Annotated in this window: 51 protein-coding genes, 2 tRNA genes and 2 pseudogenes (2 of these 55 only partly in view); 35 read left to right on the top strand and 20 right to left on the bottom strand. The window is 64.6% G+C overall.

Going from position 1 to position 56,588, the window contains the following annotated elements; genetic code table 11:
* The 6 genes from hisS to metK all read left to right on the top strand — a co-directional run.
* Nucleotides 1-1,193: the 3' portion of a histidine--tRNA ligase gene (hisS, locus tag A8V01_RS15440; RefSeq protein ID WP_103096705.1), read on the top strand. The gene continues 61 nt to the left of window position 1, outside the view; the window shows 1,193 of its 1,254 coding nt (coding positions 62-1,254); its start codon lies off the left edge, out of view; it ends in the stop codon at nt 1,191-1,193.
* Nucleotides 1,190-2,260 carry a peptide chain release factor 1 gene (gene prfA, locus A8V01_RS15435; protein ID WP_103096704.1) on the top strand — a complete coding sequence of 357 codons (1,071 nt, stop codon included), beginning with the start codon at nt 1,190-1,192 and terminating at the stop codon, nt 2,258-2,260. Before hisS ends, prfA begins: the two co-directional genes overlap by 4 nt.
* Nucleotides 2,253-3,110: a peptide chain release factor N(5)-glutamine methyltransferase gene (prmC, locus tag A8V01_RS15430; RefSeq protein WP_103096703.1), complete on the top strand. Its 858-nt coding sequence runs from the start codon at nt 2,253-2,255 to the stop codon at nt 3,108-3,110. The genes prfA and prmC overlap by 8 nt, the downstream gene beginning before the upstream one ends.
* Before the next feature lie 271 nt (nt 3,111-3,381).
* Nucleotides 3,382-4,302, top strand: coding sequence for a DUF4167 domain-containing protein (locus A8V01_RS15425; RefSeq protein ID WP_103096702.1), 921 nt, complete (start codon nt 3,382-3,384; stop codon nt 4,300-4,302).
* A 75-nt stretch (nt 4,303-4,377) separates the two neighbouring features.
* Nucleotides 4,378-6,027, top strand: a complete 1,650-nt coding sequence (gene lnt, locus A8V01_RS15420) for an apolipoprotein N-acyltransferase (RefSeq protein WP_211295028.1) — start codon at nt 4,378-4,380, stop codon at nt 6,025-6,027.
* A gap of 44 nt (nt 6,028-6,071) precedes the next feature.
* Entirely contained in the window at nt 6,072-7,289 is a 1,218-nt protein-coding gene (gene metK / locus A8V01_RS15415; protein WP_103096701.1) for a methionine adenosyltransferase, read from the top strand.
* A gap of 59 nt (nt 7,290-7,348) precedes the next feature.
* Here metK and queG read toward each other — a convergent pair whose 3' ends face one another.
* Nucleotides 7,349-8,470, bottom strand: a complete 1,122-nt coding sequence (gene queG / locus A8V01_RS15410) for a tRNA epoxyqueuosine(34) reductase QueG (RefSeq protein WP_245892572.1) — start codon at nt 8,468-8,470, stop codon at nt 7,349-7,351.
* Here queG and A8V01_RS15405 point away from each other — a divergent pair.
* Together A8V01_RS15405 and A8V01_RS15400 are read left to right on the top strand one after the other, a co-directional pair.
* A complete protein-coding gene (locus tag A8V01_RS15405) occupies nt 8,469-9,461 on the top strand; it encodes an ABC transporter ATP-binding protein (protein ID WP_103096699.1) in 993 nt (330 codons plus the stop codon). The two genes, queG and A8V01_RS15405, sit on opposite strands and share 2 nt — an antisense overlap.
* Entirely contained in the window at nt 9,458-10,702 is a 1,245-nt protein-coding gene (locus A8V01_RS15400) for an ABC transporter permease (protein WP_103096698.1), read from the top strand. Before A8V01_RS15405 ends, A8V01_RS15400 begins: the two co-directional genes overlap by 4 nt.
* Here A8V01_RS15400 and A8V01_RS15395 read toward each other — a convergent pair.
* The 3 genes from A8V01_RS15395 to A8V01_RS15385 form a co-directional block, all read right to left on the bottom strand.
* Nucleotides 10,699-11,313: a PilZ domain-containing protein gene (locus tag A8V01_RS15395; RefSeq protein WP_103096697.1), complete on the bottom strand. Its 615-nt coding sequence runs from the start codon at nt 11,311-11,313 to the stop codon at nt 10,699-10,701. The genes A8V01_RS15400 and A8V01_RS15395 overlap by 4 nt on opposite strands.
* A gap of 195 nt (nt 11,314-11,508) precedes the next feature.
* Nucleotides 11,509-11,592, bottom strand: a tRNA-Leu gene (locus tag A8V01_RS15390).
* A 67-nt stretch (nt 11,593-11,659) separates the two neighbouring features.
* Nucleotides 11,660-11,944, bottom strand: coding sequence for an integration host factor subunit beta (locus tag A8V01_RS15385; protein ID WP_103096768.1), 285 nt, complete (start codon nt 11,942-11,944; stop codon nt 11,660-11,662).
* 345 nt (nt 11,945-12,289) lie between these two features.
* On the opposite strand from A8V01_RS15385, the gene A8V01_RS15380 reads away from it, so the two are divergent.
* The 5 genes from A8V01_RS15380 (at nt 12,290) to A8V01_RS28655 (ending at nt 18,041) form a co-directional block, all read left to right on the top strand.
* Nucleotides 12,290-13,942, top strand: a complete 1,653-nt coding sequence (locus tag A8V01_RS15380) for a peptide MFS transporter (RefSeq protein ID WP_103096696.1) — start codon at nt 12,290-12,292, stop codon at nt 13,940-13,942.
* Between the two features lie 66 nt (nt 13,943-14,008).
* The gene (locus A8V01_RS15375; protein WP_103096695.1) at nt 14,009-15,385 is read left to right on the top strand and encodes an amidohydrolase; all 1,377 of its coding nucleotides are present in this window, start codon (nt 14,009-14,011) and stop codon (nt 15,383-15,385) included.
* Entirely contained in the window at nt 15,382-16,674 is a 1,293-nt protein-coding gene (locus A8V01_RS15370; RefSeq protein WP_103096694.1) for an amidohydrolase family protein, read from the top strand. The genes A8V01_RS15375 and A8V01_RS15370 overlap by 4 nt, the downstream gene beginning before the upstream one ends.
* A 175-nt stretch (nt 16,675-16,849) precedes the next feature.
* Nucleotides 16,850-17,893, top strand: a complete 1,044-nt coding sequence (rsgA, locus tag A8V01_RS15365) for a ribosome small subunit-dependent GTPase A (protein WP_211295027.1) — start codon at nt 16,850-16,852, stop codon at nt 17,891-17,893.
* Complete coding sequence (locus tag A8V01_RS28655) at nt 17,886-18,041, top strand: hypothetical protein (RefSeq protein ID WP_170065948.1); 156 nt, start codon at nt 17,886-17,888, stop codon at nt 18,039-18,041. Before rsgA ends, A8V01_RS28655 begins: the two co-directional genes overlap by 8 nt.
* Nucleotides 18,042-18,090: 49 nt before the next feature.
* On the opposite strand, the gene dxs is transcribed toward A8V01_RS28655, so the two are convergent.
* The gene (gene dxs, locus A8V01_RS15360; RefSeq protein WP_103096693.1) at nt 18,091-20,013 is read right to left on the bottom strand and encodes a 1-deoxy-D-xylulose-5-phosphate synthase; all 1,923 of its coding nucleotides are present in this window, start codon (nt 20,011-20,013) and stop codon (nt 18,091-18,093) included.
* Nucleotides 20,014-20,107: 94 nt separating this feature from the next.
* On the opposite strand from dxs, the gene A8V01_RS15355 reads away from it, so the two are divergent.
* Nucleotides 20,108-20,494: a VOC family protein gene (locus A8V01_RS15355; RefSeq protein ID WP_103096692.1), complete on the top strand. Its 387-nt coding sequence runs from the start codon at nt 20,108-20,110 to the stop codon at nt 20,492-20,494.
* Nucleotides 20,495-20,504: 10 nt separating this feature from the next.
* Here the strand turns inward: A8V01_RS15355 and A8V01_RS15350 are convergent, their stop codons facing one another.
* The 6 genes from A8V01_RS15350 to rpe form a co-directional block, all read right to left on the bottom strand.
* Nucleotides 20,505-20,966 carry a Fur family transcriptional regulator gene (locus tag A8V01_RS15350; protein WP_170065947.1) on the bottom strand — a complete coding sequence of 154 codons (462 nt, stop codon included), beginning with the start codon at nt 20,964-20,966 and terminating at the stop codon, nt 20,505-20,507.
* A 71-nt stretch (nt 20,967-21,037) separates the two neighbouring features.
* On the bottom strand, nt 21,038-21,187 hold the full coding sequence (locus tag A8V01_RS28650) for a hypothetical protein (RefSeq protein ID WP_170065946.1): 150 nt from the start codon (nt 21,185-21,187) through the stop codon (nt 21,038-21,040).
* Nucleotides 21,188-21,366: 179 nt separating this feature from the next.
* Nucleotides 21,367-21,567, bottom strand: coding sequence for a hypothetical protein (locus tag A8V01_RS15345; RefSeq protein WP_146037279.1), 201 nt, complete (start codon nt 21,565-21,567; stop codon nt 21,367-21,369).
* A 36-nt stretch (nt 21,568-21,603) separates the two neighbouring features.
* Nucleotides 21,604-23,196, bottom strand: coding sequence for a bifunctional phosphoribosylaminoimidazolecarboxamide formyltransferase/IMP cyclohydrolase (purH, locus tag A8V01_RS15340; protein ID WP_103096689.1), 1,593 nt, complete (start codon nt 23,194-23,196; stop codon nt 21,604-21,606).
* Between the two features lie 454 nt (nt 23,197-23,650).
* Nucleotides 23,651-25,537, bottom strand: a complete 1,887-nt coding sequence (locus A8V01_RS15330) for a heparinase II/III family protein (RefSeq protein WP_103096687.1) — start codon at nt 25,535-25,537, stop codon at nt 23,651-23,653.
* Nucleotides 25,538-25,539: 2 nt separating this feature from the next.
* On the bottom strand, nt 25,540-26,202 hold the full coding sequence (rpe, locus tag A8V01_RS15325) for a ribulose-phosphate 3-epimerase (protein WP_103096766.1): 663 nt from the start codon (nt 26,200-26,202) through the stop codon (nt 25,540-25,542).
* A 259-nt stretch (nt 26,203-26,461) separates the two neighbouring features.
* On the opposite strand from rpe, the gene A8V01_RS15320 reads away from it, so the two are divergent.
* A complete protein-coding gene (locus tag A8V01_RS15320; protein ID WP_103096686.1) occupies nt 26,462-26,983 on the top strand; it encodes a DUF2141 domain-containing protein in 522 nt (173 codons plus the stop codon).
* 7 nt (nt 26,984-26,990) lie between these two features.
* Here A8V01_RS15320 and A8V01_RS15315 read toward each other — a convergent pair whose 3' ends face one another.
* The 3 genes from A8V01_RS15315 to A8V01_RS15305 form a co-directional block, all read right to left on the bottom strand.
* Nucleotides 26,991-27,743 (bottom strand): nucleotidyltransferase family protein, encoded by a 753-nt coding sequence (locus tag A8V01_RS15315; protein ID WP_103096685.1) that lies wholly within the window; start codon nt 27,741-27,743, stop codon nt 26,991-26,993.
* Entirely contained in the window at nt 27,740-28,660 is a 921-nt protein-coding gene (locus tag A8V01_RS15310) for a hypothetical protein (RefSeq protein WP_103096765.1), read from the bottom strand. Before A8V01_RS15310 ends, A8V01_RS15315 begins: the two co-directional genes overlap by 4 nt.
* A gap of 66 nt (nt 28,661-28,726) precedes the next feature.
* On the bottom strand, nt 28,727-29,770 hold the full coding sequence (locus tag A8V01_RS15305; RefSeq protein WP_103096764.1) for a diacylglycerol/lipid kinase family protein: 1,044 nt from the start codon (nt 29,768-29,770) through the stop codon (nt 28,727-28,729).
* Between the two features lie 161 nt (nt 29,771-29,931).
* Between A8V01_RS15305 and A8V01_RS15300 the strand changes: the two genes are divergently transcribed.
* Both A8V01_RS15300 and A8V01_RS15295 read left to right on the top strand, forming a co-directional pair.
* Complete coding sequence (locus A8V01_RS15300) at nt 29,932-31,065, top strand: CDP-alcohol phosphatidyltransferase family protein (protein ID WP_103096684.1); 1,134 nt, start codon at nt 29,932-29,934, stop codon at nt 31,063-31,065.
* 4 nt (nt 31,066-31,069) lie between these two features.
* Nucleotides 31,070-31,498, top strand: a complete 429-nt coding sequence (locus tag A8V01_RS15295; protein WP_103096683.1) for an HIT family protein — start codon at nt 31,070-31,072, stop codon at nt 31,496-31,498.
* 53 nt (nt 31,499-31,551) lie between these two features.
* Here A8V01_RS15295 and A8V01_RS15290 read toward each other — a convergent pair whose 3' ends face one another.
* Nucleotides 31,552-32,307, bottom strand: a complete 756-nt coding sequence (locus tag A8V01_RS15290; protein ID WP_103096682.1) for a phosphocholine cytidylyltransferase family protein — start codon at nt 32,305-32,307, stop codon at nt 31,552-31,554.
* Between the two features lie 212 nt (nt 32,308-32,519).
* Between A8V01_RS15290 and A8V01_RS15285 the strand changes: the two genes are divergently transcribed.
* On the top strand, nt 32,520-33,887 hold the full coding sequence (locus tag A8V01_RS15285) for a lipopolysaccharide biosynthesis protein (RefSeq protein ID WP_103096681.1): 1,368 nt from the start codon (nt 32,520-32,522) through the stop codon (nt 33,885-33,887).
* A gap of 32 nt (nt 33,888-33,919) precedes the next feature.
* Entirely contained in the window at nt 33,920-35,140 is a 1,221-nt protein-coding gene (locus tag A8V01_RS15280; protein ID WP_103096680.1) for a M20 metallopeptidase family protein, read from the top strand.
* Between the two features lie 6 nt (nt 35,141-35,146).
* On the opposite strand, the gene A8V01_RS15275 is transcribed toward A8V01_RS15280, so the two are convergent.
* On the bottom strand, nt 35,147-35,437 hold the full coding sequence (locus A8V01_RS15275; protein ID WP_103096679.1) for a GNAT family N-acetyltransferase: 291 nt from the start codon (nt 35,435-35,437) through the stop codon (nt 35,147-35,149).
* Between the two features lie 64 nt (nt 35,438-35,501).
* Between A8V01_RS15275 and A8V01_RS15270 the strand changes: the two genes are divergently transcribed.
* Both A8V01_RS15270 and A8V01_RS15265 read left to right on the top strand, forming a co-directional pair.
* A complete protein-coding gene (locus A8V01_RS15270; protein ID WP_103096763.1) occupies nt 35,502-36,497 on the top strand; it encodes a threonine aldolase family protein in 996 nt (331 codons plus the stop codon).
* Nucleotides 36,494-37,411, top strand: a complete 918-nt coding sequence (locus tag A8V01_RS15265) for a DMT family transporter (protein WP_103096678.1) — start codon at nt 36,494-36,496, stop codon at nt 37,409-37,411. The genes A8V01_RS15270 and A8V01_RS15265 overlap by 4 nt, the downstream gene beginning before the upstream one ends.
* Here A8V01_RS15265 and A8V01_RS15260 read toward each other — a convergent pair.
* Nucleotides 37,376-38,191: a Rossmann-fold NAD(P)-binding domain-containing protein gene (locus A8V01_RS15260; protein ID WP_103096677.1), complete on the bottom strand. Its 816-nt coding sequence runs from the start codon at nt 38,189-38,191 to the stop codon at nt 37,376-37,378. The two genes, A8V01_RS15265 and A8V01_RS15260, sit on opposite strands and share 36 nt — an antisense overlap.
* A 109-nt stretch (nt 38,192-38,300) precedes the next feature.
* On the opposite strand from A8V01_RS15260, the gene pepN reads away from it, so the two are divergent.
* From pepN to A8V01_RS15230, 6 genes are all read left to right on the top strand, one after another.
* A complete protein-coding gene (pepN, locus tag A8V01_RS15255) occupies nt 38,301-40,955 on the top strand; it encodes an aminopeptidase N (protein ID WP_103096676.1) in 2,655 nt (884 codons plus the stop codon).
* A complete protein-coding gene (gene pgeF / locus A8V01_RS15250) occupies nt 40,948-41,727 on the top strand; it encodes a peptidoglycan editing factor PgeF (protein ID WP_103096675.1) in 780 nt (259 codons plus the stop codon). Before pepN ends, pgeF begins: the two co-directional genes overlap by 8 nt.
* 254 nt (nt 41,728-41,981) lie before the next feature.
* Complete coding sequence (petA, locus tag A8V01_RS15245; RefSeq protein ID WP_103096674.1) at nt 41,982-42,515, top strand: ubiquinol-cytochrome c reductase iron-sulfur subunit; 534 nt, start codon at nt 41,982-41,984, stop codon at nt 42,513-42,515.
* A gap of 23 nt (nt 42,516-42,538) precedes the next feature.
* The gene (locus A8V01_RS15240; RefSeq protein ID WP_103096673.1) at nt 42,539-43,840 is read left to right on the top strand and encodes a cytochrome b; all 1,302 of its coding nucleotides are present in this window, start codon (nt 42,539-42,541) and stop codon (nt 43,838-43,840) included.
* A 26-nt stretch (nt 43,841-43,866) separates the two neighbouring features.
* Nucleotides 43,867-44,706, top strand: a complete 840-nt coding sequence (locus A8V01_RS15235) for a cytochrome c1 (protein ID WP_103096672.1) — start codon at nt 43,867-43,869, stop codon at nt 44,704-44,706.
* Between the two features lie 90 nt (nt 44,707-44,796).
* On the top strand, nt 44,797-45,333 hold the full coding sequence (locus tag A8V01_RS15230; protein ID WP_103096671.1) for an adenine phosphoribosyltransferase: 537 nt from the start codon (nt 44,797-44,799) through the stop codon (nt 45,331-45,333).
* Nucleotides 45,334-45,349: 16 nt separating this feature from the next.
* Here A8V01_RS15230 and A8V01_RS15225 read toward each other — a convergent pair whose 3' ends face one another.
* Nucleotides 45,350-46,702, bottom strand: a complete 1,353-nt coding sequence (locus A8V01_RS15225) for a malonyl-CoA decarboxylase (RefSeq protein WP_103096762.1) — start codon at nt 46,700-46,702, stop codon at nt 45,350-45,352.
* Nucleotides 46,703-46,952: 250 nt separating this feature from the next.
* On the opposite strand from A8V01_RS15225, the gene A8V01_RS15220 reads away from it, so the two are divergent.
* Nucleotides 46,953-47,026: transfer RNA gene (locus tag A8V01_RS15220), tRNA-Gly, on the top strand.
* 74 nt (nt 47,027-47,100) lie between these two features.
* Complete coding sequence (locus A8V01_RS15215) at nt 47,101-48,063, top strand: DUF6538 domain-containing protein (protein ID WP_342747391.1); 963 nt, start codon at nt 47,101-47,103, stop codon at nt 48,061-48,063.
* Here the strand turns inward: A8V01_RS15215 and A8V01_RS29270 are convergent.
* Nucleotides 47,999-49,151 (bottom strand): annotated as a pseudogene (locus A8V01_RS29270) (IS3 family transposase). The gene A8V01_RS15215 and the pseudogene A8V01_RS29270 sit on opposite strands and share 65 nt — an antisense overlap.
* 171 nt (nt 49,152-49,322) lie before the next feature.
* Between A8V01_RS29270 and A8V01_RS15205 the strand changes: the two are divergent.
* A complete protein-coding gene (locus A8V01_RS15205; protein ID WP_146037277.1) occupies nt 49,323-49,868 on the top strand; it encodes a site-specific integrase in 546 nt (181 codons plus the stop codon).
* A 71-nt stretch (nt 49,869-49,939) separates the two neighbouring features.
* The gene (locus A8V01_RS28235; RefSeq protein ID WP_146037276.1) at nt 49,940-50,263 is read left to right on the top strand and encodes a hypothetical protein; all 324 of its coding nucleotides are present in this window, start codon (nt 49,940-49,942) and stop codon (nt 50,261-50,263) included.
* Between the two features lie 14 nt (nt 50,264-50,277).
* Here A8V01_RS28235 and A8V01_RS15200 read toward each other — a convergent pair.
* Nucleotides 50,278-50,523 (bottom strand): annotated as a pseudogene (locus A8V01_RS15200) (IS21 family transposase); the annotation flags it as partial.
* 599 nt (nt 50,524-51,122) lie between these two features.
* Here A8V01_RS15200 and A8V01_RS15195 point away from each other — a divergent pair.
* The 4 genes from A8V01_RS15195 to A8V01_RS15180 all read left to right on the top strand — a co-directional run.
* A complete protein-coding gene (locus A8V01_RS15195; protein ID WP_170065945.1) occupies nt 51,123-52,412 on the top strand; it encodes an O-antigen ligase family protein in 1,290 nt (429 codons plus the stop codon).
* 148 nt (nt 52,413-52,560) lie between these two features.
* Complete coding sequence (locus A8V01_RS15190; protein ID WP_281256506.1) at nt 52,561-54,750, top strand: GumC family protein; 2,190 nt, start codon at nt 52,561-52,563, stop codon at nt 54,748-54,750.
* Nucleotides 54,751-54,753: 3 nt separating this feature from the next.
* Nucleotides 54,754-55,902, top strand: coding sequence for a hypothetical protein (locus A8V01_RS15185; RefSeq protein WP_146037274.1), 1,149 nt, complete (start codon nt 54,754-54,756; stop codon nt 55,900-55,902).
* A gap of 108 nt (nt 55,903-56,010) precedes the next feature.
* Nucleotides 56,011-56,588, top strand: partial view of a polysaccharide pyruvyl transferase family protein gene (locus A8V01_RS15180; protein WP_103096665.1) — the 5' end (the start) only. 673 nt of this gene lie beyond the right edge of the window; only the first 578 of its 1,251 coding nucleotides appear in the window; its start codon is at nt 56,011-56,013; the stop codon falls past the right edge of the window.

Below are 56,588 nucleotides of genomic sequence, written 5' to 3'. Positions count from 1 at the left end.
ACGCCGAGGCGTTCGCCCACGTCGTCGAGACGTTCGAGCGCGTGCGCAAGCTCTACCGCTTCCGCCGCGTGGAAATGCCGGTGTTCGAGAAGACCGCCGTGTTCTCCCGCTCGCTGGGCGAAACGACCGACGTGGTCTCCAAGGAAATGTATTCGTTCGATGATCGCGGCGGCGAATCGCTGACCCTGCGCCCCGAATTCACCGCCGGCATCGCCCGCGCCTACCTGACCGACGGCTGGAAGCAGTTCGCGCCGCTCAAGGTCGCCACGCACGGGCCGCTGTTCCGGTATGAACGCCCGCAGAAGGGGCGCTATCGCCAGTTCCACCAGATCGACGCCGAAGTGATCGGCGCGGCCGAACCGATGGCCGATGTGGAACTGCTGGTCATGGCCGACCAGTTGCTCAAGGAACTGGGCATTGCCGATGGCGTGACGCTGCAGCTCAACACGCTGGGCGATGGCGAAAGCCGCGAGGCATGGCGCGCCGCGCTGGTCGAATACTTCCGTGCGCACAAGGCCGAACTGTCGGAAGATTCGCAGGACCGGCTGGAGCGCAACCCGCTGCGCATCCTCGATTCCAAGGACCCGCGCGACAAGCCCTTCACCGCCGATGCACCCAAGATCGACGATTACCTTTCGGCCGAAGCGCAGGATTTCTTCGGCGCGGTGACTTCGGGCCTCGATGCGGCGGGCGTCGCCTGGACCCGCGCCGAGGCGCTGGTGCGCGGGCTCGATTACTATCGCCACACCGCCTTCGAATTCGTGACCGACCGCCTTGGCGCGCAGGGCACGGTGCTGGGCGGCGGTCGTTATGACGGGCTGATGGTGGCGCTGGGCGGGCCCGAAACTCCGGCAGTCGGCTGGGCCGCGGGGATCGAGCGGCTTGCCATGCTGGTGGCCGATGCGGGGCAGACCGCCGAAGCGCCGCTGACCGCGATGCTGGCGGTGGAAGACGACGCGGCGCTGGGCTTCGCGCTCAAGACGCTGACCGCGCTGCGCCATCAGGGTATCGATGCGGAAATCATCGCCACCGGCAGCCCGCGCAAGCGTTTCGACAAGGCGGTGAAGTCGGGCGCGAAGGCGATCGTTTCCTTCGTGGTCAAGGACGGCGTGCCCGTCGCCAACCTGCGCGCGGGTGAAACCACCCCGGCGCGGCTGGCGGTGGAGCAGGTGCTGGTGACCGTCCAGCCGTGAGCATATCCGACGTTCGCCTTGCCCAGTTGGGTGGCCGTCTGGCCGAGCTGGAGGCGCGCCTGGCTTCGGGAACGCTGGAGGGCGAGGCTTTCGTGGCCGCCAGCCGCGATTATGCCGAGCTTGAGCCGGTCGCGCGCGCCGCCGCCGAAGTGGTGTCGATGCGCGGCGAACTCGAATCGCTGCTGAACCTTGAAGACCCCGACCCTGAAATGCGTGCGCTGGCCGCAGAGGAAGCCGCGCGGCTCAAGGCCGAACTGCCTGAGGCTGAACGCCGCCTTGCCATCGCCATGCTGCCGCGCGATGCGGCCGACGTGCGCCCGGCGATGCTGGAAATCCGCGCCGGCACCGGCGGGGACGAAGCCGCGCTGTTCGCCGCCGACCTCTACCGCATGTACGAAAAGTACGCGGCAGAGCAGGGCTGGCGGGTGGAGATGGTCAGCGCCAACGCCAGCGACGTGGGCGGCTTCAAGGAAGTCGTCGCCAATGTCACCGGATCGGGCGTTTTCGCCAAGCTGAAGTTCGAAAGCGGCGTTCACCGCGTACAGCGCGTGCCGGTGACCGAATCGGGCGGGCGTATTCATACCTCTGCGGCCACCGTCGCGGTCCTGCCTGAACCGACCGAAGTCGACGTGGCGATCGAGGACAAGGATCTCAAGATCGATATCTACCGCGCGTCGGGCGCGGGCGGGCAGCACGTCAACACCACCGATTCGGCGGTACGCATCACTCACCTGCCCACCGGCCTGGTGGTGACCTGCCAGGACGAGCGCAGCCAGCACAAGAACAAGGCCAAGGCCATGCAGGTGCTGCGCGCGCGCCTTTACGAGAAGATGCGCGACGAGGCGCAGGGCGCCGAGGCCGAGGCGCGCAAGGCGATGGTCGGGTCCGGCGATCGTTCGGAGCGCATCCGGACCTACAACTTCCCGCAAGGGCGCGTCACCGATCACCGCATCAACCTGACGCTGCACCGCCTGCCCGAAGTGCTCGAAGGCCCCGGCCTTGCCGAACTGGTCGATGCCCTCATCGCCGAGGACGAGGCCAAGCGGCTGGCGGCCCTGAGTGGATAAGGGCGCATTGACTGTCGCCGAAGCCATCCGCGATGCGGCGCTGCGCCTTTCGGAAACCAGCGATACCGCCCGTCTCGACGCCGAAGTCCTGATGGCGCACGCGCTGGGCGCGACCCGTTCACAACTCTTGCTTGGCCGGATGCGCGACCCGGTGCCGCAGAGCTTTTCCGCTCTTGTCTCCCGCCGGGCGGCGCATGAACCGGTCGCCTACATTACCGGCAAGGCGGAATTCTACGGGCTTGAACTGGATGTCAGCCCGGCCACGCTGATCCCGCGCGGCGATACCGAAACGCTGATCGAGGCCGCGCGCGAGGCGTTCGCCGGGCGGTCGCCCGCGCGCATCCTTGACCTTGGCACCGGAACGGGCGCGCTGCTGCTGGCGGCGCTGTCGGTATGGCCCGAAGCGGAAGGCGTCGCCATCGATCGCTCGGCTGAAACGCTGGCGGTGGCGCAGGCCAATGCCGATCGTCACGCCCCGGCCGCGCGGCTGCTGCTAGCCGACTGGACCCGGCCCGGATGGTCGGCCGATCTGGGCCGGTTCGACCTGATTCTCGCCAACCCGCCTTATGTGGAGGATGCGGCCGAACTCGATACCTCGGTGCGGGCCTTCGAACCGGCGGGCGCGCTGTTCTCCGGGCCGGAAGGGCTTGATGATTACCGGATTCTGGTGCCGCAACTGCCGGACCTGATGGCGCCCGGCGCGGCGGCGATGGTGGAGATCGGCTGGCGCCAGGCCGAAGCCGTAGCGGCGATCGGCGCCGGGGTGGGGTTGATTTCCAGCGTTCACCGCGATCTGGGCGGCCGCGATCGCGTCGTCGCGTTTTCGGGGACAAACGCACTTGATCCGTAAGTTTCCTCTTGGAATCGGGCTCTGGAACCCCTAATGATTACTGCGAACCGGCCGATGGACGATGATTTCCCATACCCGGTTCGCCTCCAGCATTTGCAAGCAGTCGGCGGCGTCAACGCTACCGACAGGGCAGATGGGGAAAATCGCGGCGGCCGGGGGGCCGGCCGAGATTATGTGACGTGCGGCAATCCGGGCTGATCGGGCCGACACCCGATTCGGAACCGGAATTTGCCAGGGTTTTGAAGCCCGGGGTTTTGAGGAAAGTCATCCCTTGAATAACAACAATCGTGGTAACAACCGTCGGCGCGGCCGCGGTAACAACCGCCAGCAGGGCGGTCAGCAGACCAACCGGATCGACAGCAGGGCCCGTGGCAATGCGCCGCAGCTTCTGGAAAAGTACCGGAAGCTTGCGCATGACGCGCATCTCAATGGTGATCGTGTGACGGAGGAATATTACCTCCAGTTCGCGGACCATTACTTCCGCGTCATCGCCGACCAGAAGCAGCGCCAGGAAGAGGCTCGCCAGCCCAACCAGCCGCGCCGCGACGATCACCGTCAGAGCGATTACAGCGACGACTACGCCGCTTACGACGATCCTTACGGCGAAGCACCCTCGGCCCCGGCAGAGCGCGCCCCGCGTCCCGAACGCGAACCGCGCCAGTACGAGCAGCGCGGTGAGCCCCGTAATGATCACCGCAACGATCAGCGCAACGATCAGCGCGGTGACCACAATCACGCACCGCGCGCCGCCGATCCTGTCGTGGATGATGCCCAGCAGTCTGCCTCCGAAGCGAGCAGCGATGCCGAAGGCAACGTCTACGAACCGGCGGAAAACCCCTTCGTGCGCGACAACCGTGCATCGCGCGGCCTGAAGCAGCGCAAGCCGCGCGGCCCGCGTCGTGACGAAGCCGGCGAAGGTCGCGGCGATGCCGATCAGGCACCGGTCGAGGCTGCTCCCGCTTCCGCCGCACAGGAAGAGCCTGCCGGCTTCGACGCCGCAGCGCTTCCGCCCGCGATCTCCGCCAAGCCGACCCGCAAGCGCACGCCCAAGGCCGCGCCTGCCGAAGCCGCTGCAGCTGACGCGGCTCCGGCCGCCGATGTGGAAGCCGCACCCGAGGAAAAGCCCCGCCGCCGCCGCACCCGCAAGGCTGCCACCGGTGACGAGGCCGCTCCCGAGGCCGTCGAAGGCTGAACCTCTTTCCCCGGCGCTTACGCAAAGGGACCGTAACTGGTCCCTTGCGTCGCGCCGGGTCGGGCTTACAAGCCCATGGCGATGCAGTCCGACCGGTACGCTTCGCCCTTCTTCAGAACCCTTGCCCTGGCCGTGCCCCCGCGGCCGGGTGCCCGTGCGCTGGCGGCAATTGCCGCGGGCGCGCTTGCGGCCTGCGGGTTCCAGCCCCTTGCGCTCTGGCCACTGACCCTGATCGCCATTGCCTGGCTGATCGAACTGGCGGTGCGCGCACGGACGGGGCGGCAGGTCTTCCTACTGGGCTGGTGCTTCGGCCTTGGCCACTTCACCCTTGGCAACAACTGGATCGCGACCGCCTTCACCTATCAGGCGAACATGCCCGCATGGCTGGGGATGATCGCGGTGGTGCTGCTGGCGCTTTACCTTGCGCTGTTTCCTGCCGTGGCGATGCTGGCCGGCTGGCTGGTGGCGCGCCCTGACCGTCATCCAGATGGACGTAGTTTCGCGGCGTTTGCCATTGCCCTTGGCGCCACCTGGATCGTGACCGAATGGGTGCGGGCGTGGCTGTTCACCGGCTTTGCCTGGAACCCGCTGGGTATCGCGCTGCTGGGCGGGTTCGAGAGCCGGGGGCTGGCCGTGCTGACGCCGTGGATCGGGACTTACGGGCTTTCCGGGGTGCTTGTGCTGCTTTCTGGCGTGCCGGGAATGATGGCCCGGCTGTCTGCCGGAAAAGTGCTTGCGCCGATCGGCGTGGCGGTGCTGGCTGCGGGGCTTGGCCTTGCCATGCACGCGCCTGCTCCCCCACAACGCGAGGGGGCGGTGCGCTATACGCTGGTGCAGCCTGACGTCCGGCAGGAATTCATCGACGATCCGCGCTACTTCGAGCGCAATTTCCAACGCCTTGCGCTGCTGTCGCTGCCGCGCAACCGCGGGGACCGCCGCGTGGTGTTCTGGCCGGAATCAGGGCTCGGCGACTTCCTGCGCGACGGATATCCCAGCTATCTTTACCGTATCTACACGTATGCCAGCGACCCCGTGATCGCGCGCCAGCGGCTTGGCCGGGTGGTGGGCCCTTACGGCCTGCTGATGACCGGGGCCGTCGATCTCGTCATGGACGGGGATGAAGAGAAGGCGGCACGCAATTCGGTGACGGCGATCGATGGCAGCGGCGCGATCCTGGCCGGTTATTCCAAGGCGCATCTGGTGCCTTATGGCGAATACCTGCCGATGCGCTGGCTGCTTGAGCCGATCGGCCTCAGCCGCCTCGTCGCGGGGCAACTGGACTTCGTGCCGGGGCCGGGCGCACGCACGATCGATTTCGGCGCTTATGGCAAGGCGGGCGTCCAGATCTGTTACGAGATCATCTTCAGCGGACAGGTCGTCGATCCGGCCAACCGGCCCGACTATATCTTCAACCCTTCGAACGACGGCTGGTTCGGGGCATGGGGGCCGCCCCAGCATCTGGCGCAGGCCCGCCTTCGCGCGATCGAGGAAGGGCTGCCCGTCCTGCGTTCCACCACCACCGGGATCAGCGCCGTGATCGACGCGGACGGCATCGTGCGGGCCTTCGTTCCGCGCCACCGTGCCGGGCGTCTCGACGGGATGATCCCGCAGGCACATGCGCCTACGCTTTTCGCCCGGCTGGGCAACGTCCTGCCACTGGCGCTTGCCGCGCTGTTGATGGCGGTTGCGCTTTGCGTGGTTGCACTCGGTCGCCGTCGGGTCTAGACCGCGCACTCACATAAAGCTTCCTTTATATCCCAAGGGATCACATGCGCAGCAACTACGTCTTCACGTCCGAGAGCGTCTCCGAAGGCCATCCGGACAAGGTTTCCGACCAGATTTCCGACGCCATCGTCGATCTGTTCCTGTCGAAAGACCCCGAAGCGCGCGTGGCGTGCGAGACGCTGACAACGACCCAGCTGGTGGTCCTTGCCGGCGAAATCCGCTGCAAGGGCGTCTACGAAAACGGCGAATGGGCCGAAGGCGCGCTGGAAGAGATCGAGGCGACCGTGCGCAACGTGGTCAAGAAGATCGGCTACGCGCAGGACGGCTTCCACTGGGAAAACCTTGAATTCATCAACCGTCTTCACGGCCAGTCCGCGCACATCGCGCAGGGCGTCGACGCGGCGGGCAACAAGGATGAAGGCGCGGGCGACCAGGGCATCATGTTCGGTTTCGCCTGCGACGAAACGCCCGATCTGATGCCGGCGACGCTCGATTACAGCCACAAGATCCTGCACCGTCTGGCCGAAGACCGCCACTCGGGCGCCGCGCCCTTCCTTGAGCCCGACGCCAAGAGCCAGGTGACCCTGCGCTTTGAGAACGGCGTGCCGGTGGCTGCTGCCGCCGTGGTCGTCTCCACCCAGCACGCACCCGGCTACGACAAGGGCGAAAAGGAAGCCGAACTCAAGGCTTACGTGAAGAAGGTCGTGACCGAACTGCTTCCCGAAGGCTTCGTCACGGCTGAGACGGTGTTCCACATCAACCCGACCGGCTCGTTCGAGATCGGCGGCCCTGACGGCGACGCGGGTCTGACGGGCCGCAAGATCATCGTCGACACTTACGGCGGCGCTTCGCCCCATGGTGGCGGCGCGTTCTCGGGCAAGGATCCCACCAAGGTCGATCGTTCGGCCGCCTACGTCACGCGCTACCTGGCCAAGAACGTGGTTGCGGCCGGTCTTGCCAAGCGCTGCACCATTCAGGTGTCCTACGCGATCGGCGTGTCCGCACCGCTTTCGCTCTATGTCGACACCCATGGCACCGCTGCCGATGGTATCGACGATGCCGCTCTGGAAGCTGCGATCACCAAGGTATCGGCGGACAAGCTGGGCGGCCTGACCCCGCGCGGCATTCGCGTCGGCCTTGGCCTCAACAAGCCGATCTACGGCCCGACCGCGGCTTACGGCCACTTCGGCCGCCAGCCCGAGGGCGATCTGTTCCCCTGGGAACGCACCGACCTTGCCGATGCCCTGAAGGCCGCGCTCTGAAGTCAGCGCCCTTGAAGGCATATCCGGCCTGACAGGCGCGGGTTCTTCTCCGGAAAACTTCAGTCCGGGGAAGAACCCAGCCTGACCGCCGCCCACCGTGCCGCATCGGCGATCGCGGGGTCGGCATCTTCCTTGAGCCGCTCGACTTGGTCCAGCAGCGCCCGGCGTCCGCTGTTCCCGGCTGCATAAAGGCAGTTGCGCACGAAGCGGTCGCGCCCGATCCGCTTGATCGGGCTTCCCGAAAACAGCTTGCGAAAGCCCGCGTCGTCCAGCGTCAGCAGGTCGGCCAGTTCCGGCGCGGTCAGTTCGGCGCGCGGCAGGAATGCCTTCATCGTGTGCGCCGTTTCGGCGAACTTGTTCCACGGACACACCGCAAGGCAATCGTCGCAGCCGTAGATCCGGTTGCCCAGCCCTTCGCGCATGTCTTCGGGCACCGGCCCCTTGTGCTCGATGGTCAGGTAGCTGACGCAGCGCCGCGCATCGAGGCGATAGGGCGCGGGGAAGGCGTCTGTCGGGCAGGCGTCCTGACAGGCGCGGCACGATCCGCAGCGGTCACGCGCAGGGGCTGAAACCGGCAGTTCCAGCGTCGTGTAGATCTCTCCAAGGAACAGCCATGAGCCATGTTCGCGGCTGACGACATTGGTGTGCTTGCCCTGCCAGCCCAGCCCGGCGGCGGCAGCCAGCGGCTTTTCCATGACCGGCGCGGTATCGGTGAAGACCTTGACGTCCAGCGGCCCCAGCCCGCGCTTTTCCCCTTCGCTCACCATCCAGCGGGCAAGGTTCTTCAGCGCCTTCTTGACCGTGTCGTGGTAGTCCGCGCCCTGCGCATAGGTAGATATGCGCCCGATGCCTCCTTCGTCCGCCAGCCGCAGCGGGTCTGCGGCCGGGGCATAGCTCATGCCCAGCGCGATGACGCTGCGCGCTTCCGGCCAGAGCCCCTGCGGGCTGCGGCGGTGATGGGCGCGTTCTTCCATCCAGCCCATGGAGCCGTGCATTCCGGCGGCCAGCCACGCGTCGAGGCGAGCCGCGCGGTCCTCGTCCGGCGCGGCAGAGGCCACGCCGAAGGCGCAGAAGCCAAGCGCGCGCGCCTCTCCTTCCACAGCCTCGGCAAAAGCGCTTAGGGCGCTCTTAACCGGGGCTGCGCCATCAGGGGCGCACGTGCTAGACGCAGGGGACTTCATGGATGCGCAAGTAGGAGATCCTGGGTTGACCGGCAATGTGTCAGGTTTCGATCGGCCGCTGGCGATCGAGGCGCGGGGGCTCGTCAAGCGGTTCGAGGGCACCACGGCGGTGGGCGGGGTCGATCTTTGCGTGCCGAAGGGCGCGGTCTACGGCATTCTCGGCCCCAATGGCGCGGGCAAGACGACAACGCTGCGCATGCTGCTGGGGATCATCGAACCCGATGCGGGCTATCGCCGCATCCTTGGCGCACAACGGCCTCACGACGTTGCCCATGCCATCGGCTATCTTCCCGAAGAGCGCGGGCTCTATCCCGCCATGAAGGCGACCGAGGCGATCGCTTTCCTTGGCGCGCTGCGCGGGCTGCCGTTGAAGGAAGGCCGTCGCCGCGCGCATGAACTGCTGGAGCGCCATGGCCTTGGCTATGCGGCGGACCGGCAGATCCGCCAGCTGTCCAAGGGCATGGCGCAGCAGGTGCAGATATTGGGCACGCTGGTGCATCGCCCGCGCCTGGTCATCTTCGACGAACCGTTCTCGGGGCTGGATGCGCTCAACCAGGGCAAGCTGGAAGCGATGATGCGCGGGCTGGCGCAAGACGGCACGACGGTGATCTTTTCCACTCACGTCATCGCTCACGCCGAACGGCTGTGCGATGAAGTGGCCATCATCGCCGGGGGGCGCGTGCCCTTCGCCGGGCCGGTGGACGTTGCGCGCGATCGCATTGCGGCGCAGGTCCGCCTCGAAACACGGGCCCAGGACGGGCCATGGCGCGCGGCGCTGCCCGCCGATTCGCGGCAGGAGGGGCGCTTCTGGCACTTCGCCCTGCCCAACGGGGGGATCGAGCCGCTGCTGCGTGCGCTGATCGCGGGCGAGGCAGGCATCCTGTCGTTGTCCATCGAACGGGCGGGACTGCACGATGCCTTCGTCGCCATAGCCGGGGAGGCCGCCGCACGCGCCCTTTCCACCGAAAAGCCCGAGGAACCGCGCCGATGAGCCATGGAGATCATCAGATCGGTCATAAGGGCCGCCTGTCGATGCTGGCCGCCGCATGGGTGGTGGCCCGGCGTGACTTCACCGCGATCCTGTTTTCGCGCACGTTCTTCTTCTTCCTGCTTGGCCCGTTGTTCCCGGTGATCGTCGGGCTGCTGGCGGGCAGCGTCGGTCAGCGCGTGGACCAGAGCAGCGCAGCGCCGGCCATCGGCGTGGTCATGGCGCCCGGCGATGCGCAGGCGATGATCGCCGCGCGCGGTCGGCTGGCGGCACGGCTGGGAGACGGCCTGCCGGAAATGCGGCTGGTGAAGGACGCCAGCCCGGCCGAACGGGCCGATCCGGGCGCTGTCATGGTATCGCGCAAGGGTGCTTATGCCGGGGTGCTATCGGGTTCTCCGGCCGCTCCAGTTCTCAGCGGACCGGGCCCTCGCATTACCGGCTGGCAGGGCGACGTTGCGCTGATCGCGGCCGAAGCGCGCGACGGATCGGCTGGATCGTGGCCGCGCGTGCGGCTGGCGAAGACAGCCGTGCCGCCGCAGGGCGATTCGCGCTCTCGTCTGCGAACCGCGCAGGGCGCACAGACGCTGCTGTTCCTGCTGACGATGATGCTGGCGGGCATGGTGCTGTCCAATCTTGTCGAGGAAAAGGGCAACAAGATCATAGAGGTGCTGGCCGCCGCGATCCCCATGGAAGCGGTGTTCTTCGGCAAGCTTTTCGCGATGCTGGGCGTTTCTCTGGTGGGTATCGCGGTATGGGGCGGCGTTGGCGGTGCACTTTATCTCTCGGCGGGGTCGGCGCTTGCGCTGCCCGAACCGGCGGTCGGCTGGCCCGCGCTGATCGGGCTTGGCGTGGTCTACTTCGCGATGGCCTATCTGCTGCTGGGGTCGGTGTTCCTGGCGATCGGATCGCTGGCGAATACCGTGCGCGAAGTGCAGACGCTGTCGATGCCGGTCACGATGATGCAGCTGATGCTGTTCTTCTTCGCCACCTATGCGATGACCCAGCCGGGCAGCACGGTGGAGATGCTGGCGGTGATCCTGCCGTTCAGTTCGCCCTTTGCGATGCTGGCCCGCGCCGCGCAGGAGCCTGCCCTGTGGCCGCACGCGGCGGCACTTGGCTGGCAGGCGGTGTGGGTGCTGCTGCTGGTGCGCGGCGGTTCCGCACTGTTCCGCAGGCGGGCAATGAAGTCAGGCCCGCAGGGGCAGCGCCGCAAATGGTGGGAACGCGTAGTGGTCGAGGGCTAGCGCGCGTTGGCTTCCTGCATGTGGAAGGCCCTGACGGCCAGTTCCTCAAGGCTCATCAGTTGTCTGAAGACGATGCCGTAGGACGGGTGCTGGCGCCAGCACACCGTCGCCTCGAATTCCGGCATCATGCTTGAGGCGATGCGCAAGTGCTGGCCGATGGCAAGGTAATGGTCGGTTTCGATCCCGGCGCCCTGCCGCGAAAGGTCGCGCACTTTGGCGAAGGCGGTTTCGCCCGCGATGGTGACATGGGCTTCGTGGTCCACGCAGATGCGGATGGGGCGCTTGGGGTAAGGACCGGCTTCTGCGATGAAGCGCTGGACGTCGATCGGGTCTTCGAAGCGGAAGCCGGCCTCTCCATCCGTCTCCCACATCTTTTCGACGGTGATCCGGTCCCCGGCCGCGCTTTCCAGAGCCAGCCGCCGCTCTGTCGCCAGCGCGTGGAACAGTCGCAGCTTCACCCCGGTTTCGGACACGTCGCGCACGATGCACAAGTATTCGCCATGGACGCCGATCAGCTTGGAGGCGCGAAGCAGCAGGGCAAAACGCGGACTGGCGCGCTGCTCCTCATAGCTCTGCTTCCTGCCGCCTGACAGGCTTTCCGGGAAAGACATGCGAAAGATAACCCCCAAGTACCCATTCCAAGGCTTTTGGCCAAGGCTTCCGGACGATGCCACAAACCAGCGGTACTTAGTAGATGCTACCAGTTCTCAAGTTACGTATTTGTAAACGCAAACGATTGAAGTTTACGCGCATACGAATAAACGCGCAGTATTGATGAGCAATGGTCGTCTGGTGAATGAATTTTCTGGTGCGGGCGGCGGGACTCGAACCCGCACTGGATACCCAAGCGGATTTTAAGTCCGCAGCGTCTACCATTCCGCCACGCCCGCACGGCCCGACAGGGCAGGGCTGCGTCTAGCCGCCTGCGGCCGCGCGCGCAATCTCCGGAAAAACGCTTTAGTCGCCGTCGTTGAGGCGGGCGCGCATTTCCTTGCCGGGCTTGAAGTAGGGGACGCGCTTTTCGGGCACTTCCACGCTTTCGCCGGTGCGCGGGTTGCGGCCCTTGCGGCCTTCGCGGTGGCGGGTGGAGAATGCACCGAAGCCGCGCAGTTCCACGCGGCCGCCATCGGCAAGGCGCTGGCTGATTTCCTCGAAGAAGGTATCGACCGCGCGTTCGACGTCTTCGGCGCGCAGTTCGGGATTATCCTTGCCGAGGACCTGAAGCAATTCGGACCTGATCATCGCGACTATCCCCCAAAAAGGCGTGCCCCAGCCTGCGGCACAGAAAAAAGCGTGCCGGCTGCGAAAAAATTCCGGCTGCGCGGCGAAATACAAAATTACGCGTGGCCTCCCCGTGGCCTGCCTTGAAAATGCCACCGGAGCCCGCTTCGCGCAATGCCTCGCGTGAGTTGCGTCAAAGTGTTCATTTGAGCGCGGATCTGCCACCGTCCGCAGCTCCCAGGCCCCATTTACAGCCGAAAATAGGTCGCTAACCTGTCGCTCCTTCACGCGCGGCCCGCAGGCCGTGGGACCAAAAACAGACCAGACACAGGGCGCGAAGGCGAAAATCATGAAAGACCGGGTACGATGAAAGACATGTCACTCTGGACCGAGGGGGACTGGATCGGCGCGGCCGGCGCGGTCTTCCTTTTAGCGGTGCTCGCCGTGGGCGGGATCATCGCCACCCGCAAGAGCGATGAATTCGCCGGGCATCCGCGCGGTCTCTTCGTGCTGTTCTATGCCGAAATGTGGGAGCGTTTCTCCTACTACGGCATGCGCGCACTGCTGATCCTGTACCTCGTCAAGTTCTGGCTGTTCTCCGATGGCCAGTCGAACCTGATCTACGGCGCCTATACCAGCCTCGTCTACATCACCCCGGTGCTGGGCGGCTATATCGCCGACCGCTGGCTGGGGCAGCGCAAGGCCGTGCTGTTCGGCGGCATCGTGCTGGCCGTGGGCCACCTGTTCATGGCCTACGAAGGGCTGCAGGGCGTTACCGACCCCGCCACCAAGCAGGCCGACCCCGCGCTCAACGTGTTCTGGCTGGCGCTGGCGCTGATCATCGTGGGTTCGGGCTTCCTCAAGGCGAACATCTCGGTGATCGTCGGCCAGCTCTACAAGATGACCGACACCCGGCGCGATGCGGCCTACACGATCTTCTACATGGGCGTGAACACCGGCGCGACGCTGGGCACGATCCTTGTCGGCTATCTGGGCGAGACGATCGGCTGGTCGTGGGGCTTTGGCCTTGCGGGTATCGGCATGGTGCTGGGCCTGATCATCTTCGTGATCGGCCGCCCCGCGCTGAAGGGCCGCGGCGAGCCGCCCAAGCCGCTGACGAAGAACCGCGAATTCGTGCTCTACGGCGTGGCCATCGCCTCGGTAGCGGTGATCTGGTTCCTGATCCAGTACGTCTCGGTGATCCAGACGCTGCTGATGGTGTCGGGCGTGGCGATGCTGGGCTACACCCTCTACGAAGCGTTCAAGCTGCCCAAGGAACCGCGCGAGCGCATCTTCGCGATCCTGTTCCTGATCGCGCTCAACCCGATCTTCTGGGGCCTGTTCGAGCAGGCGGGCGGCTCGCTCAGCCTCTATACCGACAAGTTCGTGGATCGCGGCGGAGTGCCGACCAGCCTCTTCCAGTCGATCAACCCGATCTACATCGTGCTGTTCGGGCCGATCTTCGCAGGGCTGTGGGCATGGCTGGGCAAGAAGGGGCTTGAGCCCAGCGCACCCGCCAAGTTCGCGCTGGCGCTGGCGCAAGTGGGCCTGGGCTTCCTTGTCTTCGTATGGGGCGCGGGCACCGGCGATCCGGCGGTGATGACCTCGGTGATCTTCGTGTTCCTCATCTACATGCTGCACACGACCGGCGAGCTGTGCCTGTCGCCCGTGGGCCTTTCCGCGATGACGCGCCTTGCGCCGCTGCACCTGGGCAGCTTCATCATGGGCGCGTGGTTCTACATGACCGCCGTGGGCAACTTCGTTGCGGGCAAGATCGGCGAGGCCACCGGCGGTGAAAGCGGCACCATGGACAAGGCGCTGACGCTGGGGATCTATTCCAAGATCGGCTGGGTCACGCTGGGTGTTGCGGTCGTCGTACTGGCGCTTTCGCCCATCGTGCGGCGCTGGATGCATATCGACACGCTGGCCGACCGGGGCATGGACGCGGACCTCGAAGGCCAGTCCGGAATCGGACTGGAGGCGCAGGAAGCGGGCCTCCACCCCACCACCAGACACTGAAGAATGACTGACCGGCCCGGGGATGCTCCTCGGGCCGGTTTCATATTGAAACAGGGGAAATTGCCAATGAGGGAAACGCCTTGGAAGCGGCGGGCGATATATGGCGCGGCGATCGCGCTGGCGCTCTGTGCCCAGACCGTCGACGCGAAAAAGAAGGACAAGGACGCCGCCCCGGCCGCCGCGCCTTACGCGTCTACCTATAAGCCCTATCCCGGCCGCCCGACAGCGCTGGTCGGTGCCACCGTCTATGACGGGCGCGGCGGCCGGATAGACAACGGCACGGTGCTGTTCGAAAACGGCAAGGTCGTGGCCGTGGGTGGCGCGGATCTTGCGGTTCCGGCGGGCTATGACCGGGTGGACGGCCAGGGCAAGTTCGTGACGCCCGGCGTGATCGATATCCATTCGCACCTTGGCGTCTATCCCAGCCCTTCTGTTGATGCCCTGTCGGACGGCAACGAGATGACCAGTCCGACCACGCCCGATGTCTGGGCCGAGCATTCCGTCTGGCCGCAGGATCCGGGCTTTTCGCGCGCTCTCATCAACGGCGGGGTGACCACGCTGCAGATCCTGCCGGGTTCGGGCAACCTCATCGGCGGCCGGGCGGTGACGCTCAAGAACGTGCCGAGCCGTACCGTGCAGGGCATGAAGTACCCCGGCGCGCCCTATTCGCTGAAGATGGCCTGCGGCGAGAATCCCAAGCGGGTCTACGGCTCAAAGGGACAGAAGCCGATGACCCGCATGGGGAATTTCTCCGTCGACCGTCAGGCGTGGATCGATGCCCGCCAGTACATGGACGGCGATCACGCCGAACGCGATCTGGGCAAGGATACCCTCGAAGGTGTTCTGAAGGGCGAAATTCTCGTTCAGAATCATTGCTATCGCGCGGACGAGATGGCGCAGGTTCTCGATATGGCGAAGGAGATGGGCTACAAGGTCACCGCCTTTCACCACGCGGTAGAGGCGTACAAGATCGGCGATCTGCTCAAGGCCAGCGATGTGTGCGCCGCGATCTGGGCGGACTGGTATGGCTTCAAGATGGAAGCCTATGACGGCATCCCCGAAAATGCGGCGCTTCTGGCCAGACAGGGGGCCTGCGTGGTGATCCATTCGGATGATGAGAACGGCATCCAGCGGCTCAATCAGGCGGCCGCGCGGGCACAGGCGGCGGGGCGGCGGATCGGGGTGGACGTGCCTGACGCGCAAGTCGTCGGCTGGTTCACCTACAATGCGGCCAAGGCCATGGGGATCGGCGAGAGAACCGGCAGTCTGGAGGCCGGGAAGATGGCCGATGTGGTGCTGTGGAACGGCAATCCGCTGTCGGTCTATTCGCGCCCGGAAAAGGTCTGGTCGGATGGCGCGCTGCTTTACGATGCTGATGATCCCAAGCGAAAGCCGGTCAGCGATTTCGAACTTGGCCAGCCCGGCGAAGGAGATGTGAAATGAAGCGCCTCCTGATCGCCATGCTGCTGTGCGCCGCGCCGGTTTCCGTTTCCGCTCAGGACTTTGCCATCACCAATGCTACCGTCGCCACGGGTGACGGCAGCGCCCCTGTAGAACATGCCACCGTCGTCGTGCGGGGCGGAAAGATCGTTTCGGCCGGAAGCGGCGCGACGGCACCGGCCGGTATTCCGGTGGTGGACGGCACGGGCAAGTGGGTCACGCCGGGGCTGTTCTCCGCCGTCACCGACCTTGGGCTGTGGGACGTCGAAGGGGTGGACGAAAGCAACGACACTTCGGCCGAAAAGTCTCCCTTCAACGCCGCGCTCGATGTCGTGCCCGCGCTCAACCCTTCCAGCGAACACATTGCCGTCAGCCGTGAAGGGGGCGTCACCCGCGCCAGCGTGACCCCGTTCAACGGCGATTCGATCTTTGCCGGGCAGGGCGCGGTGATCGACCTTGGCGAAGATGCGCAGATCGTCATGAAGCCGCGCGCGTTCCAGTATGTCGAACTGGGCGAAAGCGGGGCGAAGCTGGCGGGCGGCAGCCGCGTGGCCGCGCACACCGCCCTGCGCAACGCGCTTCGCGAAGCGCGTGAAGTGGTCGCGCTTCCCGCAGGGGCGCAGCGGCAAGGCGACGTCCTGCTCACCCGCGCCGACGCCGCTGCGCTGGGCAAGGTGATCGACGGTACGCAGGCGCTCTACGTCGGTGTCGAGCGCGCTTCCGACATCCGGGGCGTGCTTGCGCTCAAGACCGAGTTCCCCAAGCTGGACCTCGTCCTTGTCGGTGCCACCGAAGGCTGGCTGGTTGCGCCTGCGATCGCGGCGGCCGGGGTGCCGGTGATCACGATGCCGATGCGCGACCTGCCTTCCTCGTTCGAGGCGCTGGCGGCGACCATGTCCAACGTGGGGCGAATGAAGAAGGCGGGCGTCAAGGTGGCCCTTGGCCTGTTCGAAGGCAGCAACCAGCCGCGCAACGCCACCGAACAGGCGGGCAACCTCGTCGCCCTGACGAAGATCCCCGGCGCCTCGGGCCTGACCTGGGGCGAGGCGCTGGCATCGATCACTTCGGTCCCCGCCGAGATCAGCGGCTTTGGCGGAAAGGCCGGCGTGCTGGCTCCCGGCGCAGTGGGTGACGTGGTGCTGTGGGACGGTGACCCGCTAGAACTGTCCTCCGCGCCGGTATCGGTATGGATCGACGGGGTGAAGCAGCCGGTCGACAGCCATCAGGCCCGCCTGCGCGAACGCTACAAGGATCTGGACGAGACTTATCTGCCCAAGGCTTATGACTGGTAAGTGAGGAAGGTAAGGCAGGGGGCGATCGCTCCCTGCCCCTCTCTGCCGGCGACGTTGCGCGCGCAACGTCGGGGGGCATGGCGTGTCGGCCAATATGGCATTAGAGGTCGACCGGACAGGACGCCCTGCGCCTGACGCCCCTGCCGCCCGCACGAAGAAAGCCCACGACCGAACAATGGAATCGTCCGATCTCACCCTTGAAGATCTCGGCTGGCGGGATGCTTTCAGCAGCCAGCTGACCGCCGAAGAACAGGGTGGCGATCTTTGCCCGGTGCGGGTCATGGCTGTGCATCGCGGATGGATCGACATCGCCGGGAGCGGGCTGAGCGGCATGATCCCGTCGACCCTGCGATCGTCGCAAGGGCCGGTTGACCGGGCCACGGCCGGGGACTGGCTGATCGTCGATCGTGCGAAGCTGGAAGCCGTGCGGATCCTCGATCGCATCAATCTGTTCCAGCGGCAGGCTCCGGCGGATCAGCGCCGCGTGCAGCTGATCGCGGCGAATGTCGATACGCTGTTCGTCGTGACGTCGTGCAACCAGGACTTCAACGTGGCGCGGCTCGAACGCTATCTGGTCATGGCGGGGGAGGTCGGCGTTACGCCCGTGGTGGTCCTGACCAAGATCGACCTTGCGCACGACCCGGATCACTATCTGGAAATGGCCCGCGCGCTTCAGCCGGGGCTGCAGGTGGAGATGGTCAACGGCCGCGACCCTGCCAGCGTCGCGCGGCTGGCCCGCTACTGCGGCAGGGGCAATACGGTGGCGTTGCTGGGATCATCGGGCGTCGGCAAGTCGACCATGATCAACGGCCTGCGCGGATCGTCGGATATCGCCACCCAGCCCATCCGCGAAATCGACGGCAAGGGCCGGCATACAACGACTTCCCGGCAACTGCATCGGCTGGATGGCCCGCTTGTCGGTCCGCGCAAGGGGGGATGGCTGGTCGATACGCCCGGCATGCGCGAATTCCACCTGCCGGAAGCCGCGACCGGCATCGCCGAAGTGTTTGACGATATCACGGCGCTGACGCTGGAATGCCGGTTCAGCAATTGCACTCATGGTGCGGAACCGGGCTGCATGGTGCAGGCGATGCTGCAAAACGGGACGCTTGATCCGCAACGCCTGGAGCGGTGGCGCAAGCTGGTGCTCGAAGACGCTGCGGGTGCCTCAGGGCGCCCCGGCACTCATGCCCGCAAAAGGAAGAAGACGAATGGCTGACCTTTACCTCAAGGCCCTTGAATCAGAGCGCAGGAGCTTGTGGGCCGCATGCCGGTTGAAGGGGCTTGCAAAGGATACGCCCGAACGCCTGCGGATAGCAGAGCTGGACAAGCTGCTGGCCGCGCACAAGGCGAAGAAGACAGGTTGAACGCGAGCGGGCGGGGCATCCCGCCCCGCCGGACGCGCGGGCTTGAATCTCAGGCCCGCGCTTCGTTCACGCCCGCGCTGTTGTGGCGCAGCGCCTTGAGCACCGTATCGACGATCTGCGGCGCATTGAGCCCGGCATCGTCATACTGCGCTTCCGGCTTGTCGTGATCCTGAAACACGTCGGGAAGGCGCATGGTGCGGATCTTCAGCCCGGCATCGGTCAGGCCTTCGTCGCTGGCCATGGTCAGCACGTGGGCGCCGAGGCCCCCGACCGAGCCTTCCTCCACCGTCACCACGACTTCGTGGGACAGCATCAGGCGGCGGATCAGGTCGGTGTCGAGCGGCTTGGCGAAGCGCAGGTCGGCGACTGTGGTGGACAGGCCCTTCGCTTCCAGAAGGTCGGCGGCCTTGAGGGCTTCGCCAAGGCGCGTGCCGAGCGACAGCAGGGCAACCTTGGTGCCTTCACGCACGACGCGGCCCTTGCCGATTTCCAGCAGTTCGGGGATTTCCGGCAGGGCGACGCCGGTGCCGTTGCCGCGCGGGTAGCGGAAGGCGATGGGGCCTGCATCGTACTGCGCGGCGGTGTGGACCATGTGGACCAGTTCGGCTTCGTCAGCAGCCGCCATCACCACCATGTTGGGCAGGGTGGCAAGGTAGGTGATGTCGAAAGAACCGGCATGGGTGGCACCGTCCGCACCGACCAGCCCTGCGCGGTCGATGGCGAAGCGCACGGGCAGGTTCTGGATCGCCACGTCATGGACGACCTGATCGAACGCGCGCTGCAGGAAGGTGGAATAGATCGCGCAGAACGGGCGCATTCCCTGCGCGGCAAGACCCGCCGCGAACGTGACGGCGTGCTGTTCGGCGATGCCAACGTCGAAGCTGCGTTCGGGGAACAGCTGCGCGAACTTGTCCAACCCGGTGCCGGACGGCATCGCGGCGGTGATGGCGCAGATTGTGGCGTCCTTTTCCGCTTCGGCGACAAGCGCCTTGGCGAAAGTGCCGGTGTAACTGGGCGGCCCGGCGGGCGCCTTGGCCTGTTCGCCGGTGATCACGTCGAACTTCTGGACGCCGTGGTACTTGTCCGCCGCGTTTTCTGCGGGCGCGTAGCCTTTGCCCTTCTGCGTAACGACATGGACCAGGATCGGGCCTTCGCCCGCATCGCGCACGTTTTCCAGCACGGGGACCAGCGCGTCGAGGTCATGCCCGTCGATCGGGCCGACGTAGTAGAAGCCCAGTTCCTCGAACAAGGTCCCGCCCATGGCCATGCCGCGCGCGAATTCGTCGGTCTTCTTGGCGGCAAGGTGCAGCGGGCGCGGCAGGCGGCGGGCGAACTTGCGCGCCAGTTCGCGCAGGCCAAGGAACCGGCCGGAGGAGACAAGCCGCGCCAGATAGGCGGATAGGCCGCCGACCGGCGGGGCGATCGACATGTCGTTGTCGTTGAGGATCACGACAAGGCGGTTTCCCGCCTCGCGCGCGTTGTTCATCGCCTCGTAGGCCATGCCTGCGCTCATCGCGCCGTCGCCGATCACGGCGATGCCGCGGCCCGGTTCGCCCTTGATCTTGCTGCCCATGGCAAAGCCGAGCGCGGCCGAGATCGAGGTGGAGCTATGCGCGGTGCCGAAGGGGTCGTATTCGCTTTCGGAGCGCTTGGTGAAGCCCGAAAGGCCGCCGCCCTGCCGCAGCGTGCGGATACGGTCGCGCCGCCCGGTCAGGATCTTGTGCGGATAGGCCTGATGGCCCACGTCCCAGATCAGCCGGTCCACCGGCGTATCGAAGACGTAGTGAATGGCGACGGTCAGTTCGACTACGCCGAGTCCCGAACCCAGATGACCGCCGGTCTGTCCCACGGCCGAGATCATCTCGGCGCGCAGTTCATCGGCGAGCTGGCGCAGTTGCGCGGGGTTGAGCTTGCGCAGGTCTTCGGGAGTCGAAACCGTGTCGAGCAAAGGTGTGGCCGGATTGGCGTTCATTTGTCGGGCCCTTACACCCTTGAGACTTGCGTGTCGATTGACCGTGACTGTTAATCTGCGTCAAGAGCAATCCGCTGGATTGAAAGGGGTTACAATGGCGATCGTTCCGGAAGCACGCGGTATCATGTTCATTTCGACGACCGATCGCGCGCGGGCGGAGGCGTTTTACGGCGACGTGCTGGAACTTCCCGAACTGTCGCTGGACGAATTCGCCACGATCTACGACATGGGCGGCGGAGCGATCCTGCGCCTGACGTCGAACCGGGAATGGGAATCGCACGAATATACCGTGCTGGGCTGGTCGATCCCGGATATCGAGGCGACGATGGCGCGGCTGCGCACAAAGGGCGTCGAGTTTCTCGTATTCGACGAAGAGAATCAGGGCGTCGACGGCCTTTGGCGGTCAGCCGACGGGAACATCAGGGCGGCGTGGTTCCGCGATCCCGACGGTAACCTGCTGAGCCTTACGCAGACGGGGTGAGCCGCCTTTCTCAGCTGCACTGCGCGCAGATGCCGCGCAGTTCCACCACCGGGCGCACGTCGGCGAAGCCGGCGTTCCTGGCCGCCGCGATGAGGGCGCCGGTCAGCTTGTCGTCATCGATGTGAACGGCCTGTCCGCAGCTGTCACAGATCAGGAAGATGCAGTCGTGCTGGCAGCCCGGATGGCTGTTGGCGACGTAGGCATTGGCGCTTTCCACCCGGCGGGCCAGGTTGGTGCGCACGAAAAGATCGAGGATGCGGTAGACGCTGTTGGGCGCAACCCGCTTGCCACGCAGCGACGATACGCTTTCGGCAAGGTCATAGGCGGACGCGGGACGTTCACGTTCGGCAAGGGCGCCGAAGACATCGGCGCGCATTTCCGTCCACTGCTCGCCCGCTTCGACAAGAGCGTTGCGCGCAGCCTTGACCAGACTGTCGCCGGAATGTTCGTGGTGGTTATGGTTGCCAGACATGGCGCCCATATGGGGCCTGCCGCGAACTTGTGCAATCAGCTGCGAAGCAGTCGCAGCTGATTGGGGGCAGCTCAGTCGGCCTGCGCAGCCTGCGCCGGGGGCACGATGTCATTCGACAGCGGCGAAACATGGCCGATCCCCATCGCACCCAGCACCAGCAGAGCCCCGCCGGCGAAGCCGAAGGCGAAGTAGCGGTAGAAGTCGGCTTTGAAGATACCCATGGAAACGGCTTTCGAACTGTCTTTCAATGGCCGGGCGCGTTGGGCGCAACCGGTCGGAAGGTTTGGCGTGCTGCCCCTTTGGCCTCAAATGGCTTGCGGTCCAGTGAACAAAAGGATGCGTAGCCTGTTTCATCGACGAACGGATGCATTGACGCGATGAGCTGCGGGAGCCTTTTGGCTTATTGACCGATGGCTGTCACAAATACCGAAATCATTACGAGTCCGATCACGGGCAGGGCGGCGCATCCGAAAGGCAGCGCCGCAGCGGCGAAAGCGCTTGCCGGCGAGCGTAGACGCCCAAGCCGAAGCAGTACCGCCGCAAGTGTCAGCCCGATCAGGAAACCGACGACGACGAGCGGGCCAAGCCCCGTAACCATCATCGCCGATGTTCCTTCCGCAGCCCTGCGCAAGACCCCTTAGTGCTTGAAATGACGCATGCCTGTAAAGACCATTGCAAGACCGGCTTCGTTCGCAGCGGCAATGACTTCATCGTCGCGGATCGAGCCGCCCGGCTGGATCACCGCGGTCGCGCCCGCTTCGGCAGCGGCAAGCAGGCCGTCAGCGAAGGGGAAGAAGGCGTCGGAGGCAACCGCCGAACCGACCGTGCGCGCCTGTGCCCAGCCGAACTTTTCTGCGGCCTCGGCAGCCTTCATCGCGGCGATGCGCGAGCTGTCGCGGCGGTTCATCTGGCCTGCGCCGATGCCGGCGGTGACGCCGTCCTTGGCATAGACGATCGCGTTCGACTTGACGTGGCGGGCCACGGTCCAGGCGAAGAGGCAGTCGGTCAGTTCCTGATCGGTCGGTGCGCGCTTGGTGACGACCTTGAGATCGTCGAAGCCGATCGCGCCATTATCGCGGCCCTGTACCAGCAGGCCGCCGGTGATCGGGCGCACGGTCAAACCGCCACGACGCGGATCGGGCAGTTCGCCGGTAAGGAGCAGGCGAAGGTTCTTCTTCTTTGCGAAGAAGGCGCGGGCTTCCTCGTCGGCATCGGGGGCGACGACGACCTCGGTGAAGATCTGGCAGATCGCTTCCGCCGTCGCACCGTCCAGCGTCTGGTTGACCGCAACGATGCCGCCGAAGGCCGAGACGTCATCGCAGGCCAGCGCGCCGTTCCACGCGTCCAGCAGCGAATCGCCCTGGGCGACGCCGCAGGGGTTGGCGTGCTTGACGATGACGACGGCAGGCTTCTGGCCCTTGAACTCTGCAGCCAGTTCGAAGGCGGCGTCGGCGTCGTTGTAGTTGTTGTAGGACAGTTCCTTGCCCTGCACCTGCTCGGCCTGCGCCAGCCCCTTGGTAAAGGGGCCCACCGGCGTGTAGAGCGCGGCCTTCTGGTGCGGGTTCTCGCCATAGCGCAAGGTGGTCGACAGGCGGCCGTTGACGCTGAGCATCTCGGGGAACTCAAGACCCTGATCGGTGAAGGCGAACCACTGGCTGATCATCGAATCGTAGGCAGCGGTCTGCGCATAGGCGCGCGCGGCCATCAGCTTGCGGAAGCCCAGCGTGGTGCAGCCCTCGGTCGCTTCCAGTTCGACCATCAGACCCTCGTAGTCCTTCGGATCGGTGACGATGGTGACGAAGGCGTGGTTCTTCGCCGCCGAACGGACCATCGAAGGGCCGCCGATGTCGATGTTCTCGATGATCTCGTCGCGGCTGGCGCCCTTCGCGACAGTCGCCTCGAAGGGGTAGAGGTTCACGACGACAAGGTCGATCGCGCCGATCTCATGTTCGGCCATGGCAGCGGCATGTTCGGGGTTGTCGCGCACGGCCAGCAGGCCGCCGTGGACCATCGGGTGCAGCGTCTTGACGCGGCCGTCCATCATTTCGGGGAAGCCGGTGATCTCGGAAATGTCCTTCACCGCAAGGCCCGCATCACGCAGCGCCTTGGCGGTGCCGCCCGTCGAGACCAGTTCGACGCCCCGGTCGCTGAGCACCTTGCCAAGTTCGGCAAGGCCGGTCTTGTCGGACACGGACAACAACGCGCGGCGGATCTGGACGGAATCGGTCATGAGTGCGGGCTTCCCTGGCGAATGTCTCTTCGCGCGCGCCCTTAGGACGGCAGGGCGGTCGGGGCAAGTACGGCGCGGTTCTCCGGGGCCTGGAGGGGGCGGGTTGGTGAAGGAGTGTTAATCCTGAGGGCGCCGCATTTTCAGTTAAGCCGTTGGCGCAGCGCGGGGAAACCCGAATTCCCGCTGCAGAGGGAGGTGATTCAAATAGATATAGAGATAGCAATACTCATCATCATGGCGTGCCTCGCCTTCACGACGCTTGTTCTCAAGGTCGTGGAGATGAGCCGCAACAAGTGATGACGGGAGGGGGATGGGCTGGCACCTGTCCCCCGAACGGCGAGAGGCGCGCTACTGGCATAGCGCGCCTCTCTTTTGTCTTGAAGGTGATCGCATAGATACACAGACAGCTCTTGCAATATACACCGGCGGCGTACTTCTACAAGCGGGGCTGCAATCAATTCATCTTCTTGATGATCCAGCCGAAAGTCCCGCCGCCGCGCGAAACCATGCCCTGAACGACGATCTGTTGCGTCGCCTGCGGGCGGCCCTGACCATCGACCCAGAGCGAATCCTCGACCGTCATTTCCCCTTCGTCGCTGGCAGAGCGGAACTGCCAGTAGCTGCCGTCTGGCAGGGACAGGCCGGCGCCCCGGCCGTCGGCGGTCAGGTTGACGTCCACGTCCGGGCCAAGGTGGAAGCGGATCGCGAAGCCGACCTTGCCGCGCTTGCCCTTCTTGCCTGCGGGCAGCAGCAGGTCTTCGCCGCGCAGTTCGCTGCCATCGTCGCGCAGCAGCAGGATGCGCTGGTGGGTCAGGCCATAGCGCGTGGCGTAGCCGTTGTGGCTGGCATCGAGGCGGGTGGCGTTGGAGCCGTTTTCCTGCGGCAGCGTCTTGCGATCCACCGCCACTTCGGTGACGCCCGACCCGATCATGCCGTTGATAAGCACGGCGGTGGAATTGGCATCGTCAAGCGTCAGGGTCGAATGCGCGGCCGTGGCGCGCAGGCCCTGCTCAAGCCGCACCGGCACCAGCCCGCCGCCGCTTGCCGCGCCGCCGCAGTTGACGACGATGCGATGCGGCCCATGGGAAAATTCGAAAGCCAGCGTCGAGGCGCAGCCGAAGCGCGCCTGCGCGGGCATCGGCGGCGGGGCGGTATCGAACTGAAGGACGGACTTGTGCGCGGATACGCGCTGATAGCCCCACTGGCGCACATCGCGAAGCGGGCGCGTGCGCACGCCGCTGGCGTGGATCAGCGCCTCCACGTCGGCGGCGTCCACGGCCCAGCCGCCCTGCCATGATCCTAGGCCGCCATCGCCGTGCGTCAGCGCCAGCAGCGGCGGCACCAGCAGTTCGATGACGCGCTCCATGGCGGAAGGGGCGTCGCGGCGCGTGGCGTGATAGCAGTTGCGCAGCCGCACCAGCAGCGCGATCGCTTCCATCTGCGCCAGCGGGCTGCGCGACAGTACGCCGCCGTCATCGCCCATCAGTTCGCCCAGCGCCTTGATCAGCCCGGCTTCGCCGTAGAGGCGGCGCGGGCGGCCATCGGGCAGCAGCAGTCCGGCGGCGACGATGCCCACCCAGCCCGCTACTTCGGCAAGGGCATCTTCGGCACTGGTGACGTGGCGGTCGAGCCAGCGCGCGGTGACGGCGATGTGCTCCAGCGTGCGGATACGCAGCGCCTTCTCGCCCGAAAGGATCAGCGGGGCATGCGCCAGCCAGTTTGCAAGGCGGGTGCCCGTGTTGCCCACGCTCCATGCAGGGCCGCCCTTGGTGCCGGGCTTGGCGGGCGGCTTGGGGTTCGCCTGAAGCCAGGCCATGAGCACGCGTTCAGCCACCGGGGCGCCCTGTTCGCGGGGCGCGCAGGCTTCAAGATCTGTCAGCCACGAGAAGGAATGAACCACCTTCTCCAGCGGCGGCGTGACCCGCGCGGCGCCCGCGAAGTCGATCTGGGCGATCGGCGTCTTGGCACCGTGGACCAGGAAATGCCCGGCGCGGATCGCGGTTCCGGCCATGCGGTTGCCGGGCAGGGTGTTGTTGACAGTGGCCAGCAGGCGCGTGCGGGCCTTCCTGCCCATGGGCCCGGACAGCATCGCGCCGGGCACCCCGGCGCGATAGGCCATGCGGATGAACCGCTCTCCCAGCCCCACCGAAGGTGCGGAAAAATCGACAAGCGCCAGTGCGCGGCCGGGCTCGATATGAGCGACGTCCTTCGTCGGGGCCATCGTCGGAGCGGGGCGAACTGCCGTGGCGCTGCTTTCGGCACTTTCGGTCATGACACCCTCCTCCGCCCGCTCCTTGCGCGGGTTCCATGCCGCCGGGCTGAAGCGGGTGTCGGCGGTCATGCCTATTCGAGACCCTTGAGCGTCTTGATGTTCGCCGCGTACTGCGAAGTTCCGCCCTTGAAGGTGGCGGAGCCCGCGACCAGCACGTCAGCGCCCGCCGAGACGCACAGCGGCGCGGTCTTGGCGTCGACGCCGCCGTCGACCTCAAGCCGGATGTCACGGCCCGACTTGTCGATCATCTTGCGCACCGCCTCGATCTTGCGAAGCTGGCTGGAGATGAAGCTCTGCCCGCCGAAGCCGGGGTTGACGCTCATGATCAGGACCAGGTCGATCTCGTCGATCAGATAGTCCAGCATCTTGGCGGGCGTCGCCGGGTTGAGCGAGATGCCTGCCTTCTTGCCCAGGTTGCGGATCGTCTGCACCGTGCGGTGGACGTGGGGGCCCGCCTCGGGGTGGACGGTGATGTAATCCGCGCCCGCTTCCGCGAAGGCTTCGAGGTAGGCATCGACCGGAGAGATCATCAGGTGGACGTCGAAGGGCTTGGTGCTGTGCGGGCGCAGCGCCTTGACCACGGCCGGGCCGATGGTGATGTTGGGTACGAAGTGGCCGTCCATGACGTCGACATGGACCCAGTCGCAACCGGCCTCGTCGATGGCGCGCACTTCCTCTCCGAGCCGGGCGAAGTCGGCGGACAGGATCGAAGGGGAAATCAGCGGAATTGTCATGGGCAGAAACGAACGCTCCTTTTCCCAGCGATACGCCACCACATCTTGGGGCGACAAGCGCCGGGGGCAGCGTTTTCCACACGCGATCTTGTAGCAAGAGAGGCGCAGGTCGGTTTTCGCCCGATATGCGACCGGGCGGGGCTTTCCGGCGGTCGAACGGAAAGTTCAGTGCGTGTTCACCGCTTTTCGGGCACCTGGGCACGACAAGAGGGTTTCAAGCGGCCACGCTTGCCGTGCGGACCCAGCAAACGGAAGAGAGATGATCAAGACCAACGCCCTGTATCGCACTGTGCTTCACCGTACCAGCACTGCCGCCGCGCTTGTCGCGGTTGCGGGTCTTGCCGCGCCGGTTCCGGCTCTTGCCCAATATCGCAATGAAATCCGCAACGAGATGGGCCGCTGCCAGTCCGACAAGGGGCCGGCGATGATGGTCACCGTGGACGGGATCAAGTCGTCCTCTGGCAAGCTGCGCGTCCAGTCCTATCGCGCCACGTCGGGCGAGTGGCTGGTGAAGGGCAAGTGGCTGTCGCGCATAGAGGTGCCCGCGCGCGCCGGATCGATGACCTTCTGCGTCCCGCTTCCGGCATCGGGCACGTATGGCGTCGCGGTGCGCCATGACGTGAACGGCAATGGGGAAACCGACATCCGCACCGACGGTGGCGCGATGTCGAACAACCCGTCGATCAACATCTTCAATCTGGGCAAGCCCAGCTACACCAAGGTCGGCGTGCCGGTAGGCGATGGCGTAAAGTCGATCCGGATCCAGATGAAATATATGTGAGAGGCGTTCAGCCTGGGCGTGCATCCATGATCGCGCGCGCGTCTGCAAGGTCGGCGGGCTTGTCCACGTCCACCGCGGCCAGCCCGTCCCTTGCGGCGACGAGGCTGGCGGTGACGCCGATCTTGCGCCCCAGCTTGCTGATCGCGTCGGCCAGCGTCAGGCGGCCAAGCGCGTAGCCCACCAGCATGCCGATGCCGAGGCGCGCGGCGATGCGCCAGGGGCGCTTGCGGTCGGCTTCGACCATCTTCCAGGTATCGATCGCCAGTTCCGCGCGCGGACTTGCCAGCAGGAAAAGGTTGCAGCCCGACCAGTGCCCGTCAGCGAAGCGCAGGTACGTGCGGCGGCTGCCGGGCATCGCCGCCTCGATCGCCTCGCGCCGGGCAAGCAGGATGGCAACGTCGCTTCCGCCTGGCGTGTCGGCCAGGAAATCGCGCACCCATTGCCCCTTTAGCAGCGCATGGTCGCTGGTGGTGACCAGCAGCGGCGCGCCCAGAGCCTCCAGCCCGATCGCCACGCTGGCACTGGGGCCGGCGCCGGTAGCAAGCACCTCGCAGCCGAGCGAAATCGCCAGATCGCGGACCTGCGGATCGCTTGCGGAGACGGCGATGCGATCGATCTCGCCATCGCGCAGCGCGGCGACGACATGGGCGAGCATCGGCTGCCCCGCGATTTCCACCAGCGACTTGTGCGCAGTGCCTGCCGCTTCGGCCACCGGATCGGGTGCGCCGGGGCGCGAACCGGCCAGGATCAGGGCGTTCATGCGGTCTTCTCCCGCTTGCCGCGCCAGACCTGCCATAGCACTCCGGGGGCGGCGAGGATGGGGTGGCGTTCGCGCCAGGGGGTGATCTTCACCGGGACGCCGGTGTGACGCTCTATCTTCCAGGCGGCATAGCGGGCAGCGCCTTCGAAGGTGGTTGAGGCTTTCAGCAGCCGCAGGACGTTGTACGGTTTGCCCAGCCTTCTGCGCCGTGCCCACCATGACAGGATGCCCGCCCGTTCGCTTGCGGCAAGGGCCGGGCGCAGACGTTCCCCGTCCTGCGTGAAGGCTATCCCGGCGGCTTCGAGCGCCAGCGGCAGCAGGCCGTCGAAGTGCGCGCGGTTGGCGGCAAGGATCGAATCCTCGCGGCCTGCCTTTTCGACGCGGAATTCGGCGGCATATGTCGCGCGGAACAAGGCGCGCCAGTAGTCCTCGGGTGTGCCGGTATCCGGCCCCAGCGCCACGGCAAGGCGGGCGGCGGTGCGGGCGGCGCCTGCCACGGCCTGTGCGATGGCGGTTCCGGCGGCATCGTCGCGCTGCCAGGCAAGCGCGCTCGGCTGGACGAACCGCGCCCAGATGGTGGTGTCCACCCGCTCTCCGGCGGCGGCGGCGCGGAAGGTTTCCAGCGCCATCGTGGCGACCTTGGCGCGCAAGGGCACGCCCTCATGCGTCCATTCGTGATAGCTGACGCGCGGCCAGATGCGTTCGACCTGCGCGCCCGGCAGCAGGACATAGAAGTCCAGCACGCCTTCCAGCGATCCGGTGCGCAAGTTCGATCCGTAGAACAGCACGCCCAGCGCATCGGCCGCATCGGCCAGCCTTTGCGCGAAGGCGCGCACTTCGGGCACGACTTCGCGCGTCAGTGCGAAGGCTATGCGGTCATCCAGAGACCGGGCATCCGGGGAAGTTCGAGCGATCATTGCCGCGTCCATCGGGCAGGCTTGCGGCAATTACAAGCCTGCCTGTTGCCCCTGCTTGTCGCGCAGTCAGGGAACGACGAAGTTGATCTGCGGTCCTTCGGCCAGCACGTAGCGGCCGCCGGGGAAGGCCTCACCGTCAAGGATGAACGAGCCGCCGATATCCATATCCACCTCGCTGGCGCTGACGCGGTGTGCGCCGTAGCGGCCGAACAGCTTGAGGTTGAGGCCGAACATCATCGCGGGCAGCAGGGCTACCAGCCAGCGGACCGGCCAGTCGATCACCGCCAGCTTGAGGCCCGGCGCCGGGTTGCGGCCGAACGGGCGGGCGCCCAGCGGGAACTGTTCGAAAGTGGTGGCGATCGTCAGGTAGCGTTCGTCGGCGCTGCCCTTGCCCTTGTAGGGCAGGTGCTGGCCGGTGTGGCGATCGACGATGCGGGTCGGGGTGCAGGCGCGCCAGGCGTTGCGGGCGCCGCCGAACAGCGTCTGCATCACGCCCCACAGGATCGTTAGGCCGACCGCGAAGCTGTTGAACAGGCCGCGACGGTGCGCCTCCTGCCCTGCCTCGGTCGCGATCGAAAAGGCGCCGGTGCCAAGGATGAAGCCCTGCACGCAATGCGCGGCATCACCCTGCGGGGTGATCCGCAGCGGACTGCGGGCGATGGTGCGGCCACGATGGGCAGCGGCCAGCGCTTCGGCCAGCGACCACTTGTTGGGCAGGCCCAGATCGACCGCCAGCGCATTCGTCTTGCCCTTGGGCAGCACGATGAAGGTCGGCCAGTCGTCGCCGAAGATATCCGCACCTGCGGAAAGCACATCGCGAACGGTGCCGTCGCCGCCGTCCACCACCAGATAGTCGATCCCGCGCCGGGCGAACTCCGCCAGCGTGTAATGCAGTTCCTCGCGCGTGGAGGGGGTCTGGGTCAGGATGTTGGAGCAATCGGCCATTTCGGGCGAGATGCCCTTGTTGCGATGGCTGCGGGGATTGCGGACGATGCCGACCAGCGGAACCGCGCGGCCACGACGGACGGGGCGCACCGTGCGCGCGCCATCCCGGCGACCAAGCTCGCCGAAGATCGGCAGCGTTTCGAACGTGTGAATGCTTCCGTGCACGGCGACCCATTTAGTGTCGCCGGTCAGGAAAATCATCCAGAAATATGCTCTGACACATTTGAGTTACAGTTTCATGGCGTTTGTGGCCGTATTGACACGTATGTGGCGCAAGCAGGGCAGCCGGATTGTCACTCGGCCGGCAAGGGACTACGTGGCGGCCTATGGTCCAGAATACGCAAGTGCTGCCGGTCGTCACGATCGGCGAAAACCCCGTCAGGCTCTGGGGGCTGAGCCCCTCGGTACGTGTCGGCCGGATTGCCCGCGCCGCCGGTCTCGAACCCGTCGACAGCGTTCCCGAAAGCGCCGCGATCCTGTCCAACGCGGCTTTCGCATGGGATCCGGCGTGGTTCGGAAACATCACTTCCCGACCCGGCACGGTGCTGACACTGGGCGGCATTCCGGCGCTTGCCCATGCTGCAGATGCACATCAGGCTGCGCGAGTCGCGGCGGCGATGGCGGCGGGCATTCCGCTGGCCGATTCGGCCGGGTTCGATGTCGTCGCCTACGAAGATGGCCCGACGATCGAGAACAAGCAGCTTCGCAAGCGCGAAACGCCGTTCCTGATGGCGCTGACGCCTTCCACCCTCCGGCCGATCGAGCGGGCCAGCTACTTCGGCGCCTACAAGGGCGTGACCGATGTGCTGACCAAGTACCTCTGGCCGGAATGGGCGCTGGTGCTGACGCGCATCTGCGCGAAGCTGGGCGTCACGCCGAACATGGTGACCACGGTGGGCGCGGTGTTCTGCGTGATCGCCACGGTGCTTTTCGCTTATGGCCACTACTGGCTGGGCATGGCGCTTGGTCTGGTGTTCATGGTGCTAGACACCGTGGACGGCAAGCTGGCGCGCTGCACGATCACCTCGTCTGCCTGGGGCAACGTGTTCGACCATGGCATGGATCTTGTCCATCCGCCGTTCTGGTGGTGGTTCTGGGCGACCGGCCTCGGCGCCTGGGGGCTGGCCTATGACCCGGCGACCTTCTGGTGGGTACAGGGCGCGATCCAGGGGGGCTATGTGGTCCAGCGGCTGATCGAGGGCGCCTTCATCCGCTCTGCCGGCATGCACATCCACGTGTGGCGGCCGTTCGACAGCAAGTTCCGCCTGATCACGGCGCGGCGCAACCCGAACATGGTGATCCTGTTCGTGGCGATGGTATTCTCCCGCCCCGATATCGGCCTTGTCGCCGTTGCATGGTGGACCGCCGTGTCGTGCCTGATCCACGCCGTTCGGCTGGTGCAGGCCTGGATCGTGCGGGCGCGTGGTGGCACGATCACCTCCTGGCTGGCAGAAGGTTGAGGCAATGAACGCGACGTTCGAAAAGTTCGGCTGGCCCGCGACTACGGTGGCGCAATTCGCCCACTGGATCGTGCTGGCCCGCCCGGCGCAGCCGACGCTGGGCGCGCTGGTGCTGGCAGCCAAGAGCGACGCGACCGCCTTCGGCGATCTTCCGGCAGAGGCGCACGCCGAACTGAAAGCCGTGACCGGCGCCATCGAGACGGCGCTGGGCAAGGCGGTCGGCTATGCGAAGCTGAACTACCTGATGCTGATGATGGTGGACCCGCACGTCCATTTCCACGTCATCCCCCGCTACGAAGGCGCGCGCGAATGGCAGGGGCGTGAATTCGTCGATTGCGGCTGGCCCAAGATGCCGGACCTTGGCCATGCCGTGGCGCTGGAAGGTGCGGAGCTTGATGCGCTGGTGGCGTGGCTGAAGGCCGCGTTCGACTGACTGGTCGTACCGAGAAGGCTTAGACAAGCTCAGCCCCCTCGGCGCAGTTCACCTCACCAGGTATCGGTGAGCGACGTGGCGATCTCGATGTCGTTGAGGAAGTCCACCTCGGCCCAGTTCAGCCCTTCGATCGAAACGGTGCCGACCTTGCCGGTAGGGGCAATCGAATCGATCACCTTGAGATACCAGTGCTGGACGCCTTCGGGCGTGCGCATCGCTTGTCGCACGGTTTCGCGGAACAGGTCCGCGCCTTCGCCACGGAACGCCAGGAAGCCGATCGATTCGGAATTGGACTGCGCCGCCGTCAGCGTCTTGCCGATGTGGACAAGGCGGCCTTCGGGGCTGCGTTCGACCTTCATGTCGTCGCTGTCGTAGCCGTCCGCCTTGACGTCCACCGTCACGGTGACCGGCCAGGGCTTGCCGTCCGGGCCGGCAGCGCCTTGCTGGACCTTGTGGACGATCTCTTCCGACACCAGCGTATCGCCGTTGAGGATCAGGAAATCGCCACGCATCGCTTCACGCGCGATCCAGCATGAGCCCAGATTGTCCGCCACCTTGAAGAAGGGATTGAAGCGCACCGTGATTTCCACGCGCGGGTCGCGGATCGACTGCAGGTGCTCTTCCAGCATGTCGGTCATGAAGCCGGTGACAACGTCGATCCGCTTCACCCCGCCGCGCGCCAGCATCTCTATCTGCCACTCGATCAGAGAGCGGCCGGAGAAGTCGATCAGGCACTTGGGACGCTCGGCGGTGAGGGGAAGCAGGCGTGAGCCCTGGCCGGCGCTGAGAAGGATGGCGTGTTCGATCATGTGTCATTCAGTCTGCTTGGGGGAAGGGGCCATCTAGCGACTGCGGCGCGAAAGGGAAAGCTCTGGCGGGGGTGACCCGACCAGTCCGATCCGGCAGTCCGGTCTGGCCGCCCGATCCGACTGGCCCAACATTGCCACTACGTGGCTGCCATTACGTGGAAGAACGAGCGATACCCTTGCAACTGACCCAACCCTCGTCCAAATGCGAGCCAATGTCCGCCAAACGCTACCGCCAGGAGAGTGCATCTCCGCTAGGGCGGATACTTCAGAACACCGCCTGGCTGCTCGGCGGCAAGGGCTTCGGCGCGATCTGCGGCCTGGCCTACCTTGCCATCCAGACGCGCACCCTTGGCCTCAAGGATTTCGGCCACTTTTCTCTGATCTTCGGCACCGCGCAGGCGCTGACCGCGCTGGCGGGCTTCCAGACCTGGCGAGTCGTGGTGCGCTACGGCTCCGAACACGTCCACGCCAAGGACTGGGAGAAGTTCGGTCGTCTTGGCATGTTGTGCGGGGTGATCGACGCGGTCGGCGCGATTCTCGGCTGCGGCCTTGCGGCGATCATGATCTTCGGCTTCGCGCATATGCTGGATCTCAATCCCAGCTTCATCGACGTGGCCTTCTGGTACTGCGTCGGCTCGCTGTGGGCGCTGGTTTCGGCCCCGACCGGGATCGTGCGCGCGCTCAACCGCTTCGACATGGCCGTCTATGTCGAGGCGATCGTGCCGAGCGGACGGCTGGTCTGTGCGCTGATCATCTGGTTCACCGGGCCAACGGTCGGCCGGTTCCTGGCAGCCTGGGCGGCGATCGATATCCTGGAGGCCATTCTCTACTGGATCATGGCGCGGCGCCTGTGCCCGCAGGCGGTGCGGATTTCCTACCTGTTCCAGTTGCCGCAGGCGATCCGCGAGAATCCCGGCGTCACGCAGTTCTTCTTCGTCACCTACATGGGCTCGGCGATCGACGCGGCCATGAAGAACGGGCCGCTGCTGGTCGTCGGCGGCTGGGTTGGGACGAAGGCGGCGGGCCTCTATCGCCTTGCCTCGCAACTGTCGCAGGCGCTGAGCAAGCTGTCGACGCTGCTGACCCGCTCTGTCTACGCCGAAGTGGCGCGCGTGCGCGTCGCCTCCAAGGCCGAGGAATTCCGCAAACTGGCGCTGCAGACCAGCCTTATCGCGGGCGGCGCGGGCCTTGCCGTGGTGGCGGTGGCCTACTTCCTTGGCGAGCAGCTCTTGGCGATGATCGGCGGCGACGATTTCGAAAGCGGCGCATCGATCCTCATCCCGCTGGCCGTGGCCGCCAGCTTCGACCTTGCCAGCGTGGCGTTCGAACCGGTGCTGCACTCCACCGGGCGCGCGCGCCAGTCGCTGGTTGCGCGTCTCATTGCGCTGGCGGCGCTGGGCGTGGGCCTCTGGCAGTTCATCCCGATCGGGCCGAGCGGCGCGGCATGGGCCGTGGCGCTGGCCGGGGCCACGTCCTACGCGGTGATGGGCGTCATGGCCTGGCGCACGCTCAAGCAGGTCGATGCCGGCAAAATCGCGGTCGGCGTGCCTGATGACGCGGAAGTCGGCCCGGAAGAGTAACGCCGCTCGACAGGGAAGCGCCCGCGCGTATCATGGGTGGCATGACCCTTGTTGCGCAGGCCGCCGCCCTTTCCGACAGCATCGTGGCCTTGCGCCGCGCGATCCATGCAGAGCCGGAGATCGGCCTCCATACCCCGAAGACGCGGGACAAGATCCGCGCGGCGCTGGCGCCCCTGCCCTTGGAATGGGCGGAGGGGCCGTCCACAACCGGCCTCGTCGCGACGCTGAAGGGTGGCGCGGGTGCGGGCCGGTGCGTGCTGTTGCGCGGTGACATGGATGCCCTGCCGATGCCCGAGGAAACCGGGCTGGACTTCGCCTCCACCATTCCCGGCGTCATGCATGCCTGCGGCCATGACACTCACGTCGCCATGCTGGCGGGCGCCGCGCAACTGCTGTGCGCGCAGGCGGACCGGCTGGCGGGCGAGGTCCGCTTCATGTTTCAGCCCGGAGAGGAAGGCTACCACGGCGCCCGGTTCATGCTGGACGATGGGCTGCTGGGCGGGGAGGGTTCCGGCCGCGCGCTGCCTGACGCGGCGTTTGCCCTTCACGTCATGCCCAATGCGCCGCATGGCCTGATCGGCGGGCGTGCGGGGCCGCTGATGGCTGCGGCGGACCAGCTGAAGATCACCGTTACCGGGCGCGGGGGTCATGCCTCCATGCCGCACGATACGCTCGACCCGGTGCCGATCGCCTGCGAGATCGTGGGCGCCATTCAGACCATGGTGGCGCGCCGGTTCAGCGTGTTCGACCCGGTCGTCGTCACCATCGCGAAGATTGAGGCGGGTACCGCCCACAACGTCATCGCCGACACTGCGACCCTGACCGGCACCATGCGCACGCTTTCCCCTGGCAACCGCGCCCGTCTGCGTGATGAACTGCCGCTGCTCGCCGCCGGGATCGCGGGCGCGCACGGTCTGACCGCCGAGGTCGACGTGGTGGAGGGCTTCCCGGTGACCCTGTGCGATCCCGGCGCGGTCGATTTCGGAGAGAGCGTTGCCCGCGATCTGCTGGGCGAGGCCGCGTTCATGCGCCTTGCCGATCCGATCATGGGCGCGGAAGACTTTGCCTATGTGCTGGAGAAAGTCCCCGGCGCTATGTTCTTCCTTGGCGTCAGCCACGAAGGGGCGGACTGGCGCCAGTGCTGCGGCATCCACTCTACGAAGATGATGGTCGATGAAAGCGTGATGCCGCGCGGCTCCGCCTTCCTTGCGGGGCTGGCGGAGCGGTTCCTGGCCGGTGGGTGGGGGCGCTAAGGCCTCTCAGGCCTTCACGTCATCCCATTCCGGGTGGCGCTTGAATGCGGCCGCCACATAGCTGCAATCGGGCGCGATCCTGAAGTTGTTTTCCCGCGCGTCCGCGACCAGCGCCTCCACCAGACGCCCTGCGACACCGCGCCCGCCGATGGCTTCGGGCACCAGAGTATGGTCCGCATGGCGCACCGGGCCTTCCTGCGTCCAGGTCAGGCGGCCGATATGTTCGCTGTCCGCCAGGTGCGCGTGATATTCTCCGGTCGATCCGAATTCGTGCTTGGTAATGGTGACGCCGACCATGGGGCGGTTCTCCTTTTTAGCATTCGCTTGACGCGCCTGAATTGCGCTTACAGGGCATATGGTCATGCAGTTCATGTCCGACAACACCGCCGCCGTTCATCCCGCCGTCTGGAAGGCGATGATGGACGCCGACGCGCCCGATGCGCCTTACGACAACGACGCGCTGAGCGGGCGCCTCGACGCCACGTTTTCCGCGCTGTTCGGGCGGGAGTGCGCGGTGCTCTGGGTGGCGAGCGGGACGGCCGCGAACTGCCTTGCGCTGGCCGCCATGGTGCCGCCGCACGGCGCCGTCGTCTGCCACCGCGAGGCGCATATCGAGATGGACGAGGCGGGCGCGCCGGGCTTCTTTCTCCACGGCGCCAAGCTGCTGCTGGCGCAGGGGCAGAGTGCGCGGGTCACGCCTGAGACTCTGGCCGCCGTGATCGATCCGATCCGCGACGACGTGCATCAGGTCCAGCCTCACGCGATCTCGATCACGCAGGCCAGCGAATACGGCTGCGTCTACCGGCCCGATGAAGTTGCCGCCATCGCCGCCTTTGCCAAGGCGCGCGGTCTTGGCCTGCACATGGACGGGGCGCGCTTCGCCAATGCCGTGGCGCATCTTGGCTGTTCACCGGCTGCGGCCGCCGGCGCGGTCGATGCGCTCAGCTTCGGCTTCGTCAAGAACGGCGGCATGAGCGCGGAGGCCATCGTCTTCTTCGATGTCGAGGCCGCCCGAACGATCCGTTACCGTCGCAAGCGGGCCGGGCACCTGCAATCGAAGGGGCGCTTCATGGCTGCGCAGATCCTTGCGATGCTGGAAGACGACCTGTGGCTCGATAATGCGAGGGCCGCCAATGCCGCCGCCGCCGCGATCGCCGGGGCTGTTCCGGATCGCCTGCTCCATCCGGTGGAAGCGAACGAGATTTTCCTTACCTGCACCGCGGCCGAGCGCGATGCGCTGCGCGGGCAGGGCTTCGCCTTCTACGACTGGGGCGCCGATGCCGCGCGGCTGGTGACGTCGTGGGACGCGAAGGGGGCGCACGTGTCCGCGCTCGTCAGGGCACTGGAGGCGCTGTGACCGCCGCTACCGCAACGCAGGAGCCCGCTTCGCGCGGGAAGGTGATCTTCGCCTTCCTTGTCGTCACCGCGATCTGGGGGTCGACCTGGCTGGTGATCAAGGATCAGGTCGGGGCAGTGCCGCCGACATGGTCGATCACGTACCGTTTCGCGCTGGCCGGGGTGGGAATGCTGGTGCTGGCGCTGCTGCGGCGCGACAGTCTGCGTCTGTCCCGGCAGGGCATGGGGCTGGCGCTGCTGGTCGGGCTCAGCCAGTTCGTGTGCAATTTCCAGTTCGTCTATCAGGCCGAAATCCATCTGACGTCCGGGCTGGTGGCGGTGTGCTATGCGCTGCTGATGCTGCCCAATGCGGTGCTGGCGCGGGTTTTCCTTGGTCAGAAAGTGACGCCGGGCTTCGTCGCGGGATCGCTGGTGGCGATCGTGGGCATCGCGCTGCTGATGGTCCACGAATATCGCAGCGCCCCGCCCGAAGGCAGGGTAGCGCTGGGCGTGCTGATGACTTGCGCAGGCATCCTCAGCGCCTCTACCGCCAACATCCTGCAGGGGACGAAGCTGGGCCGGTCGCAGCCGATGGTGCCGATGCTGGCATGGGCTATGCTGTTGGGCGCGGCTATCGACGCCGGCTGGAGCCTTGCCACGGTGGGGGCGCCGGTGATGGAAACCCGCTGGGAATATCTGGCCGGAATTGCCTACCTTGCCATCGCCGGGTCGGTGGTGACTTTCCCGCTCTATTTCATGCTGATCCGCGAACTTGGCCCCGGTCGCGCGGCGTACAACGGCGTTGCGGTGCCGGTTGTGGCGATGGCGCTTTCGACCCTGTTCGAAGGCTATCGATGGACCGGACTTGCCATCGGCGGCGCCGTGCTGGCGCTGGCGGGGTTAGTGATCGCGCTGGTCGCGCGCAAGCGCGGCTAGCCCTTCGACGTAAGTGGGATAGCGCGGCCGCCAGCCCAGCACACGCCTTGCCTTGCCGTTCGCAACGCGCCGGTTCTCCGCATAGAACGCCCGTGCCATTGGGGAGAGCTGCGCTTCCTCAAGCCCCAGCAGCGGCGGCAGCGGCGCGCCGGTCAGGCGGCAGGCTTCTTCCACGACCCAATTCTGCGGACAGGGCAGGTCGTCGGCAAGGTTGTAGGCCCCCGCACTGGCCCCGATCCCGGCCAGCACGCCGGCCGCGATATCCTCTGCGTGGACGCGGCTGAACACCTGCCCCGGCAGGTCTATCCGGTGGGCGCGGTCTTGGGCTACGCGCTCCAGCATCGAACGGCCGGGGCCGTAGATCCCCGGCAGACGATAGACCCTTGCACCCATGGCCAGCCATTCCGCGTCCGCCTCGGCCCGCGCGGTGCGGCGGCCGGTGCCGGTGCCCGAGACGACAGGTGCGCTTTCGTCCACCCAGGCCCCTCCGGTGTCGCCGTAGACCCCGGTGGAGGAGAGATACGAAAGCGCCTTCCCTTTCAGCGCATTCCCATAGCGTTCGAGCACGAAATCCAGCGGCTCGCCGCGCCCTTCGCTGCCCGGCGGGACGCAGGAGAGGACGTGATCCGCATCCGCCAGAGCCAGCCGAACGCTGCCCTCGTCGTCGAAGGCAAGGGTGCCCTCGCTGCCGGTGGAGATCACTTCCCAGCCCTGCGCCTCGAACAGCGTGGCGATGAAACCGGCGGTATAGCCGAGACCGAAGATGAACAGGCGGCGCATGGCAAGCTAACTAGCCGAGGTCTCGCATCATGCCCACCCCGCCCGCAGCCTGACCGACTATGACGATTCCCCGGCTGGCAATCGGCTGCCGACGCTCTAAGTAACAGGCATGGATATCGCCAGCAGACCTTCCGAGCCCGTCGAGAACACCCAGATCGCCGACGCCGCGCCGCCGCCCGCAGCGCCCCCGGTGATCCGACGCGAGGATTACCTGCCGCCCGCATGGCTGGTGCCCGAAGTCGCGCTCGATTTCCGCCTCGGCCTTGATGCCACGCATGTCACCGCCAAGCTGTCGGTCAACCGCAACGCCGCAGGAAACGGGGCTTCCACCCTGCGTCTCAACGGTGACCAGATCGCGCCGCTGGCGGTCCGGGTGGACGGGAAGGACGTCAACGACTGGCGGCTCGACGGCTCCGACCTGCTCGTGGAACTGAGCGGCGATACGCATGTGGTCGAGGTTGAAACCGCGCTCAATCCGGCCACGAACAGCCAGCTCATGGGCCTGTACGCCTCGGGCGGGATGCTCTGTACCCAGTGCGAGGCGGAAGGGTTCCGCCGTATCACCTTCTTCCCCGACCGGCCGGATGTGCTGTCCACCTACACCGTGCGGATGAGCGGGCCGAAGGCGCAGTTCCCTATCCTTCTCGCCAACGGCAACTGCACTGCCAGCGGCGATGGCGAAGATGGTGCGCACTGGGCCGAATGGCACGATCCCTGGCCCAAGCCGAGCTACCTCTTCGCGCTGGTGGCGGGCGATCTGGTGGCCAACGCCGCGCACTTCACGACGATGGGCGGCCGCAAGGTGGACCTCAACATCTGGGTCCGGCCGGGGGATGAGGACCGCACTCAGCACGCGATGGATTCGCTGATCAATTCGATGAAGTGGGACGAGGAAGCATTCGGCCGCGAATACGACCTTGATCTGTTCAATATCGTCGCCGTGTCCGACTACAACATGGGTGCGATGGAGAACAAGGGCCTCAATATCTTCAATACCCGCTACGTCCTTGCCGACCCCGAGACGGCGACCGACGGCGATTACGATGCGGTAGAGGGGGTGATCGGCCACGAATACTTCCACAACTGGTCGGGCAATCGCGTAACCTGTCGTGACTGGTTCCAGCTGAGCCTCAAGGAAGGTTTCACCGTCCTTCGCGATCAGCTGTTCAGCGCCGACATGGGCAGCGAGGCGGTCAAGCGGATCGAGGACGTGCGCGTCCTGCGGATCGCCCAGTTCCCTGAGGATTCCGGCCCGCTGGCCCATCCGATCCGTCCCGATTCCTATCAGGAAATCAGCAACTTCTACACCGCAACCGTCTATAACAAGGGCGCCGAGGTGATCCGCATGATGCGCACCATGGCGGGCGTGGAACGGTTCCGCCAGGGCACCGACCTCTATTTCGACCGCCATGACGGAGAAGCCGCCACCTGCGAGGACTTCGTCAAGGCGATCGAGGACGGCGCCGGGCTGGACCTTGCGCAATTCCGCCTCTGGTACTCGCAGGCAGGCACGCCGCAGGTTGCCGCACAACTGGTACACAACGGCACTCAGGCGGTACTCACGCTCACCCAGTCCGTACCTGCAACGCCCGGACAGCCCGAAAAGCAGGCCATGCCGATCCCCTTGCGCGTTGCCCTGTTCGACCGCGAAACCGGCACCCATTCGGGCGAGCAGCTGATCGTCTTCGACAAGGCGAGCGACACCTTCACCTTCGATGGCTTCGCCCATCCGCCGGTGCTGTCTATCAACCGCGGCTTCTCCGCCCCCGTCGCGATCGAGTTCGAGCGGGACAGTGCAGACCTCGTGTTCCTGGCAGCGCATGACGACGATCCCTTCGCCCGCTACGAGGCGATGCAGGGCCTTGTCGTCCAGCACCTTGTCGCAGCGGTTTCGGGCAAGCTTGACGACGCCGCGCGCGATGAGGGCCGCGCGGCGATCGGCGCGGCTTACGGTGCGGTGATCGCCGACCCGGCGCTTGACGACCTGATGCGCGGCGAACTGATGATCCTGCCCGCCGAGACCTACCTTGCCGAACAGCTGGCGGTGTCGGACCCCGGCGCGATCCATGCCGAGCGCGAGGCGCTGAAGGCATGGCTGGGCCGGGAACTGGCCGGGCCGCTCAAAGTCCTGCACGACCGCGCGGTGGCCGTGCCCTATTCGCGCGAGGCAGCGGCCCGCGGCGCCCGCAAGATCAAGACTCAGGCGCTGGTGCTCATCGCCTCGGGCGATCCGGCAGAGGGCGCGCGCCGTGCTTTCGCGCAGTACAATGCGGCCGACAACATGACCGACCGTCAGGGCGCGCTCATGGTCCTCGCCAGCCTCGATGCGCCCGAACGTGAAACCGCGCTGGCCGATTTCCACGATCGCTACGAGGGCAATGCGCTTGTCATCGACAAGTGGTTCTCGCTGCAGGCGGGTGCGCTGAACCCGAAGGTGCTGGAGCATATCGCGGCGCTGGCCAAGCACCCGGACTTCACCATGACCAACCCCAACCGCGTGCGCGCGCTCTACATGGCGGCGGCGGTCAACCCGCGCGCGTTCCATGACGAAAGCGGCGAGGGTTATCGCATGATCGGCGACCTGATCCGCCGGCTTGACCCGATCAACGCGCAGACGGCGGCACGCTTCGTGCCCTCGCTGGGTCGCTGGCGCCGGATCGAGCCGGTCCGCGCCGCGATGATGCGCGCCGAACTGGAGCGGATCGCCGCGATGCCCGAACTTTCGCGCGACGTGCGCGAACAGGTGTCCAAGTCCCTTGGCTGAATCGGTAGAAGTCAATCGCGCTACCTTGCTTGATGGTATTCCCCATGGCTTCCTCGGCCGCCGTGGTGGTGTCAGCGAGGGTGAGGTCGCGGGCCTCAACGTCGGGCGCGGATCGGGCGATGACCTTGATCTTGTCGAGCGCAACCGCGCGCTGGCGGCCGGCGCGGTGCTTCCGGGCGCGCGGCTGGTCACGGTCTATCAGGTCCACTCGGCCGATTGCGTCACGCTGGGCGGCGAACCGTGGCCGGAGGACGCCCCGGTCGATCAGCGGCCCAAGGCCGACGCCATCGTCACCGATCGTCCCGGCGCGGTGCTGGGCATCCTCACCGCAGACTGCGCGCCGGTGCTCTTCGCCGATCGTGAGGCGGGGGTGATCGGCGCGGCCCATGCCGGATGGCGCGGTGCGATCGGCGGCATCACCGATTCCACGATCGCGGCCATGGAGGCGCTGGGCGCCCGCCGGACAAGTATCGTGGCGGCGGTAGGGCCATGCATCGCGCAGGACTCCTACGAAGTCGACGCTGCCTTCCGTGAGCGTTTCCTGACCGACGATCTGCCCAATGCGCGCTTCTTCCGGGAAGGGCGAACGGACCATTTTCAGTTCGATCTTGAAGGCTATGTCCTGTGTCGCCTGCGTCTTGCGGGGATTAGCCGCGTCGAGGGGCTTCGGATGGATACGTATGCCGAGACGGAGCGGTTCTATTCGTTCCGCCGCGCAACTCACCGGGGCGAGCTGAGCTACGGGCGGCAGATTTCCCTGATCGGCCTATAGTTCACCGCCCATCGGGCAGCAATTTACTTCCCGCTCACCCGATTTCAGCCTGTTACAGTACCTTGCCTTGACCAAAATCAAGGTTGGCAGGGCCGACGTTCCTGTATAACAGAAACCCCAAAGTCGGGAGATTCATGGGTTTTGGCCCATGTTTCGTGAGCCGGCACGGGGGATACCAGGATACCATTCGGTCTGATAGACCTCCTGCCGCACCTCCGGCAGAGAGGGTTGTCGAAAGCAAGGCAAGGGCAAACATGGCAGAAACAGAGGGCGTAAGGCGGCGCGATTTCATCAACATCGCCGCAGTCAGCGCTGCAGGCGTTGCAGGAATCGGGATCGTCGTCCCGCTCGTGAGCCAGATGTCGGCATCGGCCGATGTTCTCGCGGCATCTTCCACCGAAATTGATATCTCGGCTATCCAGCCCGGCCAGGCGATCAAGGCGGTATTTCGCAAGCAGCCGGTCTTCGTGCGCAACCTGACGCCCAAGGAAATCGCCGAGGCGAACGCGGTCGACGCGTCCTCGCTGCGCGATCCCCAGACGCTGGAAGAGCGCACCAAGGAAGGCAAGGAAAACTGGCTCATCACCATGGGTGTCTGCACCCACCTGGGCTGTGTGCCGCTCGGCGCCGGCGAGGGTGAAGTGAAGGGTGAGTTCGGCGGCTACTTCTGCCCCTGCCACGGTTCGTCGTATGACACCGCCGCCCGTATCCGTAAGGGCCCCGCGCCCAAGAACCTTGAGGTTCCGGACTACACCTTCAGCTCCGACACCGTCGTCAAGATCGGCTGAGCCCAAGAGAGAGGATCAAGAACATGAGCTTTCCCTGGGTAAAGCACTATACCCCCGCGCATCCCTTCATGAAGTGGATGGACGACCGGCTGCCGATCCCGCGCCTCGTCTACAACGCAGTGGGTGGCGGCTATGAAGTGCCGCGCAACCTCAACTATTTCTGGAACTTCGGTTTCCTGGCGGGGCTCTGCCTCGTGCTGCAGATCGTCACCGGCATCGTCATGGCCATGCACTATGCGGCCAACACTGCCGTGGCGTTCGACACAATCGAAATGACCGTGCGCGATGTGAACTGGGGCTGGCTGATGCGCTATGCGCATGCCAACGGCGCCTCGGCCTTCTTCGTCGTCATCTACATCCACATTTTCCGCGGCTTCTACTACGGTTCATACAAGGCGCCGCGCGAAATGGTGTGGCTGCTGGGCGTGGTGATCTTCCTGCTGATGATGGCCACCGCCTTCATGGGCTACGTCCTTCCCTGGGGCCAGATGAGCTTCTGGGGCGCCAAGGTCATCACCGGCCTGTTCGGCGCGATCCCCTTCGTGGGCGAGCCGCTGCAGCAGTGGCTGCTGGGCGGTTTCGCGCCTGATAACGCCGCGCTCAACCGCTTCTTCTCGCTCCACTACCTGCTGCCGTTTGTGATCCTGGGCGTGGTGATCCTGCACATCTGGGCGCTGCACATTCCCGGCTCGTCGAACCCGACCGGCGTGGAAGTGAAGTCCAGCTCGGACACGGTGCCGTTCTATCCCTTCTATGTGGCCAAGGACGGCTGGGCGATCGGCGTCTTCGCGATCCTCTTCGCGATCGCGGTGTTCTACTTCCCCAACGCGCTGGGCCACCCGGACAACTACATTCCGGCCAACCCGATGAGCACGCCGGCGCATATCGTGCCCGAATGGTACTTCTGGCCGTTCTACGCGATCCTTCGCGCCTTCACGCAGGACTTCTTCTTCATCCCGGCCAAGCTGATGGGCGTGCTCGCCATGTTCGGCGCGATCCTGGTGTGGTTCTTCCTGCCCTGGCTGGACAAGTCGCCGGTGCGTTCGGGCGGCTATCGCCCGCTGTACCGCAAGTTCTTCTTCTTCGGCCTGATCCCGGCGATGGCGGTGCTGTTCTACTGCGGCGGCGCTCCGGCGGCGGAGCCTTACGTGATGTTCAGCCAGCTGGCGGCGCTTTACTACTTCGCGCACTTCCTGATCATCATCCCGGTGGTTTCGGCCATCGAGAAGCCGCTGCCGCTGCCGTTCTCGATCACCGAAGCCGTGCTCGGCAAGGATGACGAAGCGCAGCTTTCCGTCCCCGCCGCCCCGGCTTCGGCCGTCTGATCCAGCCAGAACGAAAGACGAAAGACATGGCACGCATTCTCTCGATCCTCGTCGGGCTGTTCTTCACGGTCGCGCTGGCGTGGTCGTTCGGCAAGGGCGCCTACACGCAGATCACCGAGCCGCCCGCCGCCACGGCGGAGCACGAGTTCCACCTGCATCCAAAGGAACTGCACCTCGCCAGCGATGGCCCCTTCGGCAAGTTCGACAAGCAGCAGCTGCAGCGCGGCTTCCAGGTCTACAAGGAAGTCTGTTCGGCCTGCCACTCGCTCAGCCACGTCGCCTTCCGCGATCTGGAGCAGCTGGGCTATTCCGAAGGTCAGGTGAAGACGATCGCGGCGGGCTTCCAGGTTCCCGGCGTCGATCCCACCACCGGAGAGGCAAACACCCGTCCGGGCACCGCGACGGACTACTTCCCCAAGCCCTTCGCCAACGACATCGCAGCGCGCGCGGCGAACAACAATGCGATCCCGCCGGACCTCTCGCTGATGGCCAAGGCCCGCCACGACGGCGCCGCCTACGTCTATTCGCTGCTGACCGGCTTCCAGGCACAGCCCGCCGAGCTGCTGAAGGAATTCCCGGATTCCAAGACCCCCGCGGGCCTGCACTACAACCCCTACTTCGCGAACCTCAACCTCGCGATGGCACCGCCGCTTACGGGTGACGGGCAGGTAGAATACGGCCCCGGCAACCCCAAGCCGACGGTGGAGCAGATGTCGAAGGACGTCTCCGCGTTCCTCGTCTGGACCGCCGAACCCAAGCTGGAAAAGCGCAACCAGACCGGTTTCGCCGTGGTGCTCTTCCTGATCTTCGCGACCGTGCTGGGATATATGTCCTACCGGAACATCTGGGCCGGCAAGAAGCACTGACGTGAAGCCTTCACCCTGCTAAGGGCTCCGGCGCCCCGCCATCCAGGTGATGGCGGGGCGCTTCGTTTTTGGAATGCCGGAGAATTGCCCGTGACCGTCGAAGACCTGCGCCAGCTGGTGCGCACGATCCCAGACTTCCCCAAGCCCGGAATCCTGTTCCGCGACGTGACGACGCTGATCGGTGACGGTCCCGGCTTCGCGGCGGCGGTGGGCCACATGGCGGCGCGCGCAGAGGCGGCCGGCGCACAGGTGATCGCCGGGATCGAGGCGCGCGGCTTCGTATTTGGCGCGGCGATGGCGGCGCGCATGGGCCTGCCTTTCGTGCCGGTGCGCAAGCCGGGCAAGCTGCCCGTGCCGGTCCTCGCCATCGACTATGCGCTGGAATACGGCACCGATACGCTGGAGGTCGATCCGGGGGCGGTGCCGGACGGTGCGCGCGTGGTGGTGGTCGATGACCTTATCGCCACCGGCGGCACAGCGCTGGCGGCGGTCGAACTGCTGCGCCGGGCGGGAGGCAGCGTCGTCCACTCCCTCTTCGCCATCGACCTGCCTGACCTTGGCGGTGCCGACCGGCTGCGCGCGGCCGGTGTACCCGCCGATGCGCTGCTGGCGTTCGACGGGCATTGAGGCGGCATTGCAAGGTTCAGGCGGGAAGCGCGTCGGTCGCCTTCCTGCCGCCCTTCTTCGCGCCGCCTTCCGGCTCTTGCGCCAGAAGGCCCTGCACGGTCTTCGATGTAGCGACGGTGCCCAGTTCGGTCAGCGCGAAGACGTTCGCCTCGATATAGGCAAGGTCGTATAGGTAATTGACCATTACGCCGTGCGCCTGTTTCTGCCCGTTGGCGGACAAGTCGGCATTGGCATGGATGGCCTCAAGCCGGGCGCCGTTGCCCAGGTGAAAGCGCGCGACCGGGTCGAGCGGCTGGTTGCCCTTTCCTTTCGCCTCGACAAGATAGTGCGCAGCCAGTCGCCGCAGTTCCTGCGCGCCGGGCGCGGCATGCTCGCCGTTCCCGCCCTTCTCCTTATCCAACCACTTCGCGAAGCCCGGCAGTGGCGAAAGCGTGGCGAAAGTCTTGAGGTGCGGCAGTTCCTCCTGCAGCTGCCCGACCACGCGCTTGATAAGGTGGTTGCCGAAGGGAATGCCCTTGAGCCCAACCTGACAGTTGCTGATCGAATAGAAGATCGCGCAACTGGCATCGCGCGGCGCGGTCGTCTCGCGCTGCTCCGAGATGATATCGTGGATCGAGCCGGGCACCTGCGGGGTCAGCGCGACTTCCACGAAGATCAGCGGATCGTCGCGCATCTGGGGGTGGAAAAAGCCGTAGCAGCGCCTGTCGACCGGCTCGACCCGGCGGCGCAGGTCATCCCAGCCCTGAATCTGGTGCACCGCCTCATAGCGGATGATGCGTTCGAGAAGTTGCGCCGAACCGTCCCACCCGATGCGGCGCAGTTCGAGGAACCCGGCGTTGAACCATGCGGTGAAGGCGCTTTCCAGGTCACGGTCAAGCGCGGCAAGGCCGGGCGTGGAGGTCGCGCGCGGGACCGCCAGCAGATCCTCGCGCAAGTCGATCAGCCGCCGGGTGCCTTGCGGGGCAAGGTTGAGCTGGTTGATCAGCCGGCGGCTGGGCGATTTGCTGGCGACATGAAGCGCGAGAGCGGCAGCTTCGTCCCGCTCGTCGTTCCAGCGGGCAATCGCCTGATCGATGGCCTTCGCGTCGGCGGGGTGAAGATCGTGGACCTTGCTCAGAAACTCCTGCCGCGTGGCGATATCGCTGGCTTCGTAAAGGTCGAAGAACGCGCAGGCCAGCGCCGGCCCGGAAGCGCGTCCGCGCAGCGAAAGCAGGGCGTCGGCAAGATCGAGCAGGCTCTCGCCCGGCCGGGGCGCGACGCCGATCCCGCGCAGCAGCTTGCCGACGCCCGAATGCATCAGCAGGTCAAGCGGGCTGCGCCGCCGTGCGGAAGCTGCTTCTGCGGGCGTGTGCGTCCGGGGCGTGTTCATGATGACCTCGTTCTCGTCGACAGACTGAGGCGACGAAGCTATCATCGCAGCCGGGCTGAGAGAATACGTTGAAGCGCGAGGCGGCGAGGCGTGGAGCGGGTATGGCTCCAGCGCTGAAAGCACACTTTGTCCGGCAGATAAGTGCGAGGATATGCAAGACAGGCGTTGACGGCAGTGCCTTGCCCGTGGCAAGCGCCTCCAACGAAGCGGAGGCTGGGCACCACGGGCCTTTCGCAAGCGGCTCTATCGAGCGGGTATAGCTTAGTGGTAAAGCTCCAGCCTTCCAAGCTGGCTATGCGGGTTCGATTCCCGCTACCCGCTCCAAGCCTCTCCAACGTCCTGAAAACACGCAGAAATCCGCCAATCAGCGGTCAATTTCGCGCGTCTGGGTCACAGAGGTGGGTCACACCGATCACTGTGATGCTGCGGTATCCTCCGAGAATTCCGCGAAAAATAGCCGTCCCCAGTGGGTCACAACAGGAGGGCACAAACGGTCAATTCGCGGACTGTCCCGGCGCGGTTCGATCTACCAGTTCCGTGTACGCGTACCGGTCGATCTCAGGGCTGCAATGGGGCGGTCGCATATCAAACGGTCGTTGAAGACCGACAGCCTCGATGTGTTTATACGTCTCTGCCGGTTGGCAGCCTCGGAAATCGAGGTGTTGTTCGAGCGTATCCGGCAGAAATTGGGGATGCCGTTCGACCCGCGACTTTTGCCTCCAGATCGCGAAGGCGTGGATGGAGGAGCGTGCGAGGGCATCCTCAAGACCACGGAGCCTCCACTCATGAAACGGGTTGGCGACGATTCAGAATCCGGTACAAGCCTGTCGGAGATATATGACCGATATCTAGCCGATCCCACGCGCAAGCGGTCGGCGAGGACGATGCTGGCTTACAGCACGACCCGAAAGATTGTAGAGGATGTGCTCGGCGGTTCCACGCCTATCGGGGCAATCACACGAGATGCCTGTCGATACCTGCTGGAGACTCTCAGGTGGCTGCCGGTGAACTACGGCAAGAAGTATGGCGGAATGACCGTGGAGGCCGCCGTGGCGCTGGCGAAAGCGGATGGCGATATAAGGACCATTAATGTGACGAACTTGAACGCCTATATGGCGCGGTTTGCCACTATGATGAACTTGGCCGTTGCGGAGGAGCACATCCGTCGAAATCCAGCCCGTGGCCTCCAGATAGCGGAGATGGTCCACCCGCAAGATCGGCGCAAGCCATTCGCGACGTGGCAATTACAGCGAATCTTTGCTGCCCCAATTGACCTGCCCCCCGGCGGTCCCTCGATCATAACGAGAGTCTTGCGGTTGAATATTCCGCCATGCTCGCCTGCACAAGCGCGTCGGGCGTGATGCTATCGTCCTGCACGAACGTCCGACGCGCTTGTGCAGGCGTTCGATTTCCCAACGAAGAGTGGGGCCGAACATGGTTGTAGTCGTAGCGCCAGATGGCCAGCTTCCGGCGGGCGTCAGCCAAGCTGTCGAACAGCTCCTCGTTGAGCAGCTCATCGCGCAATGAGCCGTTGAAGCTCTCGATGAAGCCGTTCTGCTGGGGCTTTCCGGGATCGATGTAATGCCACTCGACCTTGTTCTGGCTGGCCCATTGCAGGATCGCCCGGCTCGTAAATTCAGTGCCATTGTCACTGACAATGCAAGCAGGTTTCCCGTGCAGGCGAACCAGCGCATCCAGTTCGCGCGCCACCCGAGCCCCGAGATGCTGGTATCCGCGGCCAAGCACAGGTTCTCCCGACAGCAATCATCGTTGATCGCCAGAATCCTGAACTTGCGCGACGCGCCAAACGTATCGGCGACAAAGTCCATCGACCAGCGGTCACCAGGACGAAGTGCTCCCGGCACCGGCGTCCGGCTGCCTCGGGCGCGCTTGCGGCCGCGTCGTCGGCGTACAGACAAGCCTTCTTCCCGATATAGCCGGTAGAGCTTCTTGTGGTTCATGCTCATGCCCTTGCGCTCCAGCATGACGCCGATCCGGCGATAGCCGAACCGACGGCGCTGCCCTGCGATCTCCCGCATGGCTTCGCGGATCGCTCCGTGGTCCGGCGGGCGTTCGCGCCTGACCGTCTTGGGATCGACGCCAATCAGCACGCAGGCCCGGCGCTGTGAGACCTGGTAGTCCCGTATCACGCCGAGCGCCACGTCGCGCCGCTGGCCCGGCGTCGTCAGCCTTTTCCCAGCAGGTCTTTCAGGATCGCGTTGTCCAGCATGCTGTCGGCTAGGAGCCGCTTCAGCTTGCCGTTTTCGTCCTCCAACTGCCGCAACCGATGGGCATCGGAAACCTCCATGCCGCCATACTTCGCCTTCAGCTTGTAAAAGGTCGCCGTGCTCAGCCCGTGCTTCCGGCAAACCTCGACCGTTGGAAGCCCTGCCTCCTGTTCCTTGATCATCCCGATGATCTGCGCCTCGGTGAAACGGCTCTTCCTCATGCGTCTGCTCCTTCTCGTGGGCAAACTCTACATCAGAATGAGGGACCTTTCGGGGGGCAGGTCACAATCTATGTCGGATGCCGAGATGAGCAGACCGGTTATGCGATTCCGGGTACGGTGGTCGCGAGCGGTGCCCGCTTCTGGGTGCCGCTCATTGGACTGTTCACCGGGATGAGATTGAACGAGATTTGCCAGCTTGATGTTTCTGACGTCCGAATTCTTGAGGGCATTGCGTGCTTCGTAGTGACCGAGGAAAGCGGTATCGGCACACGTGACAAATCGCTTAAAACAAAAACGAGCGCGCGGATTGTCCCGGTCCACCCAGTACTCCACGAAATCGGGTTCATGAATTTTGCTGAGAAAAGGAAGTGCTCGGGGGAGGCTAAGTTATTTGATGACATCCCCGCCGGAGCGCGGGGTTTTCGGTCGATTGCATTCTCGCGCTGGTTTTCTCGCTTTCTTGTAAGCGCTGGCGCAAAAGCACCACTCACCTGTTATCATTCGTTTCGGCATGGCTTCAGGGATGCAGCACGCAATGCGCGTATTGACCGGGATATTGCACTTACCCTCGGTGGATGGATCACTAGTGGTAGCCAAAGTGAGGCGGCAGATAGCTATGGAACCGGGTATCGGCCGCACGTCCTTTTCGAGGCCATCTCGCTTATCGAATACTCCGGATTGGATCTCTCGGTTCTCCTGCACGGGGGGGGGGGCTGACATGCTCGATTGAGCTTGCACCTTGACGTCTGCCGATCAAATTATCAGACGACCGTCGTCAAGGAGGGCCTATGGACGAAGCATGGATTAAGGCTGCAACGTTGGCTCACGTTCGCACAGCGAACGGTCGGCGTCGAAAGCCGATTGTCACGGCAGAGTTCACGCTGGGTAGTAGCGGTGTGCGAGCAGACCTAGCGATCTTTGCAGATACGACAATCGGGTTGGAAATCATAACTGCCAAGGATTCCTTCCGCCGTCTTCCATCGCAAATGAGTGCGTATGCGCGTTATTTCCAACATGTCGTCGCCGTCATTGCGCCGTGTCATCTGAAAAACGTGCGAGCCGAATACCTTTGCGGCGCATCGTTATGGACGTACGACGACGGTTCACTCTAGGTCGTCACAGAGGGGAAGACCAGGGGCACGAATGTCCCACGCCCACTGTTCTGATGCTCATACTGCAGTTCGGTTCGCCATCGTCGGGCAAAAGCCGCAACCCGGTTGTAAGAGCCATCATATCCCAGCTTTACCAGATCGGCGTGCAACTGCTTAGCGGTCCGCTTCTGTTTGCGGGACAGGCCGGTCCGGCGCTTGATCTCCCGAATGGGGATCTTCTGCCGGAAATGCCAACGGCGGATCACACTGAGTAAGTCCATGTCGATCGCTCCACGACCCTCCGACTGGCAGCTGGAAGGCAGGAAAACATGGGTCAATTCTCAGCGGAAACTTATAGCCTTCCCGGATCACTTCTCAGTGGCAATCAACACCCTGTAACGGCAGAGCACGACCAGCCGTGTCCGGAAAAAGACGTATACCCGATTGCACCTCATTGTGCAGCGCGGTATAGTCCCTTAGGAAGGCATCGGACTACGATTGGACGATTCTGGCAAGATTTTGGCGTAAGGGTGTTGGAACCCGGAAGGCGAATGAGCATTTCATGCAATCTTATAATGTTGTGTCAACTTACGAGAAGTTGATCTTCTCTTGAATGATTGTATCCGTGTTGCGTGGCTTGTGTACAACTAGTTAAAATCATTCTTTGATTGTATTCCTTGTTCGGTTGTCATCTTGCGCATTGCGCAAAGTCGTGCTTGGATGTCCAGATGATCAATTCGTTCGGCAGTTTGAGGGAAAAGCACTGGCTGCTTCGCGATTGATGAACAGGAAAAGATCTTCCTCCGCTCCGGTCAGAAGCCCGGTCCATGGCCGCGCGCGCACCAGGCCGACGACGCAGTTCGTGCAGTTGGCGGCCATCTTGCTGGTCGGTATCCTGCTGGGCGGGGGCGGCGTGAATGCTGCATTCTCAAACCTTGTTGTGCAACTTGCCGCGATCTTGTGCATCGCATTGAATGGCAGGGTGTTCGGAGGCTTCGCGCGCGAGGCGCCGCGGTATCTGGTTGCCCTGCTGGCGCTGACCCTGCTGCTGCCGTTGCTTCAGATGTTGTCGCTTCCTCCCGCGATCTGGCGCGCGCTGCCGGGGAGGGATCTCATTTCTGAATCGCTGTCGCTAATCGGCAAGCCGGATGCGTGGTTCCCGATGACCGTCGATCTGCGGCGTACTGCAATCGCCTTTGCGGCAATGCTGCCTCCGCTGCTGATCATCGTGATGGGGTACCGCCTGTCGCATCGCGAGAGGCAGTTGCTGCTGGGCGCCATCGCCCTTGCCGGGGTGTTCTGCGTGTTGCTGGGGCTGCCGCAGCTGGCGAGCAACAACCATCTTTTCGTGTTCTATGCAGAGACTTACGGTCTGCACAACCTGCACGGGCTGTTCGCGAACCGCAACACGACCGCGTTGTTCCTCGACATTGCACTGGTGGCGCTGGTGTTTGCGGTGCCGGCAGGCCGGATGAAGGCGGGGGCAATGCTGGCGATCGCCATATGCGGATTGCTGCTTGTCGTGGGCATCGTGCTGACGGGATCGCGATCGGGCATCGGCATCGCTCTGGTGCCGGTGGTATGCGCGCTCGCGCGCATCTACATCGCTTATCGGGGCCTGATCCGGCGCAAGCATGTGGTAATGACCGTGCTGGCGGGCGTAGTTGCGCTGGTTGGTGCAGCAAGCGTCGTTTCGCAAAGCGGACGCCTGCAGCGCAGCTTCGATCGCTTTGAATCGCTGGAAGATGCCCGGCCCGCAATCTGGAGCGATACGCGTAACGTAATCGACCGCTACTGGCCGGTGGGAAGCGGGATCGGCACCTTCGACGAAGTTTTCCAGGTCGACGAATCTCTCGAGACGCTGTCCTTTGGACGTGCCCGCCGAGCGCACAATGACCTGCTGGAAATCTCTGTTGAGTCAGGCATTTTCGGTTTGTTGTTGCTGGTTGGCTGGCTGGTGCTGGTCGTTTGGGAAACCGTGCGATCATGGCACGCTCGTGAGGGCACCAGTGTTGCACCGATCGTCGTTTTCGCGATGCTTCTCATGCAATCAACGGTAGACTATCCATTGCGCAATCAGGCTATGCTATGCGTGGCAAGTGCGATGCTTGCCATGATGTTGAGCCGCAGTCGCAGCGTTCACCGAAGGGATTCGAACGAGACGGAATAGAATTTTTGCGCAGAGATTAGGTTTTAGACCATAGGCTGTCCCTGGGTTGTGATAAGCCCGATCTCGAAGCAGGCATAATGGCATTTCTTCGTGAGTTCAGTCGCTGTCGAGCTCGTTTGAGTGGCGGGGGTAAATTTTGAAAGACACAGTGTCCGCAGAGCGCCTGTTTGGAGCGGGAGCCGATAGTTCGGCTTCCGATTCGGGCCTCGAAGTCAACTTCAAGAAATATATAGCCATCATTCGCCGGAATGCCGTTCTGATGGCTGCGACGGCTGCGAGCGTGGTGGTGCTCGGCGTGATCGTCACCATGCTGATTACGCCTGAATATGACGCGCAAGCGCAGGTTCTGGTGCAAGATCAGGCCGATCAGATCATTGAGGGCAGCGATCTCCAGCGCGCTGGTGCTTCGTGGGACACGGACCGCTTTCTGCAAACCCAGGTGGGCATTCTGCAGAGTCGCTCATTGGCCCGCCGGGTAATCGAGGCCGGCGGTTTTGACCGTGATGCGGGCTTCTTCGATGCCGTGGGTTCCAGCATGCCCACGGACGAGGACTTGGCTGACAAGGGCTTCGTGAAGAAGCAGTTTGCGACTGCCCGGCGCGATCTTGCCATCGAGGCGCTGATGAAGGCGCTTGCCATCAAGCTGCCGGTGAACAGCCGGATCATTGCGATTACCGTAAGTAGCCGCAGCCCCGAATATGCGGCGCGGCTTGCGAACTTGTATGCTGAGCGCTACATCGACGGCAATCTGCGCCAGAAGTACGATAGCAGTTCGTACGCACGCAAATTTCTGGCGGATCAGCTGGACGAAGCTCGGATAAAGGTGACGCAGTCGGAGCGTGACCTCAACCATTACGCCCGTGCGGCGGGTCTCATTCGTGTCGCCAGCCAGAACGATGGGGCCAAGTCGGATACCGAACTTTCGGTTACGAGCAGCACGCTGGTCCAGTTGAATGACGCCGCGTCGAAGGCCACTGCGGACCGCATCGCTGCCGAAGACCGTTGGCAGGCCGTTTCGGGCGCCGCCCCTCTTTCCATCAGCGAGGTGAACAGCAATCAGGCGGTTCAGTCGTTGGTGAGTTCGAAGGTCAAGGCGGAGGCCGAGCTTGCCGACGCAAAATCCCGCTATCTGGACAATGCTCCGCAAGTTAAGGCGAAGAGCGTCCAGGTTGCCGAGCTTGATCGCCGCATCAACTCTCTGGCTGACTCCATTAAGAAGTCTTCCTACCTCGATTATCAGGCCGCAGCGGAGCGAGAACAATCGCTGGTTTCCAAGGTGGAGTCGCTTCAGGAAGAGGCGCTGAACGAGCAGGATCGTGGCGTTCAGTATTCCGTTCTCAAGCGCATCGCGGATACCAATCGCGCGCTTTATGATACGCTGCTTTCGCGCTATAACCAGATCAACGCGACTTCCGGTGCGGCGGTGAATAACATCGCACTGATTGACCAGGCTGAAGTGCCGACGAAGCCGTCGTCACCCAAGCTCATCATCAATATTCTGGCGTCGATCATTCTGGGTGCCCTTGTCGCCGGTCTGGCGGCACTGCTTCGCGAAATACTCGACGGTTCCATCCGTTCGCCCGAAGATGTCGAGGCGAAGGTCGGGCTCCCGCTGCTGGGTCTCATCCCGCTTGAAGAAAAGCGCGACCTTACCGACGCGCTCGACGATCGTCGTTCAGGTGTGGGTGAAGCCTATAGCTCGCTGGTCACCAACCTTCGCTATTCCACCGCGAACGGCCTGCCTCCGCTGCTCATGATCACGAGTTCGCGTGAATCGGAAGGCAAGTCCACGACTGCCCGCGCGATTGCGAACGAGGTCGCTCGCCTCGGCAAGCGTGTCCTGCTGGTCGACGCCGATCTTCGTCGTCCGACGCTGCACCACCATCTGAGCGAACGGTCTCAGTCGGGTCTTGCCGATTATCTGACCAACCAGAAGACCTTCGATGAGATCGTGATACCTTCCGGCATCGAGAATCTCAGCTACGTCACCGCATTGCCCATGCCGCCGGAACCGGCGTTGCTGCTTGGCGGCGAGGGTGTGGCCGGCTTCGTTGCGGAAGCACGGGCACGTTACGACCTCATCATCCTGGACAGCCCGCCGCTGCTGGGTCTTTCCGACTCCGCGCTGTTGGCTACCCATGCGGACAGCGTGCTGTTCGTGATCGATGCTTCGGTCTTCCATCGCGGCGCGGTGAAGTCGGCGTTGCGCCGCCTGAATCTGGTGAACGCCAAGATCCTGGGTGTCGTCCTCAACCGCTTCAACCCCAAGAACGCCGGAGACGGGCACAGCTACTACGCCTACGACACGTACTATTCGTATGGAAATTCGGGCAACTAAGGCGTGAGCAAGCTTCGAATGCCCGGCCTCGTCAGGATCATCTGGTTCGTATCGTGGCTTGCCGTCGCGATGGCGGCGGCGGGCTTCGAATTTGATCGCGCTTCCAAGCGAAATTCGGGCCTGGCGCGATACGTCCCTTCGATGTTTCGCGGGGCCGCATTCGAAGCAACTGCCAATGCCGCCTACGCGCGCGGGGCTAATGATGAAGGTGTGCGCCTTGCACGGGAAATGGTTCTACGCCGTCCCATTCCTGCCGAAGGGCTATCTCTGGTTGCCCTCGGTGCGCTACGCAACGGTGATGACGATAAGGCGCTGAAGGCCCTGCTGCTGTCCGCTGCCAGAGGCTGGCGAGACAGCTTTACTCAGGCCACCGTCGCGCGGCTGGCGATGAACGGTGGGGAATGGGAAGTTGCTGCTCAGCGGATCATGGCAATGTGGCGCAAAGGCGACACGGGTGATGAACTGAACCGGCTGACGACAGAGTTGCTTGCTCAGCCCGAAGGACTTGCCGCCTTTCAGTTCTTGGTCGGACGGGAGGCTGCCTGGACCAATCCGCTGTTGCGGCTGGCGGCTGTGACCCTTTCTCCCAAAGCCATGGCGTCTTTGGCGGCCACCTTCCGTGATCGGGGGGCCAGCATCAATTGTCCGGGCCTAACCGATACGGCGGGGGCGATTATTCGTGCGGGTTACGGACCGACGATCGAGGCGCTCTGGAGCGGGGCGTGCGGCCTTCAGGGGCAGGCCGCCAAGCGAAACGCCGGGTTCGTCAATGGTGATGACGATGCAAGTGGTCCGTTTGGCTGGAAATACCCTGTAGCCGCAGCGCTCAGTCGGGAGTTCGTCGAGCATGAAGGCGTCAGTGCCATAAGGTATGAAAACAGCGATCCTTTCCAGAAGGTTGTCGCCAGCAGGTATGCGCTGATGCGTCCGGGGGCGCACGACATTGTATTCAATGGTCGTGTAGAAGGTGCGTCGCCGAAATTTCAAGTTATCTGCTTCGTGCAGGAAAAGCAGATCAAGTTCGCCGAATTCACGATTGGTTCGCAGGCGACGCGGATCAACATCCCGATCGGTTGCGAGAGTCAACTCATCAAGATCCAGGCTGGCAGAGGGCGCGGCGAACTGGCCGCAGTTCAGATGTCGATGGAATAGCCGGCAGACATAGTAAAACACTGTGAGGGGGCTGAATGCTGTTGGGCCGTCGGGCACTCCTGTGGAGTGTGGGCGTCCATTCCAGCCGTCAATGCAAGGGATTGCTACATGAGTACCAAGTCGATTGCCGATGGTGCGGCGGATGCCCCCCCTTCCATTCTTCTGTGTGGTGAAACGTTCAGCAACAATCTTGGCGATGGGGTGATTGCACACTGCGTCGAGTATCTGGTGAAGCAGGTAATCCCGGCTGCGAGAGTAAACCATCTTGATCTGGCGGGCCGCACGCGGATACCGGATGCGGGTACCGTTGGCGCTCCGGGCGCCCGTAAGCGTTCGGTGCGTTCGCCTTACCTGCGGATGGCGAAAGTCCTTGCACGTTGGAGCCTGCGTAGCCGCAAGGCGCTGCAGCAAAAATACCATGCGGCATTTTCTGGAGGCACCGACCTTGTGATCCTCAACGGTGGACATCTGTTCATCGACAATGATCTGAATTTTCCGCTGAAGCTGCGGCTGTTGTGTTCCATCGCGTCGAAGAAGTCTGTTCCCGTTGTGGCCAATGCTTGCGGATGTTCAAGTAACTGGAGCCGTCTGGGGCGCTCGGTGATCCGCGATGCCCTGAATAATCCCTGGTTCAAGCGAGCGTCGTTTCGCGACGTGGAATCGGCACAGAAGTTTCGCGCGCTTGG

This window comes from Novosphingobium guangzhouense (assembly GCF_002896965.1).
GTDB lineage: Bacteria > Pseudomonadota > Alphaproteobacteria > Sphingomonadales > Sphingomonadaceae > Novosphingobium > Novosphingobium guangzhouense.
This window is presented reverse-complemented; position numbering and strand designations above follow the sequence as displayed.

Bases quoted from the DNA above. Each gene is read 5' to 3' on its own strand.
- lnt (WP_211295028.1), top strand. From the start codon at position 4,378: ATGGCGATGCAGTCCGACCGGTACGCTTCGCCCTTCTTCAGAACCCTT.
- metK (WP_103096701.1), top strand. From the start codon at position 6,072: ATGCGCAGCAACTACGTCTTCACGTCCGAGAGCGTCTCCGAAGGCCAT.
- A8V01_RS15405 (WP_103096699.1), top strand. From the start codon at position 8,469: ATGGATGCGCAAGTAGGAGATCCTGGGTTGACCGGCAATGTGTCAGGT.
- queG (WP_245892572.1), bottom strand. From the start codon at position 8,470: ATGAAGTCCCCTGCGTCTAGCACGTGCGCCCCTGATGGCGCAGCCCCG.
- A8V01_RS15400 (WP_103096698.1), top strand. From the start codon at position 9,458: ATGAGCCATGGAGATCATCAGATCGGTCATAAGGGCCGCCTGTCGATG.
- A8V01_RS15395 (WP_103096697.1), bottom strand. From the start codon at position 11,313: ATGTCTTTCCCGGAAAGCCTGTCAGGCGGCAGGAAGCAGAGCTATGAG.
- A8V01_RS15385 (WP_103096768.1), bottom strand. From the start codon at position 11,944: ATGATCAGGTCCGAATTGCTTCAGGTCCTCGGCAAGGATAATCCCGAA.
- A8V01_RS15380 (WP_103096696.1), top strand. From the start codon at position 12,290: ATGAAAGACATGTCACTCTGGACCGAGGGGGACTGGATCGGCGCGGCC.
- A8V01_RS15375 (WP_103096695.1), top strand. From the start codon at position 14,009: ATGAGGGAAACGCCTTGGAAGCGGCGGGCGATATATGGCGCGGCGATC.
- A8V01_RS15370 (WP_103096694.1), top strand. From the start codon at position 15,382: ATGAAGCGCCTCCTGATCGCCATGCTGCTGTGCGCCGCGCCGGTTTCC.
- rsgA (WP_211295027.1), top strand. From the start codon at position 16,850: ATGGAATCGTCCGATCTCACCCTTGAAGATCTCGGCTGGCGGGATGCT.
- A8V01_RS28655 (WP_170065948.1), top strand. From the start codon at position 17,886: ATGGCTGACCTTTACCTCAAGGCCCTTGAATCAGAGCGCAGGAGCTTG.
- dxs (WP_103096693.1), bottom strand. From the start codon at position 20,013: ATGAACGCCAATCCGGCCACACCTTTGCTCGACACGGTTTCGACTCCC.
- A8V01_RS15355 (WP_103096692.1), top strand. From the start codon at position 20,108: ATGGCGATCGTTCCGGAAGCACGCGGTATCATGTTCATTTCGACGACC.
- A8V01_RS15350 (WP_170065947.1), bottom strand. From the start codon at position 20,966: ATGTCTGGCAACCATAACCACCACGAACATTCCGGCGACAGTCTGGTC.
- A8V01_RS28650 (WP_170065946.1), bottom strand. From the start codon at position 21,187: ATGGGTATCTTCAAAGCCGACTTCTACCGCTACTTCGCCTTCGGCTTC.
- A8V01_RS15345 (WP_146037279.1), bottom strand. From the start codon at position 21,567: ATGATGGTTACGGGGCTTGGCCCGCTCGTCGTCGTCGGTTTCCTGATC.
- purH (WP_103096689.1), bottom strand. From the start codon at position 23,196: ATGACCGATTCCGTCCAGATCCGCCGCGCGTTGTTGTCCGTGTCCGAC.
- A8V01_RS15330 (WP_103096687.1), bottom strand. From the start codon at position 25,537: ATGACCGCCGACACCCGCTTCAGCCCGGCGGCATGGAACCCGCGCAAG.
- rpe (WP_103096766.1), bottom strand. From the start codon at position 26,202: ATGACAATTCCGCTGATTTCCCCTTCGATCCTGTCCGCCGACTTCGCC.
- A8V01_RS15320 (WP_103096686.1), top strand. From the start codon at position 26,462: ATGATCAAGACCAACGCCCTGTATCGCACTGTGCTTCACCGTACCAGC.
- A8V01_RS15315 (WP_103096685.1), bottom strand. From the start codon at position 27,743: ATGAACGCCCTGATCCTGGCCGGTTCGCGCCCCGGCGCACCCGATCCG.
- A8V01_RS15310 (WP_103096765.1), bottom strand. From the start codon at position 28,660: ATGATCGCTCGAACTTCCCCGGATGCCCGGTCTCTGGATGACCGCATA.
- A8V01_RS15300 (WP_103096684.1), top strand. From the start codon at position 29,932: ATGGTCCAGAATACGCAAGTGCTGCCGGTCGTCACGATCGGCGAAAAC.
- A8V01_RS15295 (WP_103096683.1), top strand. From the start codon at position 31,070: ATGAACGCGACGTTCGAAAAGTTCGGCTGGCCCGCGACTACGGTGGCG.
- A8V01_RS15290 (WP_103096682.1), bottom strand. From the start codon at position 32,307: ATGATCGAACACGCCATCCTTCTCAGCGCCGGCCAGGGCTCACGCCTG.
- A8V01_RS15285 (WP_103096681.1), top strand. From the start codon at position 32,520: ATGTCCGCCAAACGCTACCGCCAGGAGAGTGCATCTCCGCTAGGGCGG.
- A8V01_RS15280 (WP_103096680.1), top strand. From the start codon at position 33,920: ATGGGTGGCATGACCCTTGTTGCGCAGGCCGCCGCCCTTTCCGACAGC.
- A8V01_RS15275 (WP_103096679.1), bottom strand. From the start codon at position 35,437: ATGGTCGGCGTCACCATTACCAAGCACGAATTCGGATCGACCGGAGAA.
- A8V01_RS15270 (WP_103096763.1), top strand. From the start codon at position 35,502: ATGCAGTTCATGTCCGACAACACCGCCGCCGTTCATCCCGCCGTCTGG.
- A8V01_RS15260 (WP_103096677.1), bottom strand. From the start codon at position 38,191: ATGCGCCGCCTGTTCATCTTCGGTCTCGGCTATACCGCCGGTTTCATC.
- pepN (WP_103096676.1), top strand. From the start codon at position 38,301: ATGGATATCGCCAGCAGACCTTCCGAGCCCGTCGAGAACACCCAGATC.
- petA (WP_103096674.1), top strand. From the start codon at position 41,982: ATGGCAGAAACAGAGGGCGTAAGGCGGCGCGATTTCATCAACATCGCC.
- A8V01_RS15240 (WP_103096673.1), top strand. From the start codon at position 42,539: ATGAGCTTTCCCTGGGTAAAGCACTATACCCCCGCGCATCCCTTCATG.
- A8V01_RS15235 (WP_103096672.1), top strand. From the start codon at position 43,867: ATGGCACGCATTCTCTCGATCCTCGTCGGGCTGTTCTTCACGGTCGCG.
- A8V01_RS15225 (WP_103096762.1), bottom strand. From the start codon at position 46,702: ATGAACACGCCCCGGACGCACACGCCCGCAGAAGCAGCTTCCGCACGG.
- A8V01_RS15205 (WP_146037277.1), top strand. From the start codon at position 49,323: ATGAGATTGAACGAGATTTGCCAGCTTGATGTTTCTGACGTCCGAATT.
- A8V01_RS28235 (WP_146037276.1), top strand. From the start codon at position 49,940: ATGGACGAAGCATGGATTAAGGCTGCAACGTTGGCTCACGTTCGCACA.